Origin of the sequence: Streptomyces sp. CB02923 (assembly GCF_001905005.1) — a bacterium.
In the GTDB taxonomy this organism is placed as follows: Bacteria; Actinomycetota; Actinomycetes; order Streptomycetales; family Streptomycetaceae; genus Streptomyces.
This window is the reverse complement of the sequence record NZ_LWKZ01000024.1, coordinates 175,313-232,983: the sequence shown is the minus strand read 5'-3', so window position 1 is coordinate 232,983 and position 57,671 is coordinate 175,313. Positions and strand designations below refer to the sequence as shown.

Here is a 57,671-nt window from a genome sequence, read left to right as displayed (position 1 = left end):
CGGCCCTCGACCGCGCGCTCGCCCTGATCGGGCTCTGCGGAGCCGTACCGCTGGTGATGCAGAGCAAGGCGCACGACGACGCGGTGGCCCTCACCTCGCACGTACCGCACGTGGTGTCCAGCCTGATGGCGGCCCGGCTGCGCCACGGCCCGCCACAGGCGCCGCGGCTCGCGGGCCAGGGGCTCCGCGACGTCACCCGGATCGCCGGCGGCGACTCCCGGCTCTGGAGCGACATCCTCCAGGCCAACGCCGGAGCCGTCGCCGGAGTCCTCACCGACCTCCAGAGCGACCTCGCCGAACTCCTCACCGCCCTGAACGACTTGGCCGGTCCGGCCGGCCGGCGCAGCGCGCAGAGCCTGCCCACCGTCGTCGACCTCCTCGACCGGGGCATCACCGGACTGGACGAGATGTCCGCCGGCCACCCCGGCCGCCCGCCGCGCTCCGCGTCCGTACGCGTCCGGATCGCCGACCGCCCCGGCGAACTCTCCCGGCTCCTGACCGCCACCGCCGAACTGGGCGTCGGCCCCGAGGACGCCGAAGTACGCCCCGGCGACGGCACGCACGGCGACCTGGCGGTCCGGCTCTCCGTGCCCGCCGCCGTGACCGGACCACTGCTCGCCCGCGTCACCGCCGAAGGGTGGGACGCCGATGCCGACGGCCACCCGGCGCACGCCGCGAGCGGCACGCCGACGGGCGGGTGAACGCCTGCCCGTCGGCACAGTGGACTCCCCGCTTGAAGGGTGCCGTCCTCATAACGCAAGGGGCAGGCCCACAGCGGGAAAGAGGTCAGGAGTGAAGACGGTGATCTCCGCGATGCGGCCGTCCTCGACGCGGAGCACTTCGAGGCCGTGGGCACGGTGGGCGGGCTCACCCGGACGCCGGACGTAGAGCGCGACAGAGGGCTGCCGGTTCATCCAGGTGGGCACGGAGCGGAGATGCGGGGGCCCGGGGCACCGGCCGGCGTCGGCACCCTCGCCCAGTACGGCGGCAAGCGCGTGCTCGTCCCCGCTCTCCAGTGCGTCCGCATAGCGCTGAAGCACCGTACTCCCACCAGAGGCCGCGGGTCCCGCCGAGTCCGCGGCAGGCGCCGCCCGCCCGGTACGCCGGCCCGGCAGCCGGTCCCGTACGTTCGGCCGGGCCCGCTGAAGCGCGCTGTTCACCGCCGCCACACTGACCTCCAGCGCAGCGGCCGTCTCCCGCGCAGGCCAGCCCAGCACGTCCCGCAGGACGAACACGGCCCGCTGACGCGGCGGCAGCAACTGGAGCGCCACCACGAACGCCAGCGTGATCGTGTCCTCCGCCACCACCTCGCCCGCCCCCGGCTCCCGGGCCGCCACCTGCTCCAGCAAGGTGTCGGGGCACGGCTGGAGCCAGGGCAACGCGGCAGCGGGCACCGGGCCCCGGCCGGGCGCCTTCCCGGCAGGCGGGGTGCGCGGCCGGGCGGCCAGGTGGTCCAGGCAGGCACGGGTGGCGACGCGGTACAGCCAGGTGCGGAACGTCGCGTGCCCGGCGAAGCTCTCGCGCTCCCGCCAGGCCCGCAGCAGCGCCTCCGTCACCAGGTCGCCGGATTCCTCGAACGATCCCAGCATCCGGTAACAGTGCACGTGTAACTCCGCCCGGTACCGATCCACCAGCCGGGAGAACGCCGCCGCGTCCTCACCCATCGAATCCTCCCGTACCCCACGCGAACCGCACGACATCACCTTCCACAAGGGAGGTTACTGACGTTGCATGAACGCAAGTCCCTAGTACGGGAGTTCGAACTCAGCCCAGTTCGAGACTGGTGACCGCGTAGCCACGCTCCGCGCGGGTCGCGGGGACCGGCCCCGTGTACATGCGCATCGTGTGCGAGTCCGGGACCAGCCCCCGGGAGAGCGCCAGCGACCGCGCGCTGTGGTGCGGGTCGGGGACGTCGACGAGGACCGTGTCGTCGGGACCGAGAGGGGCGGTGAGCGCGTCGAAGAGGGCTTCCGCGCCCCGGGACGTGTCGGCGTACAGCGGCCCCAGGCGGTACCCGTCGCGGGACGGGCGGATCACGCCGTACCCCGCGATCCGCCCGTCCCGCACCTGCGCGTACGCGCGGTGGCCCGCGGCGGTGAGCCAGCGGGAGAGGAACGGCCGCCGGCCGGCGGGGAAGCACTCCGCGTCGTACGCGGCGATCTCGTCGAGGTGACCGGCGGTGACGGGCACGACCGGTGCCGCGGGGGCACCGGGCCGCACGGGACGGCCGCGGTAGCGCGTGGTCCGGTAGGCGGTGGTGAAGCCGGAGCGCCGGTACGTGGCCTCCTGCTCCGGGACCGCGTCCAGGCCGATGGTCCGCTCCCCGGCGTGCGGCACCGCGGCGCGCCAGGTCGCCAGCCCCAGCCCGCGGCCGCGGAAGTCCGGGTGCACCAGGTAGTAGCCCAGGAACGCGTACCGCGAGGAGTAGTTGACGACGGAGACCGAGGAGACGAGCTGCCCGTCGAGGAGGCCGATGAAGAAGCCGTCCGGGTCGGTGGGGTGGAAGCAGTCGGTGTCGCCGAGGCCCGGGTTCCAGCCTTCGTCGGCGGCCCACCGGGCCACCTCGCGCCACTCCTCCAGGGTGGCGGGGCGGACGGTGAGTCCGCCGTCCGGCGCGCCGGGGCCCGCGGCGAGCGTCGCGGTCGTGGTCCCGTGGGCGGCGTCGGCCGTGGTGTCGGTGGCGGGGTGCTGGCGCGGTATCTCACGGGGGGAGGTCATACCGGGTGTACGTCCTTGGCTGTCGGGCCCCGCCGCCGTGCGGGACGGCGGGGCGAACGGGTCGTCGGCCGGCCGCCCTGGTCGGGGGCGGCCGGTCCGGCCGGGCCGGCGGGCCCGTACCGGTGTGGCGGGCGGTCAGATCAGGTCCATGGCGGCCACTTCGTCGGGCCGGCCGTAGCTGACCGGGCCCTGGAAGCGCCGCCGTGCGGTGGCGAACCACCACACCGTAGCGATGATCAGTACGACGCCCAGCGCGATCGGCGCGTAGTTGAACGATTCAGGGGTGATCGGCGACGCCTGCGGGAGCATGAACAGGACACTGCTGATCACGATCCAGGTCACCGCGACGGCGGCGACCAGCTTGCCGTACCGGCCCAGGTTCCACGGTCCGGGCTGGAACGTGTCCAGCCGCAGCCGCAGGAAGATGGGCACCGCGTAGGCGAGGAAGAGCCCCACGACGTTGATGCTGACGACGGCGGTGAACGCGGTGTGCGACCACCAGCCCGGAATGACCAGGACCAGGGAGCAGGCCGCGGCCAGCCAGACGGCCTTGACGGGGGTACGGGTGCGCGTGGAGACCGAGTGCCACCACCGGGACCCGGGCATCGCGCCGTCCCGTGAGAAGGCGAAGATCTGCCGGGTGTTGCTGGTCATGTTGGCCAGACCGCAGAAGAGCATCGCGCCGATCACGATCAGCAGCAGGAACTTGGCGGTGCCCGTGCCGAGCGCGTCGATGAGGATCTGCACCGGCGGGGCCTCGGCGCCCGCCGCGCCCGCGTAGTCGCGGATCGCGAAGACCAGGGCGAGCATGAGGACCAGGCCGGCGACCGCGGAGTAGCCGATGGCCCGCATGATGCCCCTGGGCGCGTTCACGGTGGCCTGGACCGTCTCCTCGGACATGTGGAAGCTGCCGTCGAATCCGGTGAACGTCCAGCTGGTGACGAGCAGGCCGAGCATCGCGCCGTACAGGCCGTTGGTGAATCCGGTGTTGTTGACGAAGTGGGTCACGAACGACGGGGACTGGTGGTGCGAGGGCAGCACGATCAGCGCGGTGACGATGACGACCAGACCGATCAGCAGCCACCACACGGAGATACGATTCAGCACCGCGACCAGCTGCACCGTGAAGGTGTTGGCGAGCGCCTGGACGAACAGGATCGCCGCGGTGATCAGGACCGCCCGCTGCGGGGTGGCCTCATAGGACGGCCACTGCATGGCGATGAAGGCCTGGATGAAGGTGGCCGCCGCGTAACCGGTGGCCGCCGTACCGCCGACCTGGCCGACGAAGTTCAGCCAGCCCGTGTACCAGGACCAGGCACCGCGGTGCCGCTTGGCCAGCTTTCCGGCCGAGAAGTACAGCGCGCCGCTGGTCGGATAGGCCGAGGCGATCTCCGCCATCGAGGCGCCGACGAACAGCACCATCGCGGCGACGGCTATCCAGCCGAAGACCAGGATCACCGGCCCGCCGGCGTTCATTCCGAACCCGAACGAGGAGAAGATCCCGGAAAGGATGTTGATGATGGTGAAAGAGATGGCGAAATTGTCGAACGCGCGAAACCGCCGGGTCAGTTTCCGCGGATAGCCCATGGCGTGCAGCGTCGCGTCGTCGTCGAGAGTGGCGGGATCCGCCGCGCGGCGGCTTCTCGGACGAGCGGGGGACACGGGATCGGACACAGCCGCAACCTTTCTGGTGGGGGACAGGAAGACATCGGCGCGGAGCGTCGATACGCGGTGTCGGCACCTGTCTTCGGGGCGTGCCGGGGCACAGGGGGGCCGCCTCCGGCAGGCCGAGGGTGACCGGGCCGCGGCCGGGCGGCGGAGGACGGCCCGTGAGCCGCCGGGCGGCCCGGCTCACGGAACCACCGGCCGAAAGGTCAGGGAGCATCGGGTACCGGGAGACCGCACGCGCGTCTCGCCTTGTTCAGCTGCTCCGCGGGGTCGCCGAAGACACTCCACGGCATACGGGAGGCGTACGGGCCCATGGCCGTGAAGACCGCCCGCGCCTCGAAGGAGCACCGGGCCATGTGCAGCGCGTGCGCCAGGTAGGCGAGGTCCAGCACCGGGGTGAAGCGGTAACCGGCGACGTGCGGCATCCAGTTGCGGTAGACGCTCAGGGCCGTGGCTTTCCACTGCGGCTGTTCCCAGGTGCGTTCCGCCAGGAGCGAGGACCCGTTGTAGCCGTCCACCAGGGCCACCAGCGGCAGCAGCCGCAGTGGCGAGGAGGCCGGCGCGCGCTGGCTGAGGAACGCGGCGACGTCCCAGGACGCGTTCGCCTCGCCTCCGTACCGGGGGAAGAAGAACGTCAGGAAGCGGTGGTGGCCCTCGCGGTTCCAGGGGTCGAGCCGCAGGATGTGGGAGAAGAGCGACCAGGGGCCGGGCGGCGCGGTCAGCAGCCCCTGCGGAGCGGGGTCGCGGGGCTGTTGCAGGCGCGCCAGGGTCAGTTTGGCCGACCACGGTGTGGGGTCGTCGGGTGCCGTCTCGGCGGCGCGGTCGCAGGCGGCCACCGCGATCCGGCCGAGGGCCTCGGCCCGCTGGTCACCGCCGTCGGCCGCGCGGACCGCGCGCAGTACCGCGACCCGCGCCCACATCAGGGCCGCTTCCTGGCCGGGCTCCTCGGCCAGCCAGCGCTCCGCCAGGTCGGAGTCGGCCGCTTCCGAGGCGAGCACCAGGGAGCGGTGCGCGCGTACGCCGTGGTCCCCGCGCGCCTCCCGCAGGATTTCGCGCGCGCCGAAGTAGCGGCCCGCCCGGATGTCCACGCAAGCCCGTGCGAGCTGGAGGTCATCGGCTGCCGGATGCCACACGTACTGCCCCTCGAATAACCCAGCGGTCATGTCCCCTGCCGCTCCTGCCGTTCTGCCGGTGAGGTCGGCCACCAGCGCATTTTCAGCCATGCCGAAACCAACCGGTTCGCACTGTTCCCCCAGTTCCACCGGCAGTGCCACACCCTACTCAGCGGCAACTCGGTTCGAAACTGGTGATCGGAATTACCTGATTCCGCTTCGGCGGCGTGCACGACATTGGCGGCCAAATCGGTCGATCGTGCGGTGCCGAAAAATGAGAAGTATGCGATTAGCATATGCCCGCGTGAAGAAAGCGTGCCGTCCGGCGGGGTTTCGACCGGACACGTCGCCACCTGTCCGGCTCGAACGGCAGCCGGGCGGTATGGGGGCCGGAGCACCGTATGCCCGGTGTGGCGGGAACGGAAGGCCGTCCTCCGCCTGTTCATGTCTCATCTTGCGACACGCCACCCGGACGTCATGGCGTCTTCCCGCGGCCTCGTTCCTCTTGGAACACTCCAGTCGCGCCCATACCTCCCATCCCGAGGGGTCATTTCAGCCATGCCAGAACTCAACCGGCGGCGGTTCCTGCAACTCACCGGCGGGGCCACCGCGTACTCCGCGCTGTCGCAGAGCATCGCCCGCGCCGCCGCGATCCCCGCCGACCGCCGCACCGGCACCATCGAGGACATCGAGCACATCGTCGTGCTGATGCAGGAGAATCGGTCCTTCGACCACTATTTCGGCACCCTGTGCGGCGTACGGGGCTTCGGCGACCCGCGACCGGTGACGCTGCCCAGCGGCAAGCCGGTCTGGCACCAGGCCGACAAGGGGGGCAAGGAGGTGCTGCCCTTCCGGCCCGAGACCAAGGACGACTACCTGGGACTGACCTTCATCGAGGACCTCAACCACGACTGGAACGGCAGCCACCAGGCGTTCAACAAGGGCCGCTACGACCAGTGGATTCCGGCCAAGACGTCCACGACGATGGCGCACCTCGCACGCAAGGACATCCCCTTCCACTTCGCGCTCGCCGACACGTTCACCGTCTGCGACGCCTACCACTGCTCGTTCATCGGCTCGACCGACCCGAACCGCTACTACCTGTGGACCGGATACACGGGCAACGACGGCAAGGGCGTCGAAGACCCCAGCGGCCCGGTCCTGGACAACGACGAACGGGGCTACAGCTGGACCACCTACCCGGAGCGGCTGGAGGCGAAGGGGGTGTCCTGGAAGATCTACCAGGACATCGGCGACGGCCTGGACGCGAACGGCAGCTGGGGCTGGATCAAGGACCACTACCGGGGCAACTACGGCGACAACTCCCTGCTGTACTTCAACAGCTACCGCAACGCGAAGCCGGGCGACCCCCTTTACGAGAAGGCCCGGCGGGGCTCCGACGTCAAGAAGGGCGGACAGCTCCTCGACGACCTCCGCGCGGACGTCAAGAACGGCACGCTGCCGAAGGTCTCCTGGATCGCCTGTCCCGAGGCGTACACCGAGCACCCGAGCTGGCCCGCCAACTACGGTGCCTGGTACATCTCCAAGGTGCTGGACGTGCTGACCTCCGATCCGAAGGTGTGGAGCAAGACGGCCCTGTTCATCACCTATGACGAGAACGACGGCTTCTTCGACCACGTCGTCCCGCCGTACCCGCCGGCCGACGCCGACCAGGGGCGGTCCACCGTCTCCACCGAACTGGAGCTCTACCCCGGCGGCGGCGGTTTCCAGGCCGGCCCCTACGGCCTCGGCCAGCGCGTGCCGATGCTCGTCGTCTCGCCCTGGAGCACCGGTGGGTACGTCTGCTCCGAGACCTTCGACCACACCTCGATCATCCGGTTCATGGAGCGGCGCTTCGGCGTGCCCGAGCCGCACATCTCGAAGTGGCGGCGCACCGTCTGCGGCGACCTGACCTCGGCGTTCGACTTCAGCGGTACGGGCAGGCCGGGCACGCTGCCGGACACCGGCGGCTACACGCCGATCCACCCCCAGCCCGCCGACTTCCACCCGCGGCCCCCGGCCCACGGCAGCCTGCCCCGGCAGGAACGCGGCGCGCGCCCCACCCGGCCGCTGCCCTACGAGCCGTACGTGGACGGTGCCGCCGACGTCGCGGCCGGGAAGTACCGCCTGACGTTCAGCGGCGGTGACGCGGCCGGCGCGCAGTTCTACGTGACGGCGCCGAACCGCGGCGACGGCCCGTGGACGTACACCACGGAGCGCGGGAAAAAGGATTCCGACAGCTGGAACACGGCGTACTCGAACGGGACGTACGACCTCTCGGTGTTCGGCCCGAACGGGTTCCTGCGCACGTTCCGCGGGCCGGGCAAGACGGCCGGGCCGGAGGTGACCGCGCGGCACGACAGAGCCACCGGCAACCTCGATCTGGTCCTGACCAACGCGGCCGACGGTGCCCGCACCCTCACGCTCACCGACGCGTACAGCGGTGCCTCCCGGAAGGTCACCGTGCGCCCGGGGCAGCGGGTGACCCACACCGTGGACCTGCGGGCGGGCAAGCGCTGGTACGACGTGAGCGTGGTCTGCGACGCGGACCGCACCTTCCTGCGCCGGTTCGCCGGGCATGTGGAGAACGGCGCGGCCGGAGTGAGCGACCCCGCGATCCGGACCGTGTGAGCCGTACGGCCGCCGGGCCGCCCTCCCTGTATACGGGGCGGGCGGCCCGGCGGTCTGTCCGGATCATGACGGCTTGGCCTTGGCATGCACGCGATATCGTGCCGACGCCTGATCAACGGCCCCGCCGGTCGTTCCCGCAGATCGCGCGGACCGTGTGCGACCGATACCCGCCAACCCCGCGCTCGGGCGGGGTGCGTTCGAGGGAGTGAGCCCATGGCCAGGAACCCGGCAATCCGCCTGACGTGTGTGTGCGCGGGCGCGCTGTCCGTGGCCGCGCTGCTGTCGGTGGTGCCCGGCAGCGCGGTCTCCGCAGGCCGCCCAGGAGCCGCCGAGCCCGCCGCTGCGCAGGCGGCCAAGGGCAAACCGCAGCCGGACGCCCGCCACGTCGTCATCGCGGTGCACGGCGGCGCGGGCACTGCTTTGAAGCGCGAGGACACCACCCCCGCGCTGGAGAAGGCGTACCGCGACGGGCTGGCCGAGGCGTTGCGCGCCGGACGGAAGATCCTCGGCAAGGGCGGCAGCAGCGTCGCGGCCGTCGAGGCCGCGGTCCGCAGGCTGGAGGACAACCCCCTGTTCAACGCGGGAAAGGGCGCGGTGTTCAACGAGGACGCGGGCCACGAGCTGGACGCGTCGGTCATGCGGGGCTCCGACCTGGCGGCGGGGGCCGTGGCCGGGGTCCGCAACGTACGCAACCCCGTCTCGGCGGCCCGGCTGGTCATGGAGAAGACCAAGCACGTGCTGCTGGCGGGCGAGGGCGCCGACGACTTCGCGGCCCGCAGCGGCCTGCCGACCGTCACCCAGGACTACTACTGGACCGAGAAGCGCTGGCAGGAACTGCTGAAGGCCAAGGGACGGCTGAAGGGTACGGGCGAGACGCTGACGCAGGGCACGGTGGGCGCGGTCGCCGTGGACGGGGCACGGAACCTGGCGGCGGCGACCTCCACCGGGGGGCTCACCGACAAGATGGCGGGCCGGGTCGGCGACTCGCCCGTCGTCGGCGCGGGCACGTACGCCAAGAACGGCACCGTCGCGGCCAGCGCCACCGGAGCGGGCGAGGTGTTCCTGCGGGGCGCCGCCACCGTCACGATCTCGAACCTGATCGAGTTCGGACGGCGGGACCTGGCCGGCGCCGCGTACGAGGTGCTGGTCGAGCGGCTGCCGGAACTGGGCGGCACGGGCGGCGTGATCGCGCTGAACGCCGAGGGCGTCTTCGACGCCCCGCACAGCAGCGAGGGCATGCTGCACGGCTACCTGACCGAGGACGGGCGCCTCGTCACCAAGGTCTTCGCCGACGAGACCCCCGCGAACCGGTGATCTCCGCCCGGCGGTGGCCGACCGCCTGACGGTGGCTCAATAGGCCCTCTCCCTCCGGAACCGGAGCGGCACTACCGTCCCCCGACGCGGGGGGATCACTCTGGGGAGGGGATCAGTTACATGTTCTATTACTTGTTCAAATCCATCGTCCTGGTGCCGCTGCTGCGGTGCCTGTTCCGCCCCCGCGTCGAAGGGCTGGAGAACCTGCCCGCGTCGGGCGCCGCCATCATCGCCGGCAACCACCTCTCCTTCTGCGACAGCTTCCTGATGCCGGCGACGGTCAAGCGCCGCATCACCTTCCTGTGCAAGCAGGAGTACTTCACCGGCCGGGGGGTCAAAGGGCGGCTGACGGCGGCCTTCTTCCGCGCCTGCGGGCAGATCCCGGTGGACCGCTCCGGGCGGAGCGCGGGCCAGGCCGCCGTGGAGGAAGGCGTCCGGGTGCTGCGCGGCGGTGACCTGCTCGGCATCTACCCCGAGGGCACGCGCTCGCACGACGGCCGGATGTACAAGGGCAAGACCGGCGTGGCGGAGATGGCGCTGCGCACGGGCGCGACGGTGGTCCCCTGCGCGATGATCGGGACGTTCGAGGCCCAGCCGGCCGGCCGCCGGCTGCCGCGCGTCGTCCCGATCACCATCCGCTTCGGGGAGCCGCTGGACTTCTCCCGCTACGCCGGGCTGGCCGACCAGCGCCTGGTCCTGCGGGCCGTCACGGACGAGATCATGTACGCCCTGCTGAAGCTGTCCGAGCAGGAGTACGTCGACACGTACGCGGCGGAGGCCAAGGAGCAGGCGGGAACCGGGCAGCAGCCGGGTGCGGCGCGGCACGCCGTACCGGCCGGCCGCGCCGCCTGACGCCCCGGCCGGGCAGCCGTGCCGCTCACCCGGGGGAAGCGGCACGGCCCGTGCAGCGGGTCAGCGGCCCAGCGCGCAGGTGGCCCGTACGGTCTTGTGCGGATCGCTCTCGGAGCGGGCGCTGAGGACGACCCGGCCGTGCCGGGCGGCATCCGGCTTCGCCGTCACGGCGACCGGAACGCTCACCGTGCCGCCGGACTTCGCGGTGGCGAGCCGGTTCGGCAGCCAGGCGGACCAGCCGCGCCCGGAGGCGGCGGCCGAGAGCCGGTACACGTCGGAGTCCAGGTGCGCGCCCCCGCTCCCGGGCCCGCCGGTGTTGGTCAGCGGGAAGGTGCACACGGCCCGGCCCTTGGCGGGCTTGCCGTACGCCGTGCCGTGCCGCAGCTTCAGGCCGCGGCGCTGCGGGCCCGCGCCGTCCAGGGACCGTACGGCGACGGTGTAGCTCAGCACGCCGGACCGGTTCCGTTCGATGCCGAGGACGTAGAAGTGCAGCCGGTTGGCCCGGTCGACGTACTCGTACTCGCTGCCGGAGTCCGCGCCCGCGTGGAACAGCGCGTCGCTGAGCTGCCGGTAGTCGCCCATGGTGATCATCTGCGGGGTGCCGTCGGGACGCCGGTAGTCCACCATGCCGATGTCCTCCGGGTGGGCGTCGATCACCCACGCGAACGGCGCCTGGTCCTCGTTCTTGGTCTTGGAGAGCAGGACCCCGTTGTCCGGGGTGAAGGAGTCCATGCCCATGCGGTCGACGACCTCGACGGTGTAGTTGTCGTAGCCGCCGCCGTCGCACAGCGGGTCGGACGTGGTGGAGCAGGACGGTTCCAGGTCACGGCCCATCGTGATGTTGACGCCGGACAGGCCCTTGGCGCCGGGCTGCGCGGAGCGCGCGGTGACCTTGGCGACCGCGACGCCGGAGGTCTTCAGGGCGTCCCGGTCCAGGCGCAGGACGTTCTTCTCGTCGACGATGCCCAGCTTGAGCTTGTCGCGCAGGACGTGCTGCGAGCCCATCGAGGCGCCGTTGGCGGCCGGTATCTGCCAGCGGGTGTGCGGGCCGCCGGGCCCGTTGAAGGAGCCGCGCGAGAGCATGCTCCAGATGCCGGTGTAGGCGCGGCGCACCGGTGTGCCGTACGGGTTGTTGTAGTTGTCCGCGATGCCGAGGATGTGGCTGAACTCGTGGGCGTACACGGCCATGCCGGAGCTCTCGGCCTGGGTGGAGGAGCCGGTTTCGGCGTTGGGCCAGATACGGGCGGCGGCCTTCCAGGAGGTCCACGGCACGTAGCGGGTGCGGGCGGCGTTCCCGCCGCCCTGGATGGGGGAGGGCGGGCCCCAGGCGGCCGGGACGTCCGCGGGCGAGGCGAACTTCATCTGCCCGAACTCCTGCCAGGCGGCGGACTCGTCCTGCCCGGCGGTCAGGTAGAAGATGAAGTCGTACTTCTTGGTCTCCGCATCGCCCACGGCGGCGGTCCAGGCGGCCTTGCCGTCGGTGCGGATGTTCTTGCCGCAGCTGTCGCCGACGGGGCAGGCGCCGGGGTTCATACCGGGCTCGATTCCGTACTGGTGCGACTTGAACGGCATCCGGTAGACACCGAACGAGGTCAGTTCCACGCCGAGCCGGCCGCCGGAGTCCTCCATCCAGTACTCGTTGATGGTGTGGCCGCGGTTGAGCTTGCCCGGCTTGTTCAGGAAGTCCCGGTAGAACGCGGGCACCTGTGCGCGGGGGATGTCGTGGGCGCTGGGCTGCGGGTTGCCGAAGACGGACGAGCCGGCGGGCCGGGTGACGCTGAACTCCTCGTCCGGGTAGTCCAGCAGCACGAGTGCGCCCTTGAACATGCGCTTGGTGGGCTTCAGGGCGGGGTCGGCCCAGTTCGTGCCGGGGACCGAGCGGTATTCGGCCCACGTCATGTCGTCGGGATTGCGCCAGTTCTGCGGGTCGACGGGCTGGGCGAGCGGGGGCCGGGCCGAGGGTGTGGCTTCGGGGACGGCCCGTGCGGGTCCGGCGGCGACGGCGGCCAGGACGCCGAGAAGGAGGGCGAGAACACCGAGTCTGCCGGGCCTGCCGCGGTATGGGCGGGCCGGTCTGTGGGGAAGGAACAAGGCGCACCTCTTGTCTGTGATCTCAAGTCCAGGACATGACAAGGTGATCGAACAGAAGTCCTACCCCTGACAAGGTAAGGCGGGGGACGGAGTGGCGCCAGAGTGCCAGAGTGTCGTGAGGAGCTGATGATGCCGCGAACGGTGAGCGACCGGCACGGTCACCCGATGTCCCGGACCGGCACGGAAGCCGTGTCCCACTACGAGAACGCACTGCGCGAACTGCTTCTCTTCCGCAGCGAGGTCGCCGCCGAGTCGCAGGCGGTCCTGGCAGCCGCCCCCAAGTCCGTCATGGGCAACGTCCTCGCGGCCTACCTCGGACTGCTGGGCACGGAGGAGAAGGACGCCACCGCGGCCAAGGCGGCGTTCACCCGCTTCGCGGACTGCATGCGCGCCGAGAAGCCGACGGACCGCGAACGGATGCACCTCGCCGCCGCCACCTCCTGGCTGAACGGTGACATCCACCGCGCAGGACACGTCCTCGGCGAGCTGACCGTCGCCTTCCCGCGCGACGAACTCGCGCTCGCCGTCGGCCACCAGATCGACTTCCTCACCGGCGACGCCCCCCGGCTGCGCGACCGGGTGGGCGGCGCGCTCACCGCCTGGCCCGAGGACGACCCGCACTACGGCCACCTCCTCGGCATGTACGCCTTCGGCCTGGAGGAGTCGGGCCACTACGCCCGCGCGGAGGAAACCGGCCTGGCGGCCGTCCAGCGCAACCCCCGCGACGTGTGGGGCATCCACGCGGTCGTGCACACGTACGAGATGCAGGGGCAGTTCGCGCAGGGCATCCGCTTCCTGGACGCCCGCACGGAGGACTGGGCCTCCGGCAACTACCTGAACGTGCACAACTGGTGGCACTACTGCCTCTACGCCCTCGAATCCGGCGACACCGGCCGGGCGCTGCAGATCTACGACGCCGTGCTGCACCACGAGGAGTCGCAGGGCCTCGCCATGGAGCTCCTGGACGCCTCGGCCCTCCTGTGGCGGCTCCTGCTGGCCGACTGCGACACCGGCACCCGCTGGACCCGGCTCGCCGACGCCTGGGCGGCCCGCCGGGACCCGCCGTACTACGCCTTCAACGACGTGCACGCGGTCATGGCGTACGTCGGCGCCGGCCGCCTCGCCGACGCCGAACGCCTCGTCGCGGAACGGGAGGCATGGCTCGGCCGCGCCCGGCCCGCACTGTCCAACCACGCCATGACCGCCGGGATCGGCCTGCCCGTCTGCCGCGCCCTGACCGCCTTCGGACAGGGCAGGTACGAGCAGGCCGTCGACCTCCTCGCCCCCGTCCGCTACCGCCTGAACACCTTCGGCGGCAGCCACGCCCAGCGGGACGCCGTACAGAAGACGCTGCTGGAGGCCGCGCTGCGCGCCGGGCGCGACGACCTGGCCCGGACGCTGCTCAGCGAGCGCATCAGCCTGCGCCCGGTCTGCCCGTACAACTGGCTGGCCCAGGCACGCCTCGCCGACCGCATCGGCGAGACCGCCAAGGCGGCCATGGCCCGCACGCGCGCCGCCGAACAGGCGCAGCCGGGGGCCGCGGCGCTGGCGCGCTGAGGGACCGGGCGCCCGCACCCGGCGCCGGGCGCCGCCCGGGGCGCGTGCTCTTGATCGAATTCGTGCTGGCCCGACACCCCCGGGACCGGTCATCCTTGACTCGTCGGCGTGCGGCCCGGCCTCGGGCCGGACCGCACGCCGACGAGCAGCCCGACCACCGGCCACCAGCACAGGAGCACGTACACATGACGGGGAAGAACGCCTGGATCCGGGACGTACGCCGGGGCCCGCGGCCCGCCGCCCACCTCATCTTCTTCCCGCACGCCGGGGGGTCCGCCTCGTACTACCGCCCGTTCGCCGCCCATCTCGGCGCACAGCTCGACGTGTCGGCGATCCAGTACCCGGGGCGCCAGGACCGGTGGGGCGAACCCTTCGTCACCTCCGTGGAGGGCCTCGCCGATGAGGTGGTGCGCTGCCTGAGCCCGGACGACACCACTCCGCTGGTGCTGTTCGGGCACAGCATGGGCGCGTCCGTCGCCTTCGAGACCGCCCGGCGGCTCGCGGACCTCGGACGGCCGGCACCCCGCCGGCTCGTCGTCTCCGGCCGTCGCGCGCCCTCGACGTTCCGGGCGGAGACCTACCTCCACCAGGCCGACGACAAAGAACTCCTCGCCGAGGTCGGCCGCCTGGACGGCACCCACAGCGAACTCCTCGACGACCCGGACATCGTAGGGATGATCCTCCCGGCGATCCGCAACGACTACCGCGCGATCGAGCTGTACCGGCCCGCCGCCGACGCCGTCCTCGACATCCCGCTCCTGTGCCTCACCGGCGACGCGGACCCGCGCGTGACGCGCGAGGAAGCGGCTGCCTGGAAGGCCCACACCATCGCCGAGTACCGCGAGGAGACCTTCTCCGGCGGCCACTTCTACCTCGGCGACCACGCGGCCGCGGTGTGCCGCGCGGTGGAGCGGTTCGCGTCGGGGGAGTGAGGGCTCCGCGCTCCCGGGCCGCTCACTCCTCCGTGCCCGCGGGGCGGCCCGGGGAGCGCGTGTCCTCGTCGGCTATCCGTTGCCAGGTGTAGCTGTCCAGGGAATCCAGGGGTGCCAGCTCGGAGAGGAGCGAGCCGTCGGCGGCCAGGCACCGGATCGGAGGCCAGGTGGCACTGCCGGAGAGGGCACCGGCGGGCGGAGCCGGACCGGCCGGAGGCGGGAACCTCCAGACCACGACGAGGAAGCCGGGCGAGGGGACACCGACGCGCCGGTCGCCGAACAGGAGATGGTCCACCTCGGCGGCCACCTGGAGCTCCAGCGCGCCGATCATCGGGGCCGGGCAGGGCGGGACCGGGACGTCGAGGGCCGCGCGGCCGGCACGGCTCAGCGTGGTGGTGCTGCCGAGGATCTCCACCATGCCGGTCTGGCCCGGCTCGCCCGCCCTCAGGCGCCGTCCGGGCAGCGGGTCGGCGGGCCTCGTGCCACCGCCACCCGTCCACCGCCACCTGTCGCCGCAGCGTTCGAACAACGACGTGCAGGACACCGAGCGGGCGGAGCGGTGACGCCAGACGTGCTGGAGCGCCGCGACGCCCGCGGCGGGGTCCAGGTCGCCGGAGAGGACGGTCAGCTGAGGGCGGGGGAGCCAACGGGGTTGCAGCGGACGGCCGTCGAGCAGGCGCCGCAGCAGGACCGGCGCGAGGAGGTCCGTGGCGCGCTCCGACGGCGGCTGCCACAAGGCCCGGTGCTTCCAGCGGGGCATGGCCGCACCGTAGCCGCGGACGGGCGGGCCCGGCGGATGCCGGGCCCGGTTCAGGCCACCTCGGTGGAGGGGACGGCCCCGCAGGTGACCGGGAGGTGGGCCAGGCCGTGCATCAGGCGGGTGTGGCGCCACTGGAGTTCGGCGGGGGGAACGGCGAGGCGCAGGTCCGGGAACCGGGTGAGGAGGGCCTGGAAGGCGATACGGCCTTCCAGGCGGGCCAGCGGAGCGCCGAGGCAGTGGTGGGGGCCGTGGCCGAAGGAGAGGTGGCCGGTGGAACGGCCGGTGTCGAGGGTGTCGGGGTCGGTGAAGCGGGCGGGGTCGCGGTTGGCGGCGCCCGGCGAGACCAGGACCACGTCGCCCGCCGCGATCCCGGCGCCGCCGAGGGTGAGCGGTTCGGCCGCGTAGCGGAAGGTGGCCGTGGCGATCGGGGAGTCGTACCGCAGCAGCTCCTCCACGGCGTCCGGGATCAGGGACGGGTCCTGCCGCAGCCGGGTGCGGAGCGCGTCGTCCTGGAGGAGGGCGAGCGTGCCGTTGCCGATCAGGTTGGTGGTGGTCTCGTGACCGGCGACGACCAGGAGGACGGCCAGCGAGACCAGTTCGGCTTCACTGAGCCGGTCACCCTCGTCGCGCGCGGCGATCAGGTCGGTCAGCAGGTCGCGGCCGGGGGCCCCGGCGCCGCCCGCGGAGCTCCCGCCCGCGGCGCGCTTCGCCGCGATGAGGTCCGTCATGTAGTCGCTGATCGCGTGCGAGGCGGCGTCGATGGTGTCCGGGGCGCCGGCCGCGAAGAGGTCGTTGGACCAGCGGCGCAGCGCGGTGCGGTCCTCGCGGGGCACGCCGAGCAGGTCGCCGATGACCTCGATGGGCAGCGGTACGGCGAAGTCCTCGACGAGGTCGGCCGTGCCGCCGCGCGCGGCCATCCGCTCCAGCAGGCCGTCCGCGATCTCGGCCACGCGCGGCTCCAGGCGGGCCACCGCGGCCGGCGTGAACGCCTTGACGGCCAGTCTGCGCAGCCGGGTGTGGTCCGGCGGGTCGGTGGCCAGCATGGTGGCGCTGACGGCGGGGGCGAGGTTGCGCTTGGACGGCTTGTCCGCGAAGTAGCGGGTGGTGTCCTTCGAGAGCCGGGCGTCCGCCAGCGCGGTACGGGCCTCGGCCCAGCCGGTGACCAGCCAGGTCGCGCCGTGCGGCCCGGACCGTACCTGCTGGACGGCGCCGCGCTCGCGCAGCGCGGCGAGCAGCGGGTACGGGTCGCGGAAGAACTCCGGTGACTCCATGGGGTGACTCACGTGTGACCTCAGATTCCTGCGGCGGGCCGGGACGGTTCGGCCGGCGCGGGGCCGGCACCGGACGAGACGAAGGCGTGCGAGACCCGGCGCAGCCAGCGGGCCTCGTCGATCAGGTTCGTCAGTTCGGGGCGGGTCAGCGTCGCGTCCTCGGCGCTGACCGGGTGTGCGGGAGTGCGTCCGCGGTGCCGGGACTCCAGCGCCGCGGCCAGTACGGCCGCCTCGACCCCGGCGTCGACCTCCCGCGCGTCGGCCCCGTCGGCCCGCAGCCGCTCCTCGGCGGTGCGGCGCACCTCGTCGCTGCGGTGCGGGCGCAGCGCCAGCATGCCGTCGCGTATCTCGATGACCCGGCGGTAGAGCCGGAACTCGGGGTCGGGCGCCGCGTACCGGTTCTCGGTGGCGGTGAGCTGGATCTCCGGCACCGCCGCGGACAGCGCGGCCCACAGCGGGTGCAGTCCGCGGTGCAGGTGCCACAGGCGGATGCGCCGCCAGGGCCAGGTCAGGGCCGGTCCGAGGGCGGGCAGCAGGACGCCGACGACGAGCAGCAGGCTGCAGATCGCGGGCAGGCCGACGCTGAACGTGCAGGTCGCGGGCGTCACCAGCGAAGTGCACAGCTGCTCGGGCGGCAGCCACCCGGCGTCGGTCCACAGCCCGACCACATGGACGATCTTGTAGCCGATGTAGACCATGCCGAGCGCGCAGCCGGCGGCGATGATGCGCAGCCCGTAGCGCAGGCTGGTGCGCGGCGCGTGCCGGGAGTAGCGCAGCGCCTGGCGCAGCAGGTCGACGATGGCCACGCCGAGGTGCACGGTGAACACCAGGACGTAGAGGTTCAGCAGCGGTTCGGTGCGCGGCAGCTCGCCGAAGGTGGGGGCGCCGGGGGAGTCGTCCGTGGGCGACGAGAAGAAGAGGACGGCCATCGCGACCAGGACGACACCCAGCGAGACGAGCCGGTGGCGGGCCTTGCGGTCCGCGTCCGGCGGCTCCTCGTTGAAGCGCAGCAGCAGGATCGAGATGCAGGTGGCGGCGGCCAGCGTGCTGCAGTTGCCCAGCAGCCGGCCCAGCTTGGGCGTGACGACGCTGAGCGCGTCGCCGACGGCCGGTGTCAGGAACACCAGCGAGGCGCCCAGCCCGGTCAGGAAGCCGCACAGGGCGCCCAGGCCCCGCGGCCGCGGCCGGCGCAGCAGCGGCCGCGCCTTGTACGCGGCGGCCAGCAGCAGGACGGCGGCTATGGAGAGGAAGAGAACGTTGACCATTCGGGGTTCTACCGTCGCTTCGGAGAGCCGAAGACGTCGTCCATGCGGCTGAGGACCTCGGCCTGCTGGGACGTCGCCGTGCGGCGGGCGGGGGTGCGGTCGGCGCGCCGCAGGATCAGCGAGGCGAGCATTTCGGCCTCCTGCTCGTCCTGGTCGCTGTAGTGGCTGCGCCCCAGGACGGATTCGACCGAGCCGGGGTCGAGGTCGGGCACGAGGGCGTGTGCGACCTCTCCGGAGAGCAGGTTGGAGTGGCCGCTGAGCATGTGGCCGACCTCGTGCAGCACGATGTGGTCGCGGTGCAGTGCGGTGGTGGCCGCGTCGTAGAAGACGTAGTCGGCCCGTTTCGTGGCGATCCACAGGCCGCACGGCCCGGCGGGCGGGGTGACCTGCGGCTCCAGGTGGATCGGGCGGCCGCGCTGTTCGGCGAGCCGGTCCAGGAAGGCACCCAGCTCGAAGGGGCGCGGGATGTGCAGCCCGCGCAGCCGGTCCGAACAGTCGGCGAGCACACGGTCCGGTCGCCGTGTGAACTTCATGGCGTGCTCTCCTTCGGCCTCGGCCATGAAAGGTACACGTGCCATTCTCATGCAGCGCCGGATGGCCCCTCCCGGGCGGGGTCGTGTGCGGGCCCGCGGGCTGCCGCGGCCCCGGCCGCCCGGTCACCCGGCCCGGAAAGGGGCGGGGGAGTGTCCGGGGACGGCGCGGGGCGTAAGTCGGTCAGGGACATGATTCAGCGAGCGGTACGCCAGGTTTCTCCGGAATTTCCCATCGGGTTGGCCGTCGTGTTGCCCGCCGAGCTGCCCACGTCCGGCAGCCCTTCCAGTTTGCGCACCCGGTCGATCATCTCCAGTACGGCCGTACGGGACTCGGCGGACATGTCCATGAAGCGCGCGGCCATCGCGATGACCCCCGCGTCCTGCATCGCCTCCAGCAGCTCGGGGGGCTGGTCGGCCCGGTCGGCCGAGGTGCCGCCGGAGCCCGCGTCCTGCTGGTCGTGGAAGTGCGCGGCGGGTACGCCGAAGTATTCCGCGAGGGCTTCGATGTGGCGCTTGGTCGGGTTGTCCCGTTTGCCCTTGCGGAGCTGCCAGATGTAGTTGCCGGAGATCACCTGCTCGCCGGCCCTGATGTTTATCTCGGTGGCGACGTCGTTCGCGGACAGCGATTTGCCCCGCTCGCGACTTCGTTCCTGGAACAGCCGGTCCAGCTTTTCGGCCAGGCTGACCGGCCCGCGGTCCTCGTCCCCCATCGCGCCGCGCTCCCTTCAAGGCCAAACGTGAGACTTCCACTGTAGTGGTCCGGCTGCCGGGGTGAACGGGCGCTCCCGCCCGTATGGGCTGGCACGTGTCGCCCGGACCCTCTATTCTTCACACCTGAGTCAAAGACTCTGGTGTGACGCGGGGCGGACAGTTCGGACCGGCACGGGGGTGTGGTCCGAACACGTCCGCAACCGCAGGTGGGGCTCGCCCCGCCTACGGGAGAGCCCCACCTCACGCTCGCACACTCAGGCGCCGACGCGCCCGGACGCTGCTGCCGGCGCCGCGGTCACTTCACCGCGCTGCGCTGCTGCCACTGGTCCCAGCTCTCCTGCCAGACCTCCAGACCGTTGCCCACATCGGTCTTCTTCGTGCTGGAGGTGTTCTTCACCTCGACCGTGGAGCCGATCGGGAGGAAGTCGTACGCCCGCTTGGCGTCCGAGGTGGACATACCGAAGCAGCCGTGGCTGTTGTTGACCACGCCGAGCGACTTGTTCCAGGGCGCGGAGTGCAGGAAGGTGCCCGACGCCGTGAGGTGCGTCACCCACTTCGAGTCCAGCATCCACTCGTTGCCGTGGCCGATCGTCGAGGAGTCCATCGTCTCGGACGCGTTCTTGCTGCGTACGGTGTGCACGCCGCCGCGCGTCGGGTCCTGCGGCGAGCCCGCGGAACCGGTGATCGTGCCGACGCTCTTGCCGTTCTCGTACAGGGTCATGCTGTGCGACGGGACGTCGATGACGGCCTTGTGGTCCGGGCCGACGGTGAACCCGAAGTCGTAGTCGCGCGCGAACCAGCCGCCGCTCTTGCCGGAGTCGATCCCGCCCAGGCCGCCCTTGACGGACACCTTGGTGCCGGCCGGCCAGTAGGTCTTGGGCCGCCAGTCGATCCGGTCCTTGCCCGACCAGTCCTTGACCCAGCCCCAGGCGCCCTCCACCTGCGGCTGCGTGGTGACCTTGAGGGCCTTCTGGATCTCGGCGCGCTGGTCCTTGGCGACCGGGTGGTCGAAGAGGATCGATATCGGCATGCCGGTGCCGACGGTCTGCCCGTTGGACGGGGTGTTGGTGAGCTTGTTGACCTTGCCGGCCTGCTCGGTGGTGAAGGACGAGTCCGCGGCCGACTCCTTGCCGTCGCCCGACTTGGTCTTCGTGTGGACGGTGTACGTGGTCCCCGGCTTGACCTTGCTGTCGGACAGCCACGACGAGCCGTCGCCGGACAGCTTGCCGCCGACCTTGCCGCCCTTGTCGTCCTTGGCCTCGACGGACGTCAGGCTGCCGCCGTCGACCTTCACGGATATCGGGGACCCCAGCTTGGCGGACTTGCTGCCCGCCGCCGGGGTCACGGTCACCTTCGACGCCGGCTTGTCCGACGCCTGCGAGCCGCCGTCCGCTCCGCACGCGGTCATCAGCGCGGCTCCCAGCAGGGCGGCTGTCAGCTGGACTGTGCGACGGGCTGATCTGACGTGCACGAGAGGTTCCCTCCAAAGCAACACAACTGGCTGTGGCGGGGACCGCCCGGCCTCCCCCTGCGCGGTCCTTCGGGACCGCCGGGCCGGTTGTCGGTGACCGCCGTACATGCAGACGGGCAGCACTGCATGATCGGTTGCCTGGAGAAACGGATATGTGTGTCACAGATCGGTACAGGTGTGCGCCGGGCAGGCGGAAGATGACATTCCGCTTTCTGTGGCGGAACGCGTCAGGGGCGCACCGCCGGGCCGTCGGCCTCGTGCGGTGCGCCCCTGCCCGGTACCCGGGCCGCCGTCAGGAGGCGGGGGGAGCGGCGGATCCCGCCGGGTCCTCGGGCTCCTCCTCCGGGGTCTCGGCGGCGTGTCCGGCCAGCACGCAGGTGCGCTTGCGCTGCACGAACCAGTAGTACGTGAAGCCGCCGACGGCGACGATGCCGACGAACAGGAACGCGCCGAAGCGCAGATACCAGTGCTGGGGGCCGGTCGCGTTGTAGACCTCGGGGCGCGGCCAGGCGAGGTTGACGGCCATCGCGGTGCCCCACAGCACGGCGAGGACGTTGACCGGAAGGCCGAACTTCCCCAGCGAGAACTTGCCCTCGGCCGGTTCCCACTGACCGCGCAGCCGCCGGACCAGCATCGGCACGGTGACCATCAGGTACGCCACGTAGATCATGATGATCGCGATGCTGGTGATCACCGAGAAGATCTGCGGCTGATTGACATTGATCAGCAGGATGCAGACCGCGATGCACCCGATGATCACCGCGGGCGCCACCGGCGTCTGGAAGCGCGGGCTGACCCGGGCGAGCAGCGAGGCGGCCGGCAGGTTGGTGTCCCGGGCCATGGCGAACGCCAGCCGGATGCCGGCGGTGTGCACGGCCAGCGCGCACACCGTGATCGCGATGACCACGCACCACAGCATGATCTGGCCCATGGTCGGACCGAGCGTACTGAGCACGACGTACTGGAGCCCGTCCACGGACAGCTCCTCGGCGTGCAGGTCCGGCGTGGCCAGCAGCGCGAACAGCAGGATCAGCCCGCCGATGAGGAACGAGGCGAACAGCGCCCGCAGGATCGCGCGCGGCGCGTTGCGGCCGGGGTCCTTGGACTCCTCGCCGAGCGACGACGCCGTGTCGAAGCCGTACATGACATAGGCGGAGGCGAGCGAGGCGGTGAGGAACGCGCCGAGGTAGCCCAGCGACTGCCCCTCGGCCAGCTGGTAGGTCTCGGTCACCGCGCTCGGCGGGCGGGTGATGTGCGCGGCCAGCAGCACGATCAGCACCAGTGCGGCGATCAGCTCGATGGCCACCCCGGCGGAGTTGATCTGCGCCATCAGCTTGACGCCGAACGCGTTGATGAGCGTCGTGAAGATGACGAGTGCGGCGCCGAGGAGCACGGCGTTGGCGGCGTGGTCGGTCTGCCCGGAGCCGTCGCCGACGAACTGGAAGAACGAGGAGATCTGCGGCAGCGTGACCTGGTAGGCGAGCGCCACGGCGGCCAGCGACACCATGGTCGCGGTCATCATCATCCAGCCGCCGAGCCAGCCCACGTGCGGGCCGCCCAGCTGCTTGGACCAGTTGTAGACCGAACCGGCCACCGGGTAGCGGGCGGCCAGCTCGCAGAAGCACAGGGCCACCATCAGCTGGCCGCAGAAGACCATCGGCCAGGACCACCAGTAGGCGGGTCCGCCGTGATTCACGCCGAAATAGAAGAGCTGGAAGGTGCCGGTGAGGATCGAGATGTAGCTGATGCCGGCCGCGAAGGTGTGGAAGTTTCCGAGGGTGCGTTTGAGTTCGGGCTTGTAGCCGAGTTCCGCGAGGGACTCGTCGTCGCTGGAGGTGTCGGCCGCGTCGTCCGCGTCGTCCGCGTCGTCCGGCGCGGTGCCGTTCCCGTCCGCCTTCCCGCCGTTCGTCTTCCCGCCGTCCGGCGCCTCCGCCGCCGGCCCGCCGCTCACTCGAACCACCGCTGCGGCCGGGCCGCGGTGTTGCGCCAGATGTGCTTGGCCTCCTGGTACTCCCCGAGCCCGGCCGGGCCCAGCTCCCGCCCGACGCCGGACTGCTTCATGCCGCCCCATTCGGCCTGCGGGACGTACGGGTGGAAGTCGTTGATCCACACGGTTCCGGAGCGCAGCCGGGAGGCCACCCGGTGCGCGCGTTCCCCGCTCCCGGTCCACACGCCCGCGGCCAGCCCGTAGACGGTGTCGTTGGCCAGCGCCACGGCCTCGTCCTCGGTACGGAACCGCTCCACGGTCAGCACCGGCCCGAACGATTCGTCGCGGACCACGGACATGCCGGGGGAGCACTCGTCCAGCACGGTCGGCAGGTAGTAGAAGCCGTCCCGCAGGGCCGCGTCGTCGGGGCGCGCGCCGCCGCAGCGCAGCACCGCGCCCTCGGCCAGGCCCGCCGCCACGTACGTCTCCACCTTGTCGCGGTGCTGCGCGGAGATCAGCGGCCCGCTGCGGGCGTCCTCGTCGAACGGCCCGCCCAGCCGGATCGCCCGCGCCCGGCGCACCACCTCGTCCACGAAGTCGTCGTGCAGCCCGTCCTCGACGAGCAGCCGTGTGCCGGCCGAGCAGACCTGCCCGGAGTGCAGGAACACCGCCATCAGCGCGTAGTCGACGGCGGTGTCGAAGTCGGTGTCGGCGAAGACGAGGTTGGGGTTCTTGCCGCCCAGCTCCAGCGCGATCTTCTTCACGGTGGGCGCGGCGGCGGCCATGATGCCCCGCCCGGTGACCAGCCCGCCGGTGAAGGACACCAGGTCCACCCGCTCGTCGGTGGTCAGCGGCGCGCCGACGGCGGCACCGGCGCCCAGCACCAGGTTGGCGACTCCGTCCGGCAGCCCGGCCTCGGTCAGCGTCCGCATCAGCAGGATCGCGGTGTGCGGGGTCAGTTCGCTGGGCTTGAGGACGAAGGTGTCGCCCGCGCCGACGGCCGGGGCCACCTTCCAGGCCGTCTGGAGCAGCGGGTAGTTCCACGGCGTGATCAGGGAACAGACGCCGACCGGCTCGTACACCACCCGGCTGTCGACCTCCGGCTGCCCGGTGTCCACCACCCGCCCGTCGTTGCCGGACGCGACCAGACTCCCGAAGTAACGGAAGCAGTTGGCGATGTCGTCCATGTCGTACTGGCTCTCCACGAACCGCTTCCCGGTGTCCAGGGACTCGGCTCGCGCGTACGTGTCCTTGTCGCGCTCCAGCAGACCGGCGACGCGCAGCAGCAGCGCCCCGCGCTCCGCGGCCGGGGTGCGCGGCCACGGCCCGTCGTCGAACGCCGCGCGGGCCGCGGCGACGGCGGCGGCCGCGTCCGCGGCACCCGCCTCGTCGACGGTGGCGACCAGCGTGCCGTCCGCCGGACAGCGGATCTCGCGCGCCTCCCCGTCGGCCGCGGCGGTCCACTGACCCCCGATGAACAGCTCCGGCATGGGTGAGCCTCCGTGCCTGTGCTCGCGGACGGGCGGCCCGGCCGGACAGCCCGTGGTGACGCTCTGTGTACCGAGCGTAGGCGGGGCGGGGTGGGCACGCATGGTGCGCTGCTCCGGGTGGCTGCCCTTCGGCCGTGCGCGGGCGGCGCCGTACGTGCGACGGACCGGCCCCCGCCTCCGTGCGGCAGGGGCCGGTCCGGTCGGTGCGAGGGTCAGGCGGCCGTACGGGTCGCCAGCTCGCGCAGCTGCTTCTTGTCCGGCTTGCCGGCGTCGGTCAGCGGCAGCTGGTCGACGAACTCGATGCGGGCCGGCTCGTACATCGCGCCGCGCGCCTCGCGCACCATCGTGCGCAGCCCGTCCTCGTCGACGATCTCGCCGGCGGCGGGCACCACGGCCGCGTACACCTGCTCCATCCGGTCCTCGTCGCGCACGCCGAAGACGGCGCTCTGCGCGACCTGCGGGTGCGTGTTGAGGAGGTCCTCCAGCTCGGTGGTGTACACGTGGCCGCCCACCACGACGATCATGTCCTTGATCCGGTCGACGATGGTCAGGTAGTCCTCGTCGTCCAGGAAGCCGATGTCGCCGGTGTGCAGCCAGCCGTCGCGCAGCACCTCGGCGGTCAGCTCCGGCTGCTTCCAGTAGCCCTGCATGATGCTCGCGGAGCGGATGCATATCTCGCCGTGCTCACCGCGCGGCAGGTCGCGGCCGTTCTCGTCGCGGACCGCCACCTCGACGGTGGGCAGGATGCGGCCGGCCGAACGCAGCCGCTCCGGGTTGTCCGGGTCGTGGTCCTCGGCGGGCAGCACGCTGATGCCGCCGGCCTCGTTCTGCCCGTAGAACTGCACGAGCACCGGGCCGAAGCGCCGGATCGCGTCGGCGATGCGGGCGGGCGACGACTGGCAGCCGCCGTAGGTCACGCAGCGCAGGCTGGAGGTGTCGGTGGTGGCCGCGTCCGGGTGGTCGGTGAGCTGGTAGAGCAGCGGCGGCAGCAGGAAGAGGTGGGTGATGCGCTCCCGCTCGACGGCGGCGAGCACCTCGGCCGGGTCGAAGTCCTCGTGGAGGACCACGAGGCCGCCCTCGCGCAGGGTGACGTCGGCCATCATGCCGCCCGCGTGCGCCAGCGTGGTGCACACCAGCAGGTGGGCAGGCTGCTCGTCCGAGGGGCGCTGCCAGATCACCTTGGCGTCGCCCGCGTCCTCGTCGTTGTCGGCGACGAAGGAGCGGACCTGTCCGTAGGTGGTGCAGATGCCCTTGGGGTGGCCGGTGGTGCCGCCGGTGTGGCGGATGGTGCAGACGTCGTCCGGCCGCGCGCCGCTCGGGAACGGCTCGTCGCTCTCCGCGGACGCCAGTTCCAGCAGGTCGGTGCCGGACTTCGCCGGGCCCAGGGTCAGTACGGTCGCCACCGGCGCCTGCGCGGTCACCTCGGCGGCGCGCTCGTCGTAGTGCGGGTCGACGATCAGGGCGCTGGTTTCCACGTCCTTGACGATGGTGGCCTGCACCTCGGCCGAGAGCTTGTTGTAGAGGTGGTTGACCCGGCAGCCGATGAGGTTGGCGGCGTAGCGGGCGGCGATGGTCTCGGGCAGGTTGCCACTGAGCAGCGTGACGGTCTGGCCGCGGTCGATGCCCTGGCCGCGCATCGCGCGGGCCATGCGGTGGACGAGGGCGCGGAACTCACCCGCGGTGACGCGTCGCCCTTGGTGCACCAGCGCCACGCGCCCGGGGTCGGCTCCCAGGGCGTCGAGGTTCTCCTCCACGTAGGTGCGGAAGTCGTGCGCGGTGTCGGGCATAGGTGATTCCTCCTTGATTCCGGGGCATGACGGCTAGTTAGTTGCCCCGGACAACCATTTCCATGCTAACGGCCGTCGATCAAGGGTTCCAAGTTGACGCGAACGCGCGTTGGCAGGCCCTTTACCAAGACGCGAACATCCGGCCAGTCGGCCGGGCCGACCGCGGGCGTCCATACGGGCCCCGCCCCCGTACCCCCTGCTTTCCGGCTGCACGAAACGGCAGGTCACGCGCGTATCGGCGAAAGTCGAAGGCGTCGCGAGAATGGCCGGTTAACGGGGGGCGGGAGTGAGTCGGCGGTATGCGTGCCGGAGCGGAGAGGTGGTGGCCGCTCGCGATAAATGCGCATCGCCCGAAATGACAGACTCCCCCGGGCGCGGAATTGACGGAGTGTTTACTTTCCTTTTACGGAGGCAACTCCGTGCGGTGCGCCTAAAGCGTGGATTTGCCCGGGTCGCCCATCGGGACGGAGTCCAGGACGGCGACATCCATCGGCGCGGCGAGCAGGCCGGTCACCCCGGCGGCGATGGCGGCGAGCGCGGCCCCCCGGGAATGGGCGTCCAGCGCGGCACCGTCCGCCCAGTTCTCCACGACCACCACCCGGTCCTCTCCCGCATGGACCGCGTACAGCAGGCAGCCGTCCTCCTCATGGACGGCGGGCGCGTGTGAACGGAAGACGTCGAGCGCCGTCTCCAGCTCCCCGGGCTTCGTCCTGACCGTGGCGACTACGACCGGCATACCTGCAACCTCCAGGGCAAACGGAATGTCGAACGAACCTATCCCACCACCACCTCGCATCCGTGACACCGGGTCAGGAGACCGAACGGCGTCGTGCCCGCCGCACCCGCAAGGCACGACCCGACCGCGGCTCGGGGGCGCCGGCTGAAGCAGGAGTGTTGATAGCGTTCACCCCTGTCTTGGTCGCCTGCTGGGGTGACATGGGGAACGGGAGAAGCAGTGGGGGAGACGGATACCCGCGCGGCGGCCGACTCGCTCGGCCCCGCCTTGCGGCTGACTCACCGGGCCCGGGGCCTCAGGCGCGACGCGATGCAACGACGGACGGAAACACCAGGCACCCCCACATGGCATCTGACTACACACGCCTGCTGAAGCAGGACTTCTCCGACGCTGAGGCGGCCGACAAGGCGTGGCACCAGCTCTCCACGCAGATGGACGAGCTGGGCAGCCGGCACCGGAGCAAGGTGACCGGCCCGCTGCACGCGCACTGGAAGGGCGACGACGCCAGCGCCGCACTGTTCTACCTGGAGGACCTCGAGACCCGGTTCGGCATCGTGCGTACCGAAGCGATGGCCGTCTCCGAAGCCATCGGTATCGCCCGGTCCGGCATGCTGCTGGCGCAGAACCGGCTCCGGATCGCGGTCAAGGAGCTGGAAGCCGAGCACTTCTCCGTGGACGACGAAGGCGTCGTCCACCCGCCCAAGGGCCGTGAAGAGGCCCAGGAGGGCGAGACCGAGCAGGACCGGCTCGACCTGTTCTCGAAGCTGGAGTACTACCAGGTCCAGCTCAACGACTCCGTGCAGCATGCGCGCAAGGCCAGCGACGACGGCGCCAAGGCACTGGGCCTGCTCACCGGCGACATCCTGCAGGGAAACATCGACGACGCGGCCGGCGAGGCGCGCGACGACGTCAAGCAGGCGTCCAAGGCCCTGCACACCGATCTCGGCAAGCCGTACCCGCCGGGTGATCCGGAGGACGCCGCGCAGTGGTGGAAGGGTCTGCCGCAGGACCAGCGGGAAGCGTACGCGGCACTGCATCCGGAGATCATCGGCAAGACCGACGGCCTGCCCTCCACCGTGCGGGACGACGCCAACCGGCTCGCCCTGGAGCAGGAACTGGGCGCGATGGAGAACTACGAGTACCACGACAAGTACTCGACCGACGATTACAACAAGCGCCTCAACAACCTGCTGACGCTCCAGCGGGAACTCGACAAGCGCGACGGCGCCGAGGACGGCAAGAAGCTCTACGTCCTCGGTTTTGACTCCGCGGGCGACGGCAAGGCCGTCATCGCCATGGGCAACCCGGACACCGCCGACAACGTGGGTGTCCAGGTACCGGGCACCTCCACCACGATGGAATCCACCGACGGCCAGCTGGAACGGGTGGACAAACTGCGGCGCTCGGCGCAGCACGCGGACCCGACGGCGAAGACCTCGATGGTCTACTGGCTCGGTTACGACGCCCCGGAGATCCCCGTCTCGGAGGCGGGCAACCTCGATGTCGCGGGCAAGGGCCGGGCCGACGACGCCGGACCGGACCTGCGGCACTTCACCCACGGGCTGCGGGCTTCGCACGAAGGCGGCGAGCGGGCCAACCTCACCGTGCTCGGACACAGCTACGGCACCACCGTGGTGGGTTCCGCGGCGTCCGGCGGCGACGGCCTGGACGCCGACAACATCTCGGTCGTCGGCAGCCCCGGCATGGGCGTCGACCACGCGAAGGACCTCAACGTCGACCCCGGCCACTTCTACACCGGAATCGCCGAGGACGACCCCATCCGCAATGCCACCGACATGACCCTGGGCACCACACCGAACAAGTCGGATTTCGGCGGTACACGATTCAAGGTCGACACCCACGGCCACAGTGGATACTGGGACGACGACAGCGACAGCCTCACCAACCAGGGGAAAATCATCGCAGGCCAGAAGCCCACCGAGCGCCACGACAAACCGCTGACCCCCGTCGTCCCGGTCGCCCCCGGCGGCCCGGCCTTTGTTCAGTGATCCGGACATGACCGGACGACGTCTTCCCCTGATCCTCACGGCATTGACGGCCGTTCTCTTCGCCGGAGGCTGTGTGTCCCAGCAGGCTGATGACCCCAACGAGCCCCTGCCGCGCAAGAGCCGGGCGGATGCCCTGGCCTGGGCCGAGCAGTACACGACGGCCATGGCTCATTACGCGGGGGTGAAAGCCACTGACGACCCCGCACCCGCGGAGGACTTCGAGAAGTGCGTGGGGCGCGACGACGAAGTTCCGGACGACGGGCGCTTCACCCTCACCTACGCCGTCTACGCGCAGGTGCCGCAGGACCGGCACATCGAGGCCGTGCGCAAGGTCCGCCGGGCTCTGGAGGAGCACGGGGTGCGCGTCACCAGCTACGAAGAGCGGCCGCAGCGGCCCGAGGCGGTGCTGTACGGGTTTCATGACAAGGAGCGGTTCAGCCTCATCGCGGATTCCGTGAAGCCGCCCAACCTGCTCCGCTTCTCCGTCAGTACCCCGTGCTTCCTTCCGCCAGGGGCCGAGCAGCAGCGGTTCTGACCGCGTACGCAGGGGGCGCCGCGGCCCGGCGTGGCGGCCGTCCTCGTGTGGGGTCCGCGGGCCGGGCCGGGAGCCCGCGGGCCGCTACTGCTCCGAGCCCGGCTCGATGTCGGAGATGCGCAGAGTGTTCAGGTCGGAGGTGACGAGCAGGTGGGTGTGGCGCGGCTGCTCCGGGCCGCCCCAGGTGAGGCGGACCCGGGTCCAGGCTCGGCCCATGGCGCTGTCGTTGTAGGTGACGCGCCAGGCCGTGGGGGTGTCCTGGGCGCGTAGCACGCCGTCCGCGTGCTCCCGCTGTTCCCAGTTCGCCAGGCGTGCCCGCAGTTCGGGGGTGAGGTAGTGGGCGCGCAGGGCCTGGGTCAGTGCGCCGCGTCCGTCGTCGGTCACGGCGTCGAGGTAGCTGCCGTAGAAGTGGGCGACCCGGTCGACGGCCGAGTCCGTACGGCCGCCGCGGGAGGGTACCTCGGTCTGATCGCCGGCCGGTGCGGGGGCGGGCGCGGCGGTGGCGCTCGATCCGGCGGGCGCGGTGACGGCGAGCGCCGTCAGGGCGGCGGCCAGGGCGGCGCGGCGGACGGTCCGGGTTCCGGACATGGTGACGCTCCTCCTTGCGGGGGCCTCCCCTCCCGCCGGTTGCGCCGTACGGTCGGCGGCGGCCGGGTGTGCTGCGCGGGAGGAGAGGCGGGTACGTCGGAACGGCCGCCTCCGCGCGGTGTACGGGCGACGGGTATCCGGAAGGCGGGCCGCCAACCCCCGGAACGCCGCAGAGCCGGGGGAACGGCGTGAACCGTGGCGTCGGCGGCCGGATGTGACCGGTGGGGGAGCCGGGACGAGCCGTTCGCGGGCCCCGGCAGGCGCCGCGCGGCGGGGTACGTGCACCATGCAGAGGGGGCAATCATGGGATGAGGAGAGTGCCGTGGCCCAAGACGTCAGGTCGCTGCTGGCGGAGCTCGACTTCGCGAGCGTCACGCCCGAGGAGTTCGCGCGGATCGTGAAGGGGCTGTCCACGAAGGAGATCACCGCGGTGGCGCGGGGCGAGCTGCGGGACCGGGTGCTCGGCGAGGTCTTCGGGCGGATGGGGCGGCAGTTCCGCCCGGACGCCGCGGCCGGGGTGTGCGCGGTGATCCGCTGGCGGATCACCGGCGAGCGGGCGGCCGTCTGGGAGACCACCCTGGCGGACGGGGTGTGCACGGTCCGCGAGGGCGCCGGTACGGCCGAGCCGCGGCTGACGCTGACCATGGGCGACGCGGAGTTCCTGCGGCTGGTGTCGGGCAACGGCAACCCGGTGACGATGGTCCTGACCCGTAAGATCAAGGTCTCCGGTGACCTGGGGCTGGCGGCCGGCATGAACCGGTACTTCGAGATTCCCAAGGTGTGAGGGACCGCCTGCTCGTGGGGCGTAAGTGACCCCTGGGACAGGACGAGTTGATGTCCACCCTCTTGACCAGGGCCTGCCGATCGGTAAAGTCTAGACCAATTGGCGAGCGGGAATCCAGCCTTCCCCCACGTAGTCGGCACTGCACCAGGGGCGGCCGCGGTCCTCGCGCGTCGGCACCACACCTTCGCGTCACCCCACCCCCACCAGCGGGGCCCGCCCCGGCCGGACGTACCGCGCGACAGCGCCGGTACCCGTCCGCCCGGCACCGGACCCCCACCGTGAAGGAGTCGACATGCACCGGAAGAGGAAGATCGCCACGGCCATCGGCGCCGCAGTGGCCCCGCTCCTCGTCGTCACCCTGCCCGCGAGCTCGGCCAGCGCCCACGGCTACGTGAACGCCCCGGCGAGCCGGCAGGCCCAGTGCGCGGCGGGCACCGTCTCCTGTGGTCCCATCAAGTGGGAGCCGCAGAGCGTCGAGGGCCCCAAGGGCCTCAAGAGCTGCAGCGGCGGCAACGCGCAGTTCAGAGAGCTGGACGACGACAGCAAGGGCTGGAAGGCGACCTCCGTCGGCAGCTCCCAGGCGTTCACCTGGCGGCTGACGGCCCAGCACCGCACCAGCACCTGGCAGTACTTCATCGGCGGACGCAAGATCGCGGAGATCAACGACAACGGGGCCAAGCCGCCCGCCTCCGTCACCCACAACGTGAACTTCCAGGGCATCAAGGGCAAGCAGAAGGTGCTCGCCGTCTGGAACGTCGCGGACACCTCCAACGCCTTCTACGCCTGCATCGACGTCAACATACGCTGACGCAAGGGCGGGGCGGCGGGCCCGCGCCCACCGCCCCGCCCCGCGGCCGTCACCCCCGTACCCCTACAGCTCCTTGATGCGGACGTCGCGGTACGAGATGACGTCGGCCGCCCCGTGCACCTGGAGGCCGAGGTAGCCCGCGGCGAACCGGCGGCCGTCGGTGCCCGGATCGTCCGGCCGCGGCGGGAAGAACTCCTGGCCGCCGGTGTTGTCGAACTCGTTGATCAGCACACCGTTGCGGAAGACCGCGTAGTGCTGGCCCACCACCCGGATCTCGTAGTCGTTCCAGGTGCCCTTCGGTGTGACGCCCGCGCCGCCGAGACCGACCCGGTCGAACCCGTACACCGAACCCGTCTTGTACAGGTCCCCGTCCGGCCGGTCCAGGATCTGTATCTCGTGCCCGTACTTGACGGCCACCCACTCCGGCCGGGGCTCCTCGGGGTGGTCGTGGACGTACGGGAAGCGGACGAAGACGCCGCCGTTGGCGTTGCCGGTGCCCGGCGCGTCGTCGCGGAACCGCAGCCGCAGCGAGAAGTCGTCGTACGCACGCCGCGGGAACCACAGCATCCCCATGCCCGGCACCGTGGAACTGCTGGTCATCGCACCGTCGGCGGTCAGCCCGAAAGCACCGCCGCCGACCTGCCGCCAGCGGTCGAAGGACGCCTTCGTACCGTCGAACAGGTCGCGGTAGCCGGTGTGGTGACCGGGCGTGCCGATTCCGGACTTGTCGGCGGCCGAGTTCACGGCTCCGCTCTCGCGCCCGTCGAGCACCCCGTCCGCGAGCAGCTTGCCGGTGACCGTCCTGACGTGCTTGAGGAACAGGGCGCGCGAGGACCAGTCCTTCTCGTCCTCGATCAGCTCGTTGACGGTGCAGCGGTTGCGGGTGACCCGGTTGGGCACGCCCGTGTCGACCGTGCCGACGACGACGGTGCGCCGCTCGTCCCACTCGGGGCAGTCCGGCGCGGGCACCCCGCCGCCCGGGACCACGGTGAAGGACACCCGTACCGCCTCGGACGTGTTGCCCGCCCGGTCGGTGGCGCGGTGCGCGACGGTGTGCCGGCCGGTCCGGTCCGCCACGACGGGCGCCGTGTACGCGAGGAACGGGCCGCCGTCGAGGGAGTACTCGACCGCGGCGACGCCGGAGCCGCTGTCGGTGGCGGTGACCGTCACGGTGGCCCGGCCGATGTACTCGCCGTCCGAGTTGCGCTGCCCCTCGGTCGTCGCCGAGGTCCGCGGCGGCGTGGTGTCACCGGGTGGTGCCACGACCGTGAACCCCGCCGTCTTCTCGGCGGCGGTGTTGCCCGCCTTGTCGGTGGCGCGGTAGCGGACCTGGTACGTGCCGGGCTGCCGGATCAGCACCGGTGCGGTGTACGGCTGGAACGCCCCGCCGCCCACCGCGTATTCGACGGTGTTGACCCCGGAGCCGGTGTCGGAGGCGGCGACCGTCACCGTCGCCCCGCCGACGTACGCGCCGTCCGCGTTCCGCACGCCGTCCACCGTCGCGGAGGTCTCCGGCGGCGTGGTGTCCGCGCTGCCGCCGTCCGTGACGACCAGGATGCCCTGCATCTGTTCGTGGCCCGGGATCGTGCAGTGGTAGCGGTACGTGCCGGGGGAAAGGGTGACCTCGGCCGTGTACTTTCCGCCCTGCGCGTCGCCGGGATTGGCCATGATGTTGAGCGTCACGTCGTTGTTGTACCGGGGGTCGGAGACGTCGAAGGTCAGGGTGTGCGGCATCCCCATGGTGTTGCCGGTGGCCGTGCTGTTCTCGAAGACGACGGTGGTCCGGCCGGCCACGGCGGTGGCGGGCGCGGAGGTGTACCTGGTGATGTCGTCGCCCGCGGTCCAGGTCAGGGTCTGCCGCGCCGCCGACGGCGCGGGTGCCGTCGGCGGCGCGGCGGGCCGGCCGTGTGCCGCCGTGGCGGTCAGGCCGACGAGCATCAGCAGGGCGGTCAGCAGTGCCGCCCATCCGCGCCGTGAGGTCATCGCCCGGCCTCCCGTCCCCCGCGGGCCAGGTCCGCGGCGCGCGGGGTGGGCTCGCCGCCCGTGTACGTCACCCGCCACAGCGCGGACTTGGCGTCCGAGGTGAAGAAGCCGCGCCCGTAGTCGAGGACGTACAGCGCGCCGTCGGGGCCGAACGTCCAGCCCATGAGGTTGCGGATGCCGTCGGCGCCGACCGGCACGATCTTGTCCAGGCTCTCCGCGTGCGCCGGCAGGCCGCCCGAACCCGCCGTACGCGGGTCCATCACCAGCGCGTGCCGTGGCTGGTCGCCGTCGTAGAAGTCACCGACGAACCACTTGCCGTCCCAGTACGCGGGCCAGGCGCCCCGGCCGGTGACGGCCGCGTCGTGGCGGTGGACCGGGCCGTCCATCGCGGCCTGGCCGCCGCCCTTGAGCCACGGGAGCAGCAGCTTCTGCTCGGACACCCGGTAGCTGGGGACGCCCTGGGCGTCGCGCGGGAAGTCGGGGCCGCCGCCCTGCGGCGCGTACCAGACGTTGTTGGGCTCGGCGGGCGGGAGGGAGACCAGGCCGTCGTTGTGCGGCGACTCGTTCTTGAGGTGCTCGCAGTCGTACCAGCCCAGCGGCTTCGACGGGTCGGGCAGATTGCGGTCGCGGTACGGCTGGTTGTTGCCCATGCAGTACGGCCAGCCGCGGTTGCCCGCGTGGGTGATCGCGGCGAACGTGTCGTACTTGGCCGGGCCCCAGGTGGTGCTGGGTTCGGTCGCGTCCGGTCCGACCCAGCCCGCGTAGAGCGTGTCGGTCTTCGGGTCGACGGAGATGCGCGAAGGGTTGCGTACGCCCATCACATAGATCTCCCCGCGGGTCTTGCCACCGCCCTCGTCCGGCTCCTTGCCCGTGAAGAGGTTGCCTTCGGGGAGGGTGTAGGTGCCGTCCGGCTCGGGGTGGATGCGCAGGATCTTGCCGTTGAGGTTGTGGGTGTTGCCCGCGGTGCGCCGGGCGTCGGCGAAGGCGACGCCCCGGTACATCGGCTGCGGGTTGTTGCCGGAGTAACCGTCGCTGAAGCGCGAGGAGTTGTTGTCCCCCGTGGCGATGTACAGGTTCTTCTTCGAGTCCCAGGCCATGCCGCCGCCCGCGTGACAGCAGCTGTGCACCTGCACCGGCCACTTCAGCAGCACCTTCTCGGAGGCCGGGTCCAGCGTGTTCGTCCTGGCGTCCAGGGTGAAGCGGGAGACGCGGCGCTCGGCCGTGCGGGTGCTCCGGTCGACGCCGGAGTGCGGGGTGTAGTGCAGGTAGACCCAGCCGTTGGCGAGGAAGGCCGGGTCCAGTTCGATGCCGAGCAGCCCTTCCTCGTTCTTGACGAGTTCGTCGCCGCCGCCCTTGTTGCCGAAGACGGTGACCGTCCCCACGAGGGAGACCCTGCCGGTCTTCGGGTCCCAGACGTGGACGGTGCCCTCGCCCTTGCCGACGGCCGGATCGTTCCAGTCGGTGACGACCGGGGCGCTGGCGTCACCGCCGCCGCGGCCGATAGAGAAGACCCGGCCGTCTCCGGCGGTGACCAGCCCGTGCGGCTCGCCGATCTGGTCGGATTTGCCCGGCTGGTTGGGGGCGGTGAGCCGTTCGGCCTTGTAGTACGAGGCGATGGTGGCCCGGCAGTCGGCGCGGGCCAGCCGGGTGGTCCACAGCAGCGCGCCGCGCAGATGCGTACGGAAGTCGGCCTCGCGGAAGCTGTCGGGTGTGCCGCCCATGCCGGTGTAGAACGACCGGCCGCCGTCGTAGTCGCGGCACCAGGAGACGGGATGGTCCCAGCCGTTGGCGCCGGGGCCGGGCCGGTAGGTGTTCTCCCGCACCCTGGCCACGGTGTGCACCGAACCGCTGGGGTTGACCGCCCAGTTGAGCCACTTGTCCGGCCGCTTCCACTGCACGGGCAGGTCCTTCGTGGCCGGGTGGCCGCGGTCGCCGACCTCGACGACGGCCCGCTGCGCCGTACCCGGCACGGTGGCCGCGGGCCGGGCCCCGATCAGGCCGGTGAACCAGTCGGAGTACGGCTCGGCGCGGGCCGCGTCATGGATGCCGACGAACCCGCCCCCGGCCTTCAGATAACTCTCCAGGCCCGCCTCCTGCTCCGGATCGAGCAGGTCGCCGCCGCCGGTGAGGAAGACGACCGCGTTGTACGTCCCGAGGCGCGGGTCGGTGAAGACCGACGCGTCGTCGGTCGCGTCCACCGCGAAGTGCTCCGCGGGCGGCCCCTGGCGGCCGATCCGCTCGACGGCCTCGATCCCCGCGTCGACCGTGGGCGGCTCCGCGCCCGCCGAGGCGTGGAAGACCAGGACGCGGACGTTCTCGCCGCCCGGGGGAGTGGGCAGCCGCAGCCCGGGGTCCGGTCCGGAGGCGCTCGCCGGAGCGCCGCCGAGCAGGGCCGCCGACACGGCCAGCACCAGCGACGAAAGGGCGGCGGCCCGCCCGGCCGCCGGACGTTTCGGAGGTCTGCGTCTGCCGGTGCGCTTCACCACACGCAACGGCCGTGGTAGTTGGTGCCGGATCGGTCGCACGGGTGCACCCGCCCCTCTGTGGCCACGGACAGCAGCAGCCGTTGAAGCTAGACCCCTTTCGGTGACGCGCCAAGAGCTATGGCCGTAACGCACCCAACTTTGTCCTGAGTGTGGATAAACGGAGGTCGTACGGCTACCGTCCCAGGCATCCCCTCCGCCCCGTCCCCTCCTGCCGTGGGAGCACGATGACCGAGGAACCCGACGTCCCCAGACGCGGTTTCAACCGCCGTCTCCTCGCCACGGGCGCCGCCGTCGCGGCACTCGGCACGGCAGCGGCCCCGGCCGTGGCCGCCGTCCGCCCGGCGGGCACCGGCCGCTCCGCCGTCGCCGCGGGCGCGGTCAGGCACCTGAAGCTCTACATCGAGGAGCTGCCGGACGGGCAGCTCGGCTACGGCCTGGAGAAGGGGAAGGCGACCATCCCGGGCCCGCCGATCGAACTGGTCGAGGGCGACACCCTGCACATCGAGTGCGAGAACACCCTGAAAACCGCGGCCAGTCTGCACGTCCACGGCCTCGACTACGACGTGGCCAGCGACGGCACCCGGATGAACCGCAGCCACCTGGAACCCGGCGCCACCCGTACGTACACCTGGCGCACCCACGCCCCCGGCCGCCGCGCGGACGGCACCTGGCGGCCGGGCAGCGCGGGCTACTGGCACTACCACGACCACGTGGTGGGCACCGAGCACGGCACGGGCGGCATCCGCCGGGGCCTGTACGGGCCGGTGGTGGTGCGGCGAGCCGGAGACCCGCTGCCGGACCGGCAGTTCACCATCGTCTTCAACGACATGACGATCAACAACCTGCCGAAAGGGCCGGACTTCACCGCCACGGTGGGGGACCGCGTCGAGATCGTCTCGATCACGCACGGCGAGTATTACCACACCTTCCACCTGCACGGTCACCGCTGGGCGGACAACCGCACCGGCCTGCTGGACGGCCCGGCCGACACCAGCCGCGTCATCGACAACAAGATCACCGGCCCCGCCGACTCCTTCGGCTTCCAGTTCCTCGCGGGTGAGGGCGCGGGCGCCGGCGCGTGGATGTACCACTGCCACGTCCAGAGCCACTCCGACATGGGCATGGCCGGCCTGCTCCTGATCGCCAAACCGGACGGCACGGTCCCCGGACACGACGGGCACGGCAGCCACGGCACCCACGGCGGGCCCGGAGGTCATGGACAGGCGCCGCGGCGGCCTCCGGCACAATGATCGGCATGACGGAGACGACGGGTACGGACGCGGGACCGGGTACGGACGCGGGACCGGGCGCGATGGGCGCCGGACTGCTGGACGGCAAGGTCCTGCTGATCACCGGCGCGGGACGTGGCATCGGCGCCGCCGCGGCACGGCTGTTCGCGCGCGAGGGGGCCGCCGTCGTGCTGACCGCGCGGACCGGCCCCGAACTGGCCGCGGTGGCCGAGGAGGTACGGGCGGCGGGCGGCATCGCCGATCACGTCGTCGCCGACCTGGCGGACCCGGACGACGTACAACGGGCGGTGGACACGGCCGTGGAGCGCCACGGCCGCCTGGACGGCGCGTTCAACAACGCGGGCATGGGTATCGGGCACGCTCCGCTGGCCGAGATCCCGGTTGCGGAGTTCGACCGGATCACCGCCGTCAACCACCGGGGCGTATGGCTGGCGATGGCCGCCGAGATACGGGCGATCACCGCCACCGCGGGCACCGGCGCCATCGTGAACAACAGCAGCGTCGGCAGCCTCAAGCCGTCCGCCGGGATGAGCCTGTACGGCGCCTCCAAGCGGGCCGTCAACAGCCTCACCCAGACCGCCGCCGTCGAGTACGGCCCCCAGGGCATCCGTGTGAACGCCGTCGCCCCCGGCACGACCATGACCGCCATGATCGAGGACTGGGCCGCCCGCGAACCGGACGTCGTCGACCGGCTCACGGCCCGTACGCCGCTGCGCCGCGCGGCCGCCCCCGACGAGGTGGCGCAGGCCGCCGCGTGGCTGCTCAGCGACCGGGCCTCGTACGTGACGGGCGCGATCCTGCCCGTCGACGGCGGCCTCACCGTCTGAGCGGGAGCCCGGAGTGGATCTGACGTCCCTGCGGACGTTCCGGGTGGTGGCCCGGCACGAGCACATCAGCAGGGCCGCGGCCGAACTGCGCATCGCGCAGCCCGCGGTGAGCCGGACGATCGCCCGGCTGGAGGCCGAACTCGGTGTCCTGCTCTTCGACCGGCAGGGACGTGCGATCCGCCTCAACCGGTACGGCGCGGCCCTGCTGCGCCGCGTCGAGCGCGCGCTCGGCGAACTGGACGACGCGCGGCGCGAGCTGGCGGACGCCGCCGGGCTGGACCAGGGGCGGGTCGTGGTCGCCGCCGAGACGCTGCTGACGCTCTCCTCGCTGCTCTCCGCCTTCCGGGCCGCGCACCCCGGCGTCGAGATACGCCTCCACCAGTCGACCGCTGCCGTGATGCGGCGTCAGCTGGCGGCGCGGGAGGTGGATTTCTGTGTCGCCTCGCAGCCGCTGGGCGGGTCCGGGCTGCGTTCGGTGGTGCTGATGGAGGAGGACGTGCTGCTCGCCGTCCCGGCCGGCCACCCGCTGGCCGGGCGGGGCCGCGTCGGCCTGGCGGATGTCGTGGACGAACCGTTCGTCACCACGCGCACCGGGCACTGGCAACGCGAGCTGCTCGACCGGCTGTTCGCCGCGGCGGGCCGTACGCCCGTCATCACCTGCGAGGGCGACGAGCCGGCCGCGACCCAGTTCCTGATCGGCGCCGGGCTGGGCATCGGGCTCATTCCGGCGCTCGCGCGAAACGAGACGGCCGAAGCGCCGGTCCACTGGCTGCGCCTGGACGTCCCGGGCTGCCGCCGCACCCTCAGCCTGGTGCGGCGCGCGGACACCTACGTCTCCGAGGCGGAGCGACGCTTCGAGGAGGCGGCCGCCGCCCACTTCGCCGACCGGGGAACTCCGTTGACGGAGTGAGCACTCGCTCCGTACGGTGGGCGCTTCACCGACCCCGGGGGAACACCCGTGCCCGTCACCCTCAACCACACCATCGTGCCCGCCTCCGACCACCGCGCGGCGGCCCGGTTCTTCGCCTCGGTCATGGGTTTGGAGGAACTGCCGCCGGCCGGCCGCAACGGGCACTTCGCGCCCGTACGCGTCAACGAGCAGCTCACCCTCGACTTCATGACGGTGCCGGACCCCGAAGGGCACCATCTCGCCTTCGACGTGGACCCGGACACCTTCGACTGGATCCTCGCCCGCATCCGGGCGGCCGGCGTGCCCTACGGCAACGACCCCGCCCACCCGGACAACGGCCGGACCGACCACCCGCTCTGCCCGCGCGGCCTGTTCTTCGCGGACGGCGACCGGAATCTGTACGAGGTGATGTCCCCGGCGTGAGCCCGGGGCGCCCCGCCGCTACAGTTCGCCGTCCGGCATTCCGAACGCCTTGAGGATCCGCTCCGCCGCGAGCGTCGCCGTCAGCGTGCCGGACCGTACCTCCCGCTCCACTTCCGGGCCCACGTCCCGGACGCCGGGGTGGTCGCGGAGCCGGTTCAGCAGCTGCTCGCGGACCATCGACCAGGTCCAGTCGACCTGCTGGTCACGGCGCTTGTCCGCGAGTGCCCCGGTGGACTCCAGCAGCTTGCGGTGCTGCTCGACGCGGTCCCACACGGTGTCCAGGCCGGTGCCCTCGCGGGCGCTGCACGTCAGGACCGGCGGGGTCCAGGCGGCGTCCGGGGGCTGGAGCAGGCGCAGCGCGCCGGACAGCTCCCGCGCCGCCGACTTGGCGTCCCGCTCGTGCGGCCCGTCCGCCTTGTTGACCGACACCAGGTCCGCCAGCTCCAGCACGCCCTTCTTGATGCCCTGGAGCTGGTCGCCGGTGCGGGCGAGGGTGAGCAGCAGGAAGGTGTCGACCATGTTCGCGACGGCCGTCTCGGACTGGCCGACGCCCACCGTCTCGACGAGCACCACGTCGTAGCCCGCGGCCTCCATGACGACGATGGACTCCCGCGTCGCCCGCGCCACCCCGCCGAGCGTGCCCGAGGTGGGGGAGGGGCGCACGAACGCCGCCGGGTCGGCGGCCAGCCGCTCCATCCGCGTCTTGTCGCCGAGGATGGAGCCGCCGGTACGGCTGGACGACGGGTCGACGGCCAGCACGGCGACCCGGTGCCCGGCCCCCGTCAGCTGGGAGCCCAGCGCGTCGATGAATGTCGACTTGCCGACTCCGGGCACCCCGCTGATGCCCACCCGCCGGGCCGTGCCGGAGTGCGGCAGCAGCTCGACCAGCAGCCGCTGCGCCAGCGCCCGGTGGTCGGCCCGGGTGGACTCCACCAGCGTGATGGCGCGCGCGATCCAGGCCCGGGAGCCCTCGCGCACGCCCGCCGCGTACTGGTCGATGTCGATCGTCGGTCGCTTGCGGGCCGCGCGGGGCCGGGGCGTGTCAGGCGTCAACGTCGTGGCTCACAGGTCGTGGCCGAGGACCCCGGCGAGGTCCTTGACCAGGTTGTAGGCGGCATCCGGGATCACCGTACCGGGCGGGAAGACGGCCGCGGCGCCCGCCTCGTGCAGCGCCGGGATGTCACCGGGCGGGATCACCCCGCCGACCACGATCATGATGTCCTCCCGGTCCTGCGCCGCCAGTTCCTCGCGCAGCGCCGGCACCAGCGTCAGGTGTCCGGCGGCCAGCGAGGAGACGCCGACGACGTGCACGTCCGCCTCCACGGCCTGCCGGGCGACCTCCGCCGGCGTCTGGAACAGCGGGCCGACGTCCACGTCGAAGCCCAGGTCGGCGAAGGCCGTGGCGATCACCTTCTGGCCGCGGTCGTGGCCGTCCTGGCCCATCTTGGCGACCAGGATGCGCGGCCGGCGTCCCTCGGCCCGCTCGAACTCCGCCACCAGGTCCCGGGTCCGGTCCACGCCGGAGGACGGTCCTGCTTCGTCTCGGTACACACCGGAGATCGTACGGATCTGGCCGGAGTGGCGCCCGTAGACCTTCTCCAGTGCGTCGGAGATCTCACCGACGGTCGCCATCGCGCGCGCCGCGTCCACCGCCAGCGCCAGCAGGTTGCCCTCCAGGCCCTGGCCGGGACCGGCCTCGGCGGCGGCGGTCAGCGCCCGCAGCGCGTCCTGGCAGGCCGCCTCGTCGCGCTCGGCGCGCAGCCGCCGCAGCTTGTCGAGCTGCTGGGTGCGCACCGCGGAGTTGTCGACCTTGAGCACGTCGATCTGCTCGTCGGTGTCCACCCGGTACTTGTTGACGCCGATCAGCGCCTGCCGCCCCGAGTCGATCCGCGCCTGGGTACGGGCCGCGGCCTCCTCCACCCGCAGCTTGGGGATGCCCGCGTCGATGGCCTTGGCCATGCCGCCGGCCGCCTCGACCTCCTCGATGTGCTGCCAGGCCCGCCGCGCCAGGTCGTGGGTGAGCTTCTCGACGTACGCGCTGCCGCCCCACGGGTCGATGACCCGGCAGGTGCCCGACTCCTGCTGGAGGAAGAGCTGGGTGTTGCGCGCGATACGGGCGGAGAAGTCGGTGGGCAGGGCGAGGGCCTCGTCCAGCGCGTTGGTGTGCAACGACTGGGTGTGGCCCTGTGTCGCGGCCATCGCCTCCACACACGTACGCGTCACGTTGTTGAACACGTCCTGCGCGGTCAGCGACCAGCCGGAGGTCTGCGAGTGGGTGCGCAGGGAAAGGGACTTCGGGTTCTTCGGGTCGAACCGCTGCACCAGCTTGGCCCACAGCAGCCGGGCGGCCCGCAGCTTGGCGACCTCCATGAAGAAGTTCATGCCGATCGCCCAGAAGAAGGACAGCCGCGGCGCGAAGGCGTCCACGTCCATCCCCGCGTCGATGCCCGCCTTCAGGTACTCGACGCCGTCCGCGAGGGTGTACGCCAGCTCCAGGTCGGCCGTCGCGCCCGCTTCCTGGATGTGGTAGCCGGAGATCGAGATGGAGTTGTAGCGCGGCATCTTCTGCGAGGTGTACGCGAAGATGTCGGAGATGATCCGCATCGAGGGGCGCGGCGGATAGATGTAGGTGTTGCGGACCATGAACTCCTTGAGGATGTCGTTCTGGATGGTCCCGGCCAGCTTCTCGGGCGGTACGCCCTGCTCCTCCGCGGCGACGATGTACAGGGCGAGGACGGGCAGCACCGCGCCGTTCATCGTCATCGACACCGTCATCCGGTCCAGCGGGATGCCGGAGAAGAGCTGCCGCATGTCGTAGATCGAGTCGATCGCCACGCCCGCCATGCCGACGTCGCCGGTCACCCGCGGGTGGTCGCTGTCGTAGCCGCGGTGGGTCGGCAGGTCGAAGGCGACGGACAGGCCCTTCTGACCGGCCGCCAGGTTGCGCCGGTAGAAGGCGTTGGACTCCTCGGCGGTGGAGAAGCCCGCGTACTGCCGGATCGTCCAGGGCTGGTTGACGTACATGGTCGGGTACGGGCCGCGCAGATACGGCGTGATGCCCGGGTACGTCCGCAGGAAGTCCAGCCCGGCCAGGTCCTCGCCGGTGTACAGCGGCTTGACCTCGATGCCCTCGGGCGTCTCCCACACGAGGTCGTCGACGCCCTTGCCGGTGGCCTCCTGGACGGCGGCCGCCCACTGCGCCGCGTCGCCCGCGGGTGCCTGCGGCTCGCCCAGCTCGACCGTGCTGAAGTCCGGGATGGCGCCCGCCTGCCGTGTCGCGCGCTCCATCACGCCACCTCCATGACATCCAGGGCCGAGGACAGCACCCCGACCGCGTCGCAGCCCGCGAAGACGAAGGCGTCCACTCCGGCTCGTACATATGCTTCCCGCTGCTCGCCCGGCTTCCCGGCCAGCAGCACCTGCCGTGCGCCCGCCGCCTTGAGCGCCGCGGCGACCTCGGCGGCCTGCTCGGCGTACAGCGCGTCACTCGAACACAGACAGGCGATACCCGCGCCGCTCGCCGTGAACGCCTCGGCCGCCGATTCCGCGTCCACCGAGACCGGGTCGTGCACCGGCTCGACGCCGCCCGCCTGGAAGAGGTTGGCGGCGAAGCCGGCACGCGCGGTGTGCACCGCGGCGAGGCCGAGCGCCGCGAGGAACGCCTTCGGGCGGCTGCCGGTGGCCGCCAGATGCGCGTCCGAGCGGCCGCGCAGCGCCTCGTACGCCTCGTCCCGGCGCACCCGCGGCAGCCCGCCGCCCGCCGGTGCGGGCGCCGCCTCGCGCTCCACGGCGGGCTCCGCCAGGAACGGGAACTCGCTCACGCCGGTGACCGGCTCGCGGCGGTGCGCGAGGTCCTCGGACCGCTTGCGCCAGGTCGACGCCAGCCGCGCGCCGACCAGCCCGGAGCCGAGCGCCGCGGCCTGCCCGCCCACGGTCTCGATCTCCTGGAACCACGCCCAGGCCGCGCGGGCCAGCTCGTCGGTCAGCCGCTCCACGTACCAGGACCCGCCCGCCGGGTCGATCACCTTCGACAGGTGCGACTCCTCCAGCAGGATCGACTGGGTGTTGCGCGCGATGCGGCGGGCGAAGGCGTCCGGCAGCCCCAGCGCGTCGTCGAACGGCAGGACGGTGACGGCGTCCGCGCCGCCCACTCCCGCCGAGAGCCCCGCCACGGTGGTGCGGAGCATGTTCACCCACGGGTCCCGACGGGTCATCATGACCGTCGACGTCACCGCGTGCTGACGCTGCGCACGCGCGCCGGGGGAGGCGCCGCACACCTCGGCGACCCGCGACCACAGCCGCCGGGCGGCCCGCAGCTTGGCGATCGTGAGGAACTGGTCGGCGGTCGCCGCGTACCGGAACTCCAGCTGCGCGCAGGCGTCGTCCACGCCGAGGCCCGCCGCGGTCAGCTCCCGCAGGTAGGCCACGCCGGTGGCCAGTGAGCAGCCCAGCTCCTCGGAGGCCGAGCCGCCCGCCTCGTGGTACGGCAGCGCGTCCACGGCCAGCGCGCGCATCCGCGGCGCCTCGCCGGCGCACCGGCGGGCCAGTCCGGCCGCCGCGGCCAGCTGCCCGGCCAGGCCGTCCGCGCGGCCGGTCCTGGCCACCACGCCCAGCGGGTCGGCGCCCAGGGTGCCCGCCGTCTCCGTCGGTGCCACGCCCTTCTCCGCGCAGAGCCGGAACCACGCCTCGGCCGCCCCGGCGAAGTCCGCACCGGCGTCCAGGGCGACGGCCGCCAGGTCGAGGTAGACCCCGTCGAGCGCGGTGGCCAGGTCCGCCGCGGGCACCCCGCCGTCCCCGACGGCCAGCCACAGCGACGTGACGCCGTTCTCCAGGTCGGCGAGGACCGCCTCGTTGGCGCGCCGCGGATCGCTGCCCGTGTGGCGCTGCCGTACGTCCCAGCCCGCGACGGTGCTGCCGGTGGCGCGGCCGGCCCGTACGAACGGCGGGAACCCGGGGTGGCCGGTGGCGTCGGCGGCGTCGGGCGCGTCCTCGGCGGTGTAGAGCGGACGGACCTGGATGCCGTCCTGGAGCGCGGTGGCGAGCACGTCCTCGGCGGCGGTGCCGGTCGCCTCCGCGGCGCCCGATTTGCGCAGCACGCCTTCGACCAGGCGCTGCCACTGCTCGCGGTCCGCATCCGGGAACGCGGCGGCCAGAGGGAGTTCGGGGGGCTGGACGGTCATGGCAGCAGGCTAGGCGAACGGTCGTTAGCCGCAGCAGGGCATCGGGCTGTGACCTTGCACTCGTTGACCAGGCATTGCTCCATCGGGAAGGTCCACGATCGCCCTTTTGGGGGTGTTTCCGCGGCGGGCAGGTGACCCGTAGCGGGCGGATCGCCGCAATTTCGGCAGGTCGGGGCGTTCCGCGGCCGCCGTACGACCGGTTCTGTACGGTGGTCGGCCCGCCACCGTGCCGAGGAGGGACATGCGCGTTCCGCCGGTGAGGCGAACCGTCGCCGTGGCAGCGGTGCTCGCCCTGATCGCCGGTGTGGCCCTGCTGCTCGCGCTCCCCGGCCGCGAAGGCCCGGCGTGCGCCGCGCGGACCGTCGGTTCGTGGTCCGCCGAATCCCGTTTCACCGGCGAGTTCACCCGTTACGGCAACGACAACGCCCGCATGGACGACTGGACCGGCGGCGACGGCACCCACTCCGTCCGGCTGCCCGACGGCCGGACCCTGTGGATCTTCTCCGACACCTTCCTCGACCGGGTGCAGCCCCCGCCGAACCCGCACGGGCAGCCGTACCCCTGGCGCTCCTCCGACACGGGCCGCGCCCCCGCCCTGACGCACAACTCCCTCGTCGTCATGGACCGCACCGGCCGCCTGGAGCGGACCCTGACCGGCGCCACCGGTTACGGACCGGGACCGTTCTTCCCCGACACACCGGACGGCTGGCGCTGGCCGGTGCAGGCGCACGTGGAACCGCGCGCCCCCGGGTCACCCGAACAGGTTGTCCGCGTCCTGCTGTGGAACCGCGCGCCGGGCCAGGGCCCGTGGGTCTACGGCGTGCCCCTGGCGACCGAGGTCGCCACTCTCTCCCTGCCGGACCTGCGGCTGGAGGGCATCGCCCCGGCCGTCGGCCAGACCTCCGTACGGGACCCCGCGCGCCGCGTCCTGTACGGCACCGCGTCCGTGGCGGACAGCGCGTGGACGTACGTCTACGGCGGCGACGACGGGCCGGGACGCGCCAGTTCGAACGCCTATCTCGCACGGGTTCCGGCCGGGCGGCTGGGGGAGGCCGGGGCCTGGCAGTTCTGGGACGGCCGCACCTGGCAGCCGCGTTCCGGCCGGGCGGCCCCGGTGATCCGCGAGGGCCGGGGGCGCGGCGTGGGCAGCGCCTTCACCGTCGTGCGGGACGGCGGCACCTGGGTGCTGCTGACGATGGACGAGCCCGGGGCGCCGGGTGACGGCCTGTCGTCCATCGCTACGTACTGGGCGTGCTCGCCCCAGGGCCCGTGGCACGGACCGGCCGGGCGCATCACCCCGCCCCGGCCGGCCGATCCCACCGGACAGCACCGCGTCGCCGTGTACAACCCGCAGGCCCACCCGGAGTTCACGGCCGGCGGCGGGCTGCTGGTCAGCTACGACGTCAACTGGCTCGGCCCGCCGGGTGCCCCTTCCGTCGCCCAGGTCAACAGCGATGTTGAGCTGTACCGGCCGCGTTTCCTGCGGCTGCGCCTGGGACGCGGGTGAGGCACCGCCGCGGGGCCCCGGCGCTCAGTCGGTCTTCGGCCCCGACTGGAGCGAGCAGCGCAGCGAGAACGGGTGACCGGACGGATCGGAGTAGATCCGCACCTCGCGGGGACCGGTGTCGTCCTTGGTGTCCAGCGGACGCGCGCCGAGGCCGACCGCCTTGCGCTCGGCCTCGTCCATGTCCCCTTCGTCGACCAGCAGGTCCAGGTGGGCCTGGAGCGAGCTGTCGGGACGCGGCCAGGTCGGCGGCGTCATGTTCAGGTCGCGGCGGAAGGACAGCATGGCGCCGTTGGCGATGACCTCGACCCGGTCGGGCAGGTGTTCGGTACGTATCTCGCCCTCCAGGAAGTCGGCGTAGAAGTCCGCCAGCTTCTCCGGGTCGGCGCAGTCGAGCACGATCACGGCCGCTTTGACCAGTCCCATGGCATCTCCTCGGCCCCGTGGGCCCTCGGCAGGGCACCGTCACCGGTGCCGGCCGCGCGGCGCGCGGGCCGGGACGACGAGTACCGCGGTCACGCCGGTTCACTCCCGCCGTGCGGGGCCGGTGCGCTCATCAGCGGCAGCACCACCGCCGAGGGACGGCCCGGCTCGTGGAAGATTTCGAACCGTATCGGCCGGCAGTCGACGGCCGTCGCGACCGGTTCCCCGGTCCCGTGGTGGCGCGCGAACCGCGGGAACGCACCGCCCGCGACCTGCACCCGCAGGCTGTGCCCGCGCAGGAACCGGTAGCCGGTCGGGTGCATCTCCACCCGGGCCGCCACCACCCCGTCGGCGTCTGCCGCGGGCGATCCGGGGCGCAGCCGCAGGATGCCGTCGGTGACGTTGCGCGAGACACCCGCCCGGTCCACGTCACACAGCCGTACGAAGACGTCGCCGTACCCGGAGTCCGTACGGACGTGGACCTCGGCCGACACCGGGCCGATCAGGTCGAGGTCGCGGGGCAGCGGACGGCCGGTGAAGACCAGGACGTCGGGCCGCCCTTCGACCGCCGTGTTGTCCTGCTGCCGGACCTCGCCCGGCAGCAGCAGCGGGCCGCCGGTCGACGGCGTCGGGTCGGCGCCGTGGTAGGTGAACCGGTCGGGCGTACTGCCCGGCGGCTCCGGCCAGTCGAGCCCGCCGGACGGCTGGAGGCGCAGCGGCGTCGGGGCGGACTGCGGCGGAGGCCACCGGTCGAAGTCCAGCCAGCGGCCCGCGCGCTGGAGGTAGAGGCGGACCGGGGACTGGTGCAGCTGGGTGGTGTCACCGGCCAGCTGGGCGCTCAGCCACGACACGTGGTCGGTGAGCGTCGCCTTCAGCGCGTTCCGGTCGTGGGCCCACGGCCCGATCGTGATCCGCGAGCGGTGCCCCGCGGCGGTCAGCGCCGTGAAGTCCCGCAGCTGGTACGGCAGGAACAGGTCCCACCACCCCGTCACCATGCTGGTCGGCGTGGACATCCGCGGCGCCGCGGCACTGTGGTCGACCGGCGCCCAGAAGCCGTCCCCCGGCTCCGCGTGCGCGCTGACCTCGCGCAGGAAGCGCTCGGGCCGCCCGATGGCCGCCAGGTCGGTCTCGCCGACGGGCAGCGTCCGCATCGCGCGCTGCACCCGGCGGGTCTGGAGCGGGTTGGGCAGCAGGCCGCCGAGGGGCGTCTCCTCCTGGGTGCCGGTCGCGGAGGACCACACCAGCATGTTGTGCAGCGCCAGTACACCCCCCGGGTAGAAGGCGGAGGGGAAGTCCGAGGTGGTGATCCCCAGACACATCGCCTCCAGCGGCGGATCGAGGTACGGGCCGACCGCCCACTCCGTGTGACCGAGGTAGCTGGCGCCCGCGGTGGCCAGCCGTCCGTCGCACCACGCCCGTTCGCGCAGCCACGCCGCGGTCGCCAGCCCGTCGTCCTTCTCGTGCACGAAGGCGTGGAACTCGCCGCCGGAGCCGAAGACGCCGCGTACGTTCTGGGCGACGACCTGGAAGCCCCGCCGCGCCAGCACGCCCGCGAACAGCTTGATGTCGGGCTTGTGCTTGCCGTACGGCGTACGCAGCAGGACCACCGGCAGCGGCCCGGCGCCGCGCGGCCGGTAGCGGTCGGCGAGCAGCACGACGCCGTCCCCCATGGGGATGCGCAGATCCCGGACGCACTCGACGTCGGAGGTGACCGGCTCGGGCATGTCCAGATACCGGTCGACCAGGCGGCCGAACGCCCGCCCGGTCCTGTCCCGCAGCACGGATTCCGCCATCGGACCCTCCCATCGTCCGTTCCGGCCTGCGCCTCGGTGAGGCCGCCCCGGCGAGGCGTGTCACCCGGTGTCCGCGATCGTCACTCCCTGTGCTTTTCCGGCGGGGCCCCGGGTGATCCAGTGTCCGGCTTTCCCGCGAATCGCGCATGTACGCGGGAGCCGGAACCGGCAGGCCCTCAGCCCGGCGGTGTGGCGGACGGGCTCGGCCGGATGAAGGGGAAGGCGTTGGTGCCGCCGCACACCATCGGGCCGACCTTGGCGTTCTCGCTCACCAGGGTGACCAGGACGTCCGCGGGGCTCCGGCCGCCGGGCACGGAGGCGTTGGCGGCGGTGCACACCAGCTGGCTCATGGAGGGGGTGTCGAGCCGTTCGGCGCTCACGGGCAGGTGGACGGTGACCGTGCCGTCCTGCGCGTCCGCGGTGACCCGGCCAGGCAGGAGGGGCAGCACGTTGGTGAGTCCCCGCTGCTGTTCGGCGGTGTTGGGCCCCTTCAGCAGCAGATTGATCGCCTCTTCGGGGCCGACCGGCGCGGTCGCCGGGCGGCTGGCGGGACGCAGGCCGGTCGGGCCGAGGAAGTACAGCTGGACGTCGGGCGCGGGCTTGCCCGGCGCCTTGAGGCCGTGGGCGGGCTCGCCCGCGTCGATCACGCCGGTCGGCGCGATGCCGCAGCCGACGAGGGTGCCCGCCAGCAGCCCGCCCAGCGCGATCCGCCGGGCCCGCACGGAGTTCGGCACGCTCACGTCTGGTCCGCCTTCCCGTCCGGAGCGGCCGCCGGGCGCTTCGCCGGGCGGTCACCGCCGTCCGTCGTGTCCTGGCCGTCGACCGTACCGGCAGGGCTGCTCCCGGTACGGTCCGACGGCTCCTGGCCGGGCTCCCCGGCCGTTTCCGGAGCATCGGGGGCATCCGGGAGGCCGCCCGCCTCCTGCTCGGGCAGCGGCAGCTCCACGGTGAACACCGCGCCGCCTTCCGGGCAGTTGGCGGCCTGCATGGTCCCGCCGTGCAGCCGTACGTTCTCCATGGCGATGGCCAGGCCCAGTCCGCTGCCCTCGGAACGGGCGCGCGCCGAGTCCGCCTTGTAGAAGCGGTCGAAGACGTGCGGGAGCACCTCGGGGTCGATGCCGGGGCCGCTGTCCACGATCCGGATCACCAGCCGTCCGTCGCCCGGGTCCGGCGCGCGCAGCAGTACCCGGACCGGCTCCCCGCCGTGGTGCAGCGCGTTGCCGACCAGGTTGGCCACCACGACGTCCAGCCGCCGCGGGTCCAGCCGCGCCCGCACCCCGTCGGGCAGTTCGGCGCCCACCCGGTCCTGCCAGGCCCTGGCCTGCAGCGTCTTGCGGATCGTCTCGGCGACGTCCACCTCGTCCAGGTGCAGGGCCGCGGCCCCGGCGTCGAAGCGCGAGACCTCCATGAGGTCCTCGACCATCCGGGCCAGCTTGCCGGTCTCCTGGCTGATCAGCCGGACGGCGGAGGCGGTGTCGGGATCGAGCGCGTCGGCGTCCTCGTCGAGCACGTCGGTGACGGCGGTCATCGCGGCGAGCGGCGTACGCAGCTCGTGCGAGACGTCGGCGGCGAACCGCCGCGAGTTGGCCTCCATACGGCGCAGGTCGGCGACGCTCTCCTCCAGCTTGGCGGCCATGTCGTTGAACGTCCGGGACAGGTCGGCCAGCTCGTCGGCGCCCTTGACCTCCAGCCGGGTCTCCAGCTTGCCCTCGGCGATCCGCCCGGCGGCCTGCCGCAGCCCGCGCACCGGCCGCAGCACACCGCGGGCCGCGAGCAGCGCCGGGACCACGGCCAGCGCGAGCACCGGCAGGGCGCCGCGCTGCGCGGCGCTCACCAGCGCCTCGACGTTGGCTTCTTCCGCGCGGAGCGGGAGCTGGGCGTAGACGGACAGCGGGGACGCCGTACGGGCCTCGGTCTGCGACTGCATCACCGGCATACCGATCAGCAGCCACGGATCGCCGTCCCGGTCCACCCGCTGGAACGCCGTCACATGCCGCGTCTCCACCGACTCCCGCAGCTCGTCGGGGACGATGACGCGCAGGCGCAGCCGGCTCCGGTCGTTCTCCGCGACGCCCTTGTACTGGACGTAGACGTCCCAGTCCCGGGCCTTGCCGGAGCGGTCGAGCTGCCGGGTGAACTCGTCGACGTCCGCGCGGGTCGGCGGCACGGCGAGGTCGGGCGCGAGCGAATTGACCTGACCCCGCAGGTCCTTGATCGCGGTGTCCTGGGAGCGCTGGAGGATGGCGTTGCGGGCCTCGCGGTACGTCAGCGCCGCCGTGGTGAGCGCGCTGACCGCGGCGACCAGCAGGAACGCGACGACGAGCCGGACCCGCAGCCCGCGGGGCAGCGAGCGGGGCAGGACGGGGTGCCGCGCGCGGCCGGCGGGCCGGGGACGCTTCACAGGGGGCCGAAGCGGTAGCCGAAGCCGCGGACGGTCTGGACGTACCGGGGGCTGCGCGGGGTGTCCTCGATCTTCGTACGCAGCCGCATGACGCACGCGTCCACCAGGCGCGCGTCACCGTGGTAGCTGTGCTCCCAGACGTGCTCCAGCAGTTGCTGGCGGCTGAAGACCTGTCCGGGGGTCGCGGACAGGAACAGCAGCAGCTTCATCTCCGAGGGGGCCAGCGGGAGGTCGGCGCCGCTCTTGGAGACGACCAGTCCGGCACGGTCCACGGCCAGTTCGCCGTAGGTCTCCACGGGTGCGGGTCCCGGCTCGGCGGGTCCGGCGTCGCCGTCGGCGGGCAGCGCGGTGCGCCGCAGCACCGCGCGGATACGGGCCTCCAGCACCTCGCCGCGCGCGGGCTTGACGATGTAGTCGTCGGCGCCCGCCTCCAGGCCGAGGACCACGTCGAGGTCGTCGCCGCGGGCGGTGAGCATGATGATCGGCAGCTGGCGGTCGGCGCGGATGCGACGGCAGACCTCGAAGCCGTCCTTGCCCGGAAGCATCAGGTCCAGCAGCACGATGTCGGGGCGGAAGGCGGGGAGGAGGTCCAGGCCGTCCTCGCCGCTGGCCGCGGCCGCCACCTCGTGGCCGCGCCGGCGGAGCGCGAGGGTGACTCCGTCGCGCACGGCGGCGTCGTCCTCGATGAGAAGTACTCGGGGCATGGCACCAGTATCAATAAGTTTCATGATGGATCGGTAACAGGCGGATCCTGCCCTCAATTCTTCGCATCTGTCGTGATGCAAGGCAGTAATCGCGCGAGTGCACCGCAGGGGGAATCGTACGGCGCCTACGGGGGTGTCCGTACACGTGTCCGCGGCAGCACGCGCAGGGCAGTAGGGACGGGATACGCAATGGCACGGCACGTCAAGCGGGGCGGGATCATCACGGCGGCCGCGGTGGCGGCGGCGTCGCTCGGAGTGGCCGGATATCTGACCTTCGGGCAGTCCGGCGCCACCTCCGAGGCGCAGGCGGGCACCACCGAACAGGCGCGGCCCGCCCCGGTCGATCCGAGCATCGTGCACGCCTCCGACCGGCCCGGCAAGAGCCTCAACATCACCATCGACGACGGCCCCGACCCGGTCTGGACCCCGAAGGTGCTGGCCGTACTGAAGAAGTACGACGTCAAGGCCACCTTCTGCATGATCGGCCCGCAGGCCGAGGCGCACCCGGACCTGGTCAAGAAGGTGGCGGCGGCCGGACACAAGCTCTGCGACCACACCATCAGCCACAACACCGGCATGGACCACCGGCCCGACCCGTACCAGTCGCAGCAGATCCTCGACGCACAGCAGATGATCGAGAAGGCGGCGGACGGACCCCGGGTCGACTACTACCGGGCGCCGGGCGGCGCCTTCACCCCGTACAGCAGGAAGCTGGCCGCCCAGCACGGGATGCGCCCGCTGGGCTGGAACGTGGACAGCAAGGACTTCGAGCGGCCGGGCACCGACGCGATCGTGCGCACGGTGCGCAAGGAACTGAGCAACGGCCCGACCGTCCTCTTCCACGACGGCGGCGGCGACCGCAGCCAGACGGTCGGGGCCCTGGACCGGCTGCTGCCGTGGATGAAGCAGCAGGGGTACGGATTCGGGTTCCCGAAGCGCTGAGGCGGGCGGGGGAGGCGGTGTCGGGGCCCCGGGGCACGGCCGGGGCCCGGACACCGCTTCTCACACGCGGCTTCTCACACGCCGCTGCTCACGCGTCGCTTTTCAACGGTCGCTTCTCACGCGTCGCCGAGCAGTGCCGCGAGGCCGCGGTCCACGTCGAGGAGTTCGCTGCCCGCGGGCACGGCCCGGTACGTACGGTCCAGGAAGCGGCGCAGGTCGGCGGTGACGACCTGGACCATCGCGACGCCGTCCTCGACGTGGAACTCCAGCACCGTCCGGTCCCCGCCCAGCGGGCGCACCCGTACGTCGCCGCTGCCCGACGACGACTCCAGCCCGTCGGCGAGCAGCTCGCGGGCGAAGGCCCAGTCGACCGCGGCGCCGTCCAGCGAGATCTCCGGAGGGAAGGAGATCCGCACCGCGAGCGGGTCGGCTGGGTGGTAGTGCAGGACCGCGGGCACGCTGTGCGAGCCGGGCGCGGTCGCGATGAGACGTACCTGGACGGCTTGGTCGATGACACTCTGCACCGCGGCTGCTCCCTTACGGCTGTCGGGTCGGGGACATGGCTTACGCCATGTAGGACGGTGTGCCCGCCCTCGCCGTGCACGTGACAGGGGTGTGATCTATGTCATGTCCACATCGTCATGGTTGGTGGACAACACGTGGGTTGACAAGGATTTGCGATCACGTACGGCGCCTGGCCGCCCGGGATTTCGCGGGGCCGTGCGCCAGGAATTCCTCCAGGATGCCGGGCGCCGCGGCCGCGGCCAGCGCCGGGGCGTCGGCCGCCGGGATGTCGCGTACGTGGTAGCCGTCCTCGCCGGCCGCGACCGCTGCGGTGAGGGTGACCAGACCGGCCCGTCGGCCGAACGGCGAACTGGAGAACGTCCAGGCCGCGACCGCCTCACGCTGGAGTACGACGGTGTCCCGGCTGAACGTGCCGGAGCGCGTCACGAGGTGCCGCCCGTCGAGGCCGTGCCCCAGACTGCGGTACGCGTCCCGCGCCAGCCACAGCACCACCGGCACCGACACCAGCGCGAACACCCAGGCGCAGTGCAGCAGCACGGGCGTCAGGAGCAGGCCCAGGGCCGTGAGGGCGAGGGTGCCCGGAAGCGTGACGAAGAGCAGTCCGCGCATGCGGCGGCGGCGCAGGGCCGCTCGCGGATGCCCGCGGAGCCCGGCGTCGGGGAAGCCGGTGCGGAGCGTCCCCGACGCCGTGCGCACCGCCTCCGGGCGCGGCGCGGGCGGCAGGATGACGCTGCGCTTGCGGTTCTCCTCCTTGTTGCCCAGGCCGCCCGCGACCGCGCGCACGGTGGCGCCGCCGCCCGCCCGCAGCAGCAGCGGCTCCCGCAGGACCACGCCGCGCAGTCGGGCCCGCTCGATGGTCACCGACCGGGTGGTGAGCAGGCCGCGCCGGACCCGCAGCGTGTGCGCGTCGGACCATTCGAGGCGGAACTTCCACCAGCCCTCGACATAGAGGGTGAGCGCGCCGACCGTGCCGAGGACGACGACGGCCAGCAGCGCGAGCGGAATCGTCACCCAGAGCGCACTGGCGCCGAACTCGTCGAACGCGCCGCGGACGATGCCCAGCTTCCACGGCTCGATCCCGGCGCCGTCCAGGACGCGGTAGGCGCCGCCGGCCGCGGCGAAGACACCGCCGATCACCCAGAAGGTGAGCGGGGCGTAGCGCAGCCAGCGCCAGTTGATGCGGGAGACGACCGGGTCCTCGTCCGTCGTCCGGGCGTCCGCGCGGGCGAGCAGCGTGCTCCGCAGTCGCTCCGCGTCGGCCGCCGTCAGCGCCTCCAGCGAGAGTTCGCCGCCGCCGTCCGAGGAGCCCGCGGTACCGGCGCGCAGGACGGTGACACCGAGCAGCCGGTGCAGCGGCGAGGCGGTCAGGTCGACCGTACGGATGCGGTGCAGCGGTACGGACCGCAGACGCCGGGTCAGCACCCCGCTGCGTACCTCGAAGGAGTCGTGCGTGACGCGGTAGTCCGTGCGGGCCCAGCGGACCAGCCCGATCACGGTGAGCACCGCGAAGCTGCCCGCGATGGCGGCCAGGGTGATCCAGGCGCCGGTGTCGATCCGGCCGCCGGTGGCCAGCGCGGTCAGGGCGAGCGAGCCGAGGGGGGCGGCCATCCAGCCGCAGTGCACCAGGAGGGTGCGCCGGTCCAGCCGGTGCCACCGGGGCGGTGCGCCGGTGGCGGAAGACGTCGCGGTGGTCATGCGGCATCACCCGGCACGGCCTGCGCGGCCTCGCCGATCCGCCGCGACAGCTCCTCGGCGTCCGCGTCGGACAGCCCGGCTATCTTCACGTCCCCGGCGGTGGAGGCGGTGGTGACGGTGACCGTCGCGAGCCCGAACCGCTGCTGTACGGGGCCGCGCACGGTATCCACGGTCTGCACCCGCGACAGCGGCGCGATCCGCCGCTTCTGCCAGAACCACCCGCCCGCCGCGTACACCGCGCGGCTGCCCAGCTCCCAGGCGTGCACGGAGTACCGCCACCGCGGCATGACCAGCAGATAGCCGAGCGCCGGCAGGACCAGGACGACCAGCAGGAGCGGGCCGAGCCAGGGCAGCGCGCCGGGGAACAACAGCACCGAGCAGACCGCCAGGGCGAGCGCGGTGACCAGCATCGGCCCGCTGACCGTCAGCAGCGCCTGGACGGTCCACCAGCGGCGGGCGCGGGGATCGACGCGGTTGCGGGGTGGCCGCAGCAGGGGAGTGGCGGGTGCGGGCATGAGGGTCCCCGTTCTTTGGCAAGTCGCGTGTATTGAGTAGCGGTACGTTATAACGGTACGAGCGACTTGTAAAAAGAAGGCGAGGCCACGGTCACGTGCCGAAGAAGGTGGACCATGAGGCGCGGCGCCGGGAGATCTCCCAGGCGCTGTGGCGGATCGCGAGCAGCCGGGGCCTGGAAGCCGCGAGCCTGCGGGACGTCGCCGCCGAGGCGGGCATCTCCCTGGGGCGGCTCCAGCACTACTTCCGCACCAAGGACGAGATGCTCGTCTTCGCGCTGCGCTACATCGAGACCCTCGCCCAGCAGCGCATCCGCGCCCGGATCGAGGCGCTGGAGGGGGAGCCCGCGCCCCGCGACATCCTGCGCGCCTGCCTGACCGGGATGCTGCCCCTGGACGAACAGAGCCGCACCGGCTTCCTGGTGGGCGTGGCCCACTTCAACCGGGCCGTCCACGACGCCTCCCTGCGCACCGACGCCCGCGAGGGCGTCCCCCGGCTGCGCTCCTTCTTCGCCGACCAGCTGCGGCTGGCCATGCAACGCGGCGAGGTACGCCCGGAACGGGACGCCGACGACGAGGCGATGGTGCTGATCAGCCTGGCCGACGGTCTCTCGACGTACATCCTGCTGGAAGTCCACACCCCTGCGAAGGCCGTCCAGCTCCTGGACATGCAGCTGGCGCAGCTCTTCGACGGGGCGGGGGAGGCTGACGCCGGGGGCGCGGACGGCCGGGGCGTTCTCAGTAACGGACGCACTCAGTAACGGACGCCCTCAGTAACGGACGCCCTCAGTAACGGGCGTCCTCAGCGACGGGCGTCCTCAGCAACGGGTGCCCTCAGTAGCGCGTGCCCTCCGCCGCCGGCAGGGCGTCGAGCTCGGCCAGGGCGGCGGACGGCAGGCTGATGTCCGCCGCGCCGGTGTTGTCCACCAGGTACTTCGGGGTCTTGGTGCCCGGGATCGGGATGACGTACTGCCCCTGGGCGAGCACCCACGCGAGGGCGACCTGCGCGGGCGAGACGCCGTACTGCCCGGCGATGGCGCGGACCTTGCCCACCAGCTCCAGGTTGGTCTTCAGCGCGTCCTGCTGGAAGCGCGGCAGCCGGCGGCGGAAGTCGTCCTGCGGCAGCTCGTCGAAGGAGGCGATGCTGCCGGTCAGGAAGCCGCGGCCGAGCGGCGAGAACGGCAGGAAGGCGATGCCCTGCTCTTCGCAGTACGGCAGCACCTCGCCGAGGGCCTCGCGGGTCCACAGCGACAGTTCGGACTGTACGGAGGCGACCGGGTGCACGGCCTGCGCGCGCCGGATCTCCTCGACGGTCGGCTCCGACAGGCCGATCTGCCGGGCCTTGCCCGCCTGGACGGCCTCGGCCAGCGCGCCCCAGCTCTCCTCGACCGGCACCTCGGGGTCCACCCGGTGCAGCTGGTAGAGGTCCACGTAATCGGTGCCCAGGCGGCGCAGGCTCGCGTCGATGGAGCGGCGGATGTGCTCGGGACGGCCGTTGCGCACCAGCGCGGTGTGATCGCCGGGCTTGTCCGCGGCGGACTCCAGCCCGACCTTCGTGGCCAGCACCGCCCGCTCCCGGTGGCCGCCCGCCAGCGCCCGGCCCACCAGCTCCTCGTTGGTGTACGGGCCGTAGACGTCGGCTGTGTCGATCAGCGTCGCACCGAGGTCGAGCGCCTGCCGGAGCACATCGACGGAGGTGGCGTCGTCGCGGCCGTCCGGGTCGTAGGCGTGGGTCATGCCCATGCAGCCGAGACCGATGACGCCGACCTCGGGGCCGGTGCTGCCGAGCGTGGTGGTGCGCATGGTGGTGCTCCTCGAAAGAGTGCGTGATCGCTTCGGGAAACACTGTTCCTGCTGGAGCGCACTCGAAGTCAAGCGGCCACCGCGAGAGCCCCGGGCGGGCTCCCCGGCAGGCGGCGGACCGGGCGACGTACATGTCGGAAACTCGCCGGAGCCGCACCCCCGCTCCTGTTGGACTGTGGCGCATGGACACCACAGACGCCGAGCGCGCCCAGGCCCCGGCCCCTGCGCCCGCGGACAAGGCCCGCGCCTTCCGCGCCCTGCACGACGACGCCCGGCGGCACCGGGCACCGCTGGTGCTGCCCAACGCCTGGGACACCGCGAGTGCGCGCATCGTCGAAGCGGCGGGGGCGCCGGCCATCGCCACCACCAGCGCCGGTGTCGCCTGGAGCCTGGGGGTGCCGGACGGCGACCGGCTCGGCCGCGGACGGGCGCTGGATCTGATCGCACGGATCGCCGCCGCCGTCACGGTCCCCGTCACCGCGGACATCGAGAGCGGCTACGGGGACGGCCCGGAGGACGTGGCCGAAACGGTCCGCGGAGTCGTCGCGGCGGGCGCCGTCGGCGTCAACATCGAGGACGCCACGCACGGCGGGCCCGCCCCGCTGCGGCCCGCCCGGGAGCAGGCGGCCCGGCTCACCGCCGCGCGCCGGGCGGCCGACGCGGCCGGTGTGCCGCTGTTCCTCAACGCCCGGATCGACACCTACCTGTCGGCGGTGGGCGAGGACGAGGAGGCACGGCTGAAGGAGACGCTGGAACGGGC

48 protein-coding genes (2 of these 48 running past the window's edge) are annotated in these 57,671 nt (G+C 72.3%); 18 read left to right on the top strand and 30 right to left on the bottom strand.

The window, feature by feature from the left end:
* Positions 1-701, top strand: the 3' portion of a protein-coding gene (locus A6A06_RS24460) for a prephenate dehydrogenase (RefSeq protein WP_073763495.1). The gene continues 436 nt to the left of window position 1, outside the view; 701 of the gene's 1,137 nt are visible here — the last part of the coding sequence; the start codon falls outside the window, past its left edge; its stop codon occupies positions 699-701.
* Positions 702-749: 48 nt separating this feature from the next.
* On the opposite strand, the gene A6A06_RS24455 is transcribed toward A6A06_RS24460, so the two are convergent.
* From A6A06_RS24455 to A6A06_RS24440, 4 genes are all read right to left on the bottom strand, one after another.
* A complete protein-coding gene (locus tag A6A06_RS24455) occupies positions 750-1,664 on the bottom strand; it encodes an RNA polymerase subunit sigma-70 (protein WP_079194301.1) in 915 nt (304 codons plus the stop codon).
* A 100-nt stretch (positions 1,665-1,764) separates the two neighbouring features.
* Positions 1,765-2,718, bottom strand: coding sequence for a GNAT family N-acetyltransferase (locus A6A06_RS24450; RefSeq protein ID WP_079194300.1), 954 nt, complete (start codon positions 2,716-2,718; stop codon positions 1,765-1,767).
* Positions 2,719-2,853: 135 nt separating this feature from the next.
* Positions 2,854-4,305 (bottom strand): amino acid permease, encoded by a 1,452-nt coding sequence (locus tag A6A06_RS24445; protein ID WP_073764518.1) that lies wholly within the window; start codon positions 4,303-4,305, stop codon positions 2,854-2,856.
* 287 nt (positions 4,306-4,592) lie between these two features.
* Positions 4,593-5,549 carry a hypothetical protein gene (locus A6A06_RS24440; RefSeq protein WP_199931120.1) on the bottom strand — a complete coding sequence of 319 codons (957 nt, stop codon included), beginning with the start codon at positions 5,547-5,549 and terminating at the stop codon, positions 4,593-4,595.
* Positions 5,550-6,056: 507 nt separating this feature from the next.
* Here A6A06_RS24440 and A6A06_RS24435 point away from each other — a divergent pair.
* The 3 genes from A6A06_RS24435 (at position 6,057) to A6A06_RS24425 (ending at position 10,295) form a co-directional block, all read left to right on the top strand.
* On the top strand, positions 6,057-8,129 hold the full coding sequence (locus tag A6A06_RS24435) for a phosphocholine-specific phospholipase C (RefSeq protein WP_073763493.1): 2,073 nt from the start codon (positions 6,057-6,059) through the stop codon (positions 8,127-8,129).
* 213 nt (positions 8,130-8,342) lie between these two features.
* On the top strand, positions 8,343-9,443 hold the full coding sequence (locus A6A06_RS24430) for an isoaspartyl peptidase/L-asparaginase family protein (protein WP_073763492.1): 1,101 nt from the start codon (positions 8,343-8,345) through the stop codon (positions 9,441-9,443).
* Positions 9,444-9,563: 120 nt separating this feature from the next.
* Positions 9,564-10,295, top strand: a complete 732-nt coding sequence (locus A6A06_RS24425) for a lysophospholipid acyltransferase family protein (protein WP_073763491.1) — start codon at positions 9,564-9,566, stop codon at positions 10,293-10,295.
* Positions 10,296-10,355: 60 nt separating this feature from the next.
* On the opposite strand, the gene A6A06_RS24420 is transcribed toward A6A06_RS24425, so the two are convergent.
* The gene (locus A6A06_RS24420) at positions 10,356-12,386 is read right to left on the bottom strand and encodes a M6 family metalloprotease domain-containing protein (protein WP_073763490.1); all 2,031 of its coding nucleotides are present in this window, start codon (positions 12,384-12,386) and stop codon (positions 10,356-10,358) included.
* Between the two features lie 129 nt (positions 12,387-12,515).
* Here A6A06_RS24420 and A6A06_RS24415 point away from each other — a divergent pair, with 129 nt between their 5' ends.
* Together A6A06_RS24415 and A6A06_RS24410 are read left to right on the top strand one after the other, a co-directional pair.
* Entirely contained in the window at positions 12,516-13,943 is a 1,428-nt protein-coding gene (locus A6A06_RS24415; protein WP_073763489.1) for a tetratricopeptide repeat protein, read from the top strand.
* Between the two features lie 185 nt (positions 13,944-14,128).
* The gene (locus A6A06_RS24410; RefSeq protein ID WP_073763488.1) at positions 14,129-14,875 is read left to right on the top strand and encodes a thioesterase II family protein; all 747 of its coding nucleotides are present in this window, start codon (positions 14,129-14,131) and stop codon (positions 14,873-14,875) included.
* A gap of 22 nt (positions 14,876-14,897) precedes the next feature.
* On the opposite strand, the gene A6A06_RS24405 is transcribed toward A6A06_RS24410, so the two are convergent.
* From A6A06_RS24405 to A6A06_RS24360, 10 genes are all read right to left on the bottom strand, one after another.
* On the bottom strand, positions 14,898-15,635 hold the full coding sequence (locus tag A6A06_RS24405; protein WP_073763487.1) for a hypothetical protein: 738 nt from the start codon (positions 15,633-15,635) through the stop codon (positions 14,898-14,900).
* 50 nt (positions 15,636-15,685) lie between these two features.
* On the bottom strand, positions 15,686-16,918 hold the full coding sequence (locus tag A6A06_RS24400) for a cytochrome P450 family protein (protein ID WP_073763486.1): 1,233 nt from the start codon (positions 16,916-16,918) through the stop codon (positions 15,686-15,688).
* 8 nt (positions 16,919-16,926) lie between these two features.
* Positions 16,927-18,171, bottom strand: a complete 1,245-nt coding sequence (locus tag A6A06_RS24395) for an MAB_1171c family putative transporter (RefSeq protein WP_073763485.1) — start codon at positions 18,169-18,171, stop codon at positions 16,927-16,929.
* A gap of 8 nt (positions 18,172-18,179) precedes the next feature.
* The gene (locus tag A6A06_RS24390; protein ID WP_079194298.1) at positions 18,180-18,704 is read right to left on the bottom strand and encodes a hypothetical protein; all 525 of its coding nucleotides are present in this window, start codon (positions 18,702-18,704) and stop codon (positions 18,180-18,182) included.
* A 194-nt stretch (positions 18,705-18,898) separates the two neighbouring features.
* Positions 18,899-19,414 carry a helix-turn-helix domain-containing protein gene (locus A6A06_RS24385; RefSeq protein WP_073763484.1) on the bottom strand — a complete coding sequence of 172 codons (516 nt, stop codon included), beginning with the start codon at positions 19,412-19,414 and terminating at the stop codon, positions 18,899-18,901.
* Between the two features lie 296 nt (positions 19,415-19,710).
* Positions 19,711-20,886 carry a L,D-transpeptidase family protein gene (locus A6A06_RS24380; protein ID WP_073763483.1) on the bottom strand — a complete coding sequence of 392 codons (1,176 nt, stop codon included), beginning with the start codon at positions 20,884-20,886 and terminating at the stop codon, positions 19,711-19,713.
* A 292-nt stretch (positions 20,887-21,178) separates the two neighbouring features.
* Complete coding sequence (locus A6A06_RS24375) at positions 21,179-22,837, bottom strand: APC family permease (protein WP_073763482.1); 1,659 nt, start codon at positions 22,835-22,837, stop codon at positions 21,179-21,181.
* Complete coding sequence (locus A6A06_RS24370) at positions 22,834-24,303, bottom strand: aldehyde dehydrogenase family protein (RefSeq protein ID WP_073763481.1); 1,470 nt, start codon at positions 24,301-24,303, stop codon at positions 22,834-22,836. The genes A6A06_RS24375 and A6A06_RS24370 overlap by 4 nt, the downstream gene beginning before the upstream one ends.
* A gap of 212 nt (positions 24,304-24,515) precedes the next feature.
* Complete coding sequence (locus A6A06_RS24365) at positions 24,516-26,090, bottom strand: AMP-binding protein (RefSeq protein ID WP_073763480.1); 1,575 nt, start codon at positions 26,088-26,090, stop codon at positions 24,516-24,518.
* A gap of 430 nt (positions 26,091-26,520) precedes the next feature.
* The gene (locus A6A06_RS24360; protein WP_073763479.1) at positions 26,521-26,826 is read right to left on the bottom strand and encodes a putative quinol monooxygenase; all 306 of its coding nucleotides are present in this window, start codon (positions 26,824-26,826) and stop codon (positions 26,521-26,523) included.
* Between the two features lie 344 nt (positions 26,827-27,170).
* Between A6A06_RS24360 and A6A06_RS24355 the strand changes: the two genes are divergently transcribed.
* Together A6A06_RS24355 and A6A06_RS24350 are read left to right on the top strand one after the other, a co-directional pair.
* A complete protein-coding gene (locus A6A06_RS24355) occupies positions 27,171-28,835 on the top strand; it encodes an alpha/beta hydrolase (protein ID WP_073763478.1) in 1,665 nt (554 codons plus the stop codon).
* Between the two features lie 73 nt (positions 28,836-28,908).
* Positions 28,909-29,370, top strand: coding sequence for a hypothetical protein (locus A6A06_RS24350; protein ID WP_073763477.1), 462 nt, complete (start codon positions 28,909-28,911; stop codon positions 29,368-29,370).
* A gap of 84 nt (positions 29,371-29,454) precedes the next feature.
* Here the strand turns inward: A6A06_RS24350 and A6A06_RS24345 are convergent, their stop codons facing one another.
* Positions 29,455-29,958, bottom strand: coding sequence for a hypothetical protein (locus A6A06_RS24345; protein ID WP_073763476.1), 504 nt, complete (start codon positions 29,956-29,958; stop codon positions 29,455-29,457).
* Between the two features lie 322 nt (positions 29,959-30,280).
* Between A6A06_RS24345 and A6A06_RS24340 the strand changes: the two genes are divergently transcribed.
* Together A6A06_RS24340 and A6A06_RS24335 are read left to right on the top strand one after the other, a co-directional pair.
* On the top strand, positions 30,281-30,742 hold the full coding sequence (locus A6A06_RS24340; protein WP_242440918.1) for an SCP2 sterol-binding domain-containing protein: 462 nt from the start codon (positions 30,281-30,283) through the stop codon (positions 30,740-30,742).
* Positions 30,743-31,034: 292 nt separating this feature from the next.
* Positions 31,035-31,550, top strand: a complete 516-nt coding sequence (locus tag A6A06_RS24335) for a lytic polysaccharide monooxygenase auxiliary activity family 9 protein (protein ID WP_073763474.1) — start codon at positions 31,035-31,037, stop codon at positions 31,548-31,550.
* Positions 31,551-31,613: 63 nt separating this feature from the next.
* On the opposite strand, the gene A6A06_RS24330 is transcribed toward A6A06_RS24335, so the two are convergent.
* Both A6A06_RS24330 and A6A06_RS24325 read right to left on the bottom strand, forming a co-directional pair.
* On the bottom strand, positions 31,614-33,533 hold the full coding sequence (locus A6A06_RS24330) for an OmpL47-type beta-barrel domain-containing protein (RefSeq protein WP_073763473.1): 1,920 nt from the start codon (positions 33,531-33,533) through the stop codon (positions 31,614-31,616).
* Positions 33,530-35,944, bottom strand: a complete 2,415-nt coding sequence (locus A6A06_RS24325; RefSeq protein WP_443333791.1) for a ThuA domain-containing protein — start codon at positions 35,942-35,944, stop codon at positions 33,530-33,532. Before A6A06_RS24325 ends, A6A06_RS24330 begins: the two co-directional genes overlap by 4 nt.
* 299 nt (positions 35,945-36,243) lie before the next feature.
* On the opposite strand from A6A06_RS24325, the gene A6A06_RS24320 reads away from it, so the two are divergent.
* From A6A06_RS24320 to A6A06_RS24305, 4 genes are read left to right on the top strand one after another with little or no spacing between them, the layout of a single operon-like run.
* Positions 36,244-37,269 (top strand): multicopper oxidase domain-containing protein, encoded by a 1,026-nt coding sequence (locus A6A06_RS24320; RefSeq protein ID WP_073763472.1) that lies wholly within the window; start codon positions 36,244-36,246, stop codon positions 37,267-37,269.
* 5 nt (positions 37,270-37,274) lie between these two features.
* Positions 37,275-38,096, top strand: a complete 822-nt coding sequence (locus tag A6A06_RS24315; protein WP_443333775.1) for an SDR family NAD(P)-dependent oxidoreductase — start codon at positions 37,275-37,277, stop codon at positions 38,094-38,096.
* A 13-nt stretch (positions 38,097-38,109) separates the two neighbouring features.
* On the top strand, positions 38,110-39,006 hold the full coding sequence (locus A6A06_RS24310) for a LysR family transcriptional regulator (RefSeq protein ID WP_073763471.1): 897 nt from the start codon (positions 38,110-38,112) through the stop codon (positions 39,004-39,006).
* Positions 39,007-39,054: 48 nt separating this feature from the next.
* Complete coding sequence (locus tag A6A06_RS24305; RefSeq protein ID WP_073763470.1) at positions 39,055-39,429, top strand: VOC family protein; 375 nt, start codon at positions 39,055-39,057, stop codon at positions 39,427-39,429.
* An 18-nt stretch (positions 39,430-39,447) separates the two neighbouring features.
* Here A6A06_RS24305 and meaB read toward each other — a convergent pair whose 3' ends face one another.
* From meaB to A6A06_RS24290, 3 genes are read right to left on the bottom strand one after another with little or no spacing between them, the layout of a single operon-like run.
* Positions 39,448-40,482 carry a methylmalonyl Co-A mutase-associated GTPase MeaB gene (meaB, locus tag A6A06_RS24300; RefSeq protein WP_073763469.1) on the bottom strand — a complete coding sequence of 345 codons (1,035 nt, stop codon included), beginning with the start codon at positions 40,480-40,482 and terminating at the stop codon, positions 39,448-39,450.
* 9 nt (positions 40,483-40,491) lie between these two features.
* Complete coding sequence (gene scpA / locus A6A06_RS24295) at positions 40,492-42,717, bottom strand: methylmalonyl-CoA mutase (RefSeq protein ID WP_073763468.1); 2,226 nt, start codon at positions 42,715-42,717, stop codon at positions 40,492-40,494.
* A complete protein-coding gene (locus A6A06_RS24290; RefSeq protein WP_073763467.1) occupies positions 42,717-44,609 on the bottom strand; it encodes a methylmalonyl-CoA mutase subunit beta in 1,893 nt (630 codons plus the stop codon). Before A6A06_RS24290 ends, scpA begins: the two co-directional genes overlap by 1 nt.
* Before the next feature lie 241 nt (positions 44,610-44,850).
* Between A6A06_RS24290 and A6A06_RS24285 the strand changes: the two genes are divergently transcribed.
* A complete protein-coding gene (locus A6A06_RS24285) occupies positions 44,851-46,116 on the top strand; it encodes a DUF4185 domain-containing protein (RefSeq protein WP_073763466.1) in 1,266 nt (421 codons plus the stop codon).
* A 24-nt stretch (positions 46,117-46,140) separates the two neighbouring features.
* Here A6A06_RS24285 and A6A06_RS24280 read toward each other — a convergent pair whose 3' ends face one another.
* The 5 genes from A6A06_RS24280 to A6A06_RS24260 all read right to left on the bottom strand — a co-directional run bounded on the left by A6A06_RS24280 (position 46,141) and on the right by A6A06_RS24260 (position 51,434).
* The gene (locus A6A06_RS24280) at positions 46,141-46,539 is read right to left on the bottom strand and encodes a VOC family protein (protein WP_073763465.1); all 399 of its coding nucleotides are present in this window, start codon (positions 46,537-46,539) and stop codon (positions 46,141-46,143) included.
* Positions 46,540-46,628: 89 nt separating this feature from the next.
* Positions 46,629-48,329 (bottom strand): CocE/NonD family hydrolase, encoded by a 1,701-nt coding sequence (locus A6A06_RS24275; RefSeq protein ID WP_073763464.1) that lies wholly within the window; start codon positions 48,327-48,329, stop codon positions 46,629-46,631.
* A 176-nt stretch (positions 48,330-48,505) separates the two neighbouring features.
* A complete protein-coding gene (locus A6A06_RS24270) occupies positions 48,506-49,069 on the bottom strand; it encodes a GerMN domain-containing protein (RefSeq protein ID WP_073763463.1) in 564 nt (187 codons plus the stop codon).
* Complete coding sequence (locus A6A06_RS24265; RefSeq protein ID WP_073763462.1) at positions 49,066-50,730, bottom strand: sensor histidine kinase; 1,665 nt, start codon at positions 50,728-50,730, stop codon at positions 49,066-49,068. The genes A6A06_RS24270 and A6A06_RS24265 overlap by 4 nt, the downstream gene beginning before the upstream one ends.
* Entirely contained in the window at positions 50,727-51,434 is a 708-nt protein-coding gene (locus A6A06_RS24260; protein ID WP_073763461.1) for a response regulator transcription factor, read from the bottom strand. The genes A6A06_RS24265 and A6A06_RS24260 overlap by 4 nt, the downstream gene beginning before the upstream one ends.
* 189 nt (positions 51,435-51,623) lie before the next feature.
* Here A6A06_RS24260 and A6A06_RS24255 point away from each other — a divergent pair, with 189 nt between their 5' ends.
* Positions 51,624-52,376 (top strand): polysaccharide deacetylase family protein, encoded by a 753-nt coding sequence (locus A6A06_RS24255; RefSeq protein WP_073763460.1) that lies wholly within the window; start codon positions 51,624-51,626, stop codon positions 52,374-52,376.
* A gap of 116 nt (positions 52,377-52,492) precedes the next feature.
* Here A6A06_RS24255 and A6A06_RS24250 read toward each other — a convergent pair whose 3' ends face one another.
* From A6A06_RS24250 to A6A06_RS24240, 3 genes are all read right to left on the bottom strand, one after another.
* Positions 52,493-52,900, bottom strand: coding sequence for an SsgA family sporulation/cell division regulator (locus tag A6A06_RS24250; RefSeq protein WP_073763459.1), 408 nt, complete (start codon positions 52,898-52,900; stop codon positions 52,493-52,495).
* 157 nt (positions 52,901-53,057) lie between these two features.
* A complete protein-coding gene (locus A6A06_RS24245; protein WP_073763458.1) occupies positions 53,058-54,596 on the bottom strand; it encodes a PH domain-containing protein in 1,539 nt (512 codons plus the stop codon).
* Positions 54,593-55,111, bottom strand: a complete 519-nt coding sequence (locus A6A06_RS24240) for a PH domain-containing protein (protein ID WP_073763457.1) — start codon at positions 55,109-55,111, stop codon at positions 54,593-54,595. The genes A6A06_RS24245 and A6A06_RS24240 overlap by 4 nt, the downstream gene beginning before the upstream one ends.
* Positions 55,112-55,206: 95 nt before the next feature.
* On the opposite strand from A6A06_RS24240, the gene A6A06_RS24235 reads away from it, so the two are divergent.
* The gene (locus A6A06_RS24235; RefSeq protein WP_073763456.1) at positions 55,207-55,869 is read left to right on the top strand and encodes a TetR/AcrR family transcriptional regulator; all 663 of its coding nucleotides are present in this window, start codon (positions 55,207-55,209) and stop codon (positions 55,867-55,869) included.
* Between the two features lie 73 nt (positions 55,870-55,942).
* On the opposite strand, the gene A6A06_RS24230 is transcribed toward A6A06_RS24235, so the two are convergent.
* Positions 55,943-56,911, bottom strand: coding sequence for an aldo/keto reductase (locus tag A6A06_RS24230; RefSeq protein WP_073763455.1), 969 nt, complete (start codon positions 56,909-56,911; stop codon positions 55,943-55,945).
* A 182-nt stretch (positions 56,912-57,093) separates the two neighbouring features.
* Here A6A06_RS24230 and A6A06_RS24225 point away from each other — a divergent pair, with 182 nt between their 5' ends.
* Positions 57,094-57,671, top strand: the 5' portion of a protein-coding gene (locus tag A6A06_RS24225) for an isocitrate lyase/PEP mutase family protein (RefSeq protein WP_073763454.1). It continues 307 nt past the right edge of the window; 578 of the gene's 885 nt are visible here — the first part of the coding sequence; its start codon is at positions 57,094-57,096; its stop codon lies off the right edge, out of view.

Coding starts and splice junctions, on each gene's coding strand:
- A6A06_RS24360 (WP_073763479.1), bottom strand. CDS start 26,826: ATGCCGGTCGTAGTCGCCACGGTCAGGACGAAGCCCGGGGAGCTGGAG.
- A6A06_RS24410 (WP_073763488.1), top strand. CDS start 14,129: ATGACGGGGAAGAACGCCTGGATCCGGGACGTACGCCGGGGCCCGCGG.
- A6A06_RS24315 (WP_443333775.1), top strand. CDS start 37,275: ATGACGGAGACGACGGGTACGGACGCGGGACCGGGTACGGACGCGGGA.
- A6A06_RS24415 (WP_073763489.1), top strand. CDS start 12,516: ATGCCGCGAACGGTGAGCGACCGGCACGGTCACCCGATGTCCCGGACC.
- A6A06_RS24255 (WP_073763460.1), top strand. CDS start 51,624: ATGGCACGGCACGTCAAGCGGGGCGGGATCATCACGGCGGCCGCGGTG.
- A6A06_RS24285 (WP_073763466.1), top strand. CDS start 44,851: ATGCGCGTTCCGCCGGTGAGGCGAACCGTCGCCGTGGCAGCGGTGCTC.
- A6A06_RS24450 (WP_079194300.1), bottom strand. CDS start 2,718: ATGACCTCCCCCCGTGAGATACCGCGCCAGCACCCCGCCACCGACACC.
- A6A06_RS24370 (WP_073763481.1), bottom strand. CDS start 24,303: ATGCCGGAGCTGTTCATCGGGGGTCAGTGGACCGCCGCGGCCGACGGG.
- A6A06_RS24395 (WP_073763485.1), bottom strand. CDS start 18,171: ATGGTCAACGTTCTCTTCCTCTCCATAGCCGCCGTCCTGCTGCTGGCC.
- A6A06_RS24435 (WP_073763493.1), top strand. CDS start 6,057: ATGCCAGAACTCAACCGGCGGCGGTTCCTGCAACTCACCGGCGGGGCC.
- A6A06_RS24430 (WP_073763492.1), top strand. CDS start 8,343: ATGGCCAGGAACCCGGCAATCCGCCTGACGTGTGTGTGCGCGGGCGCG.
- A6A06_RS24230 (WP_073763455.1), bottom strand. CDS start 56,911: ATGCGCACCACCACGCTCGGCAGCACCGGCCCCGAGGTCGGCGTCATC.
- A6A06_RS24260 (WP_073763461.1), bottom strand. CDS start 51,434: ATGCCCCGAGTACTTCTCATCGAGGACGACGCCGCCGTGCGCGACGGA.
- A6A06_RS24445 (WP_073764518.1), bottom strand. CDS start 4,305: ATGGGCTATCCGCGGAAACTGACCCGGCGGTTTCGCGCGTTCGACAAT.
- A6A06_RS24455 (WP_079194301.1), bottom strand. CDS start 1,664: ATGGGTGAGGACGCGGCGGCGTTCTCCCGGCTGGTGGATCGGTACCGG.
- A6A06_RS24290 (WP_073763467.1), bottom strand. CDS start 44,609: ATGACCGTCCAGCCCCCCGAACTCCCTCTGGCCGCCGCGTTCCCGGAT.
- A6A06_RS24240 (WP_073763457.1), bottom strand. CDS start 55,111: ATGCCCGCACCCGCCACTCCCCTGCTGCGGCCACCCCGCAACCGCGTC.
- A6A06_RS24345 (WP_073763476.1), bottom strand. CDS start 29,958: ATGTCCGGAACCCGGACCGTCCGCCGCGCCGCCCTGGCCGCCGCCCTG.
- A6A06_RS24390 (WP_079194298.1), bottom strand. CDS start 18,704: ATGAAGTTCACACGGCGACCGGACCGTGTGCTCGCCGACTGTTCGGAC.
- A6A06_RS24405 (WP_073763487.1), bottom strand. CDS start 15,635: ATGCCCCGCTGGAAGCACCGGGCCTTGTGGCAGCCGCCGTCGGAGCGC.
- A6A06_RS24385 (WP_073763484.1), bottom strand. CDS start 19,414: ATGGGGGACGAGGACCGCGGGCCGGTCAGCCTGGCCGAAAAGCTGGAC.
- A6A06_RS24365 (WP_073763480.1), bottom strand. CDS start 26,090: ATGCCCGACACCGCGCACGACTTCCGCACCTACGTGGAGGAGAACCTC.
- A6A06_RS24355 (WP_073763478.1), top strand. CDS start 27,171: ATGGCATCTGACTACACACGCCTGCTGAAGCAGGACTTCTCCGACGCT.
- A6A06_RS24330 (WP_073763473.1), bottom strand. CDS start 33,533: ATGACCTCACGGCGCGGATGGGCGGCACTGCTGACCGCCCTGCTGATG.
- A6A06_RS24275 (WP_073763464.1), bottom strand. CDS start 48,329: ATGGCGGAATCCGTGCTGCGGGACAGGACCGGGCGGGCGTTCGGCCGC.
- A6A06_RS24440 (WP_199931120.1), bottom strand. CDS start 5,549: ATGACCGCTGGGTTATTCGAGGGGCAGTACGTGTGGCATCCGGCAGCC.
- A6A06_RS24335 (WP_073763474.1), top strand. CDS start 31,035: ATGCACCGGAAGAGGAAGATCGCCACGGCCATCGGCGCCGCAGTGGCC.
- A6A06_RS24280 (WP_073763465.1), bottom strand. CDS start 46,539: ATGGGACTGGTCAAAGCGGCCGTGATCGTGCTCGACTGCGCCGACCCG.
- A6A06_RS24320 (WP_073763472.1), top strand. CDS start 36,244: ATGACCGAGGAACCCGACGTCCCCAGACGCGGTTTCAACCGCCGTCTC.
- scpA (WP_073763468.1), bottom strand. CDS start 42,717: ATGGAGCGCGCGACACGGCAGGCGGGCGCCATCCCGGACTTCAGCACG.
- A6A06_RS24425 (WP_073763491.1), top strand. CDS start 9,564: ATGTTCTATTACTTGTTCAAATCCATCGTCCTGGTGCCGCTGCTGCGG.
- A6A06_RS24245 (WP_073763458.1), bottom strand. CDS start 54,596: ATGACCACCGCGACGTCTTCCGCCACCGGCGCACCGCCCCGGTGGCAC.